Source organism: Nonomuraea sp. NPDC049504, from assembly GCF_040676845.1.
GTDB classification, from domain to species: domain Bacteria; phylum Actinomycetota; class Actinomycetes; order Streptosporangiales; family Streptosporangiaceae; genus Nonomuraea; species Nonomuraea salmonea.
Genome location: NZ_JBFAPT010000002.1, coordinates 279,961 through 335,496 on the forward strand (window position 1 = coordinate 279,961; position 55,536 = coordinate 335,496).

Here is a 55,536-nt window from a genome sequence, read left to right on the forward strand (position 1 = left end):
CGTGGTCGGTGCGCTGCCGCCGCCGCAGTTCTTCGAGGTCACGGTCTGGTTCGGGTACTTGAACCGGACGCCGTTGAAGGTGGCCGGGATGATCGAGCCGCCGGACGTGCGCACCTCGTAGTGCAGGTGCGAGATCAGGCTGTACTTGGCCGACGTCTTGCCCACGGTGCCGATCTTCTGGCCCTGCTTGACGCTCGCGCCCTTGGCGACCGAGCGGGCGTTGAGGTGGGCGTACAGCGTGACCGTGCCGTCGGAGTGCTGGATCTTGATGACGTTGCCGAAGCCGTCGGTGGTCCGGTACTCCGACATCACGACCTTGCCGGCGGCCGCGGCGACCACGGTACGACCGAGGTCGCCGTTGCCGTCTCCCGCGCTGCCGTTGAAGTCGATCTCGTTGCCGGCGGTGTGGGCGGAGCTCTTGCTGCTGCCCACCCACTTCTCCCCACAGGGGAAGGGAAGCTGGTAGGTGACGCCGGCGGCGGCCGCGCTCGCAGTGGAGACGGCCGAGGCGGGGGTCGTCCAGAGGAGGGGGAGCGCCGCGGTGACACACGCGCTCGCGATGAGGATCTTCTTACGCACGGCACCGAAGCCTGCCAGCTCGATGATCGCCCCGGCTAGCGGTTTCGCAGGATGTTCACCGGAATGAGTCGATTTTTGTTGATTTAGGGGTCGCGCCGGCGGGGTCACTCGTCCGGCAGGGCCGCCTGGATCGGGGTGATCGTCCCAGCCGTCACCAGGAAGCCGCGGCCCTGCGGCCCGCCCGTCGCGCCGCGCGGCAGCCGGATCGTGAACAGGTCCCCGTCGGTCTGCCCCTGCACCGCGAGCAGCACCCCCGTACGCGCCTTGCGCGTCTCCGCCACGAACCCCCGGTACGCCACCGCGAGGTCCCCTGTCGTTCCCGCGATCAGCAGCCCGTGGTCGCCGTCCCGCCCGGAACGCAGCACCTCCTCAAGCGCCGTGCCGAGCGGCCCGTCCGGGTTGATCAGCTCGGCGTCGTCCACCAGCACCACGTAGTCGTGCAGGTCGGCCACCAGCTCAGCCAGGTCGGTCGCCTCGCCGTCCAGCACCGCCACGGCCCCCTCCAGGTCCCGCAGCGGGCTGCGCCTGGGCGCGACCGCGACCACGGGCGTGCCCTGGGCGATCAGCGACCGGGCGGCCGTCACCAGCACCGACGAGCGCCCCGAGCGGGACGGCCCGGCGACCACCGCGCCGGGGCCCTGGGCCAGCAGGTCGAGACCAAGCGGCGCGAGCGCGTCGCCGCCCGCGCCGATCAGCGCCCACAGCGGCGACGGCGGGCTGAAGCCGGGCTCCAGCTCCATCGCCTGCGTGGCGGTGATCCGCAGCGGCAGCGCGTCCACCCGCAGCGGCGGGCCGCCCGCACCCCATGGCCGTCCAGCGGCCGGGCCCGCCTCGCGGGCCAGCGCCTGCAGCGCCGCCACCTGCGCGGGACCCGCCGGGTCGGCGGCGAGCAGCGCGATCTGGTGCTCGACGATGCCGTGCTCGCCCATCGACAGCGCCCGGCCCGGCGGCAGCACCGACGGCAGGCCCTTGAGCGGGAACCCCGCGAGGCCGTAGTCGGCGGCGTCGGACAGCCGCAGCAGCAGCCGGTCGTCGAAGACCGTGGACACCTGGCCGAGCAGCCCCGACCGGTCACTGGTGACCACCGCGCGCAGCCCCACGGCGGGGCCCTCGCGCAGCAGCTGCAGCAGTGACTCGATGAGCCTGCCGTAGTCGTAGCCCTCGAACGCGGCCACGAAGCCCTCCCAGCGGTCCAGCATGAACACCAGCCACGGCAGCCGGTGCCCCGCCTGCCGGTACTCCGCCAGCGAGGCGTGCCCGGCCTCGGCCAGCAGCTGCTGGCGCCGCCCCACCTCGGTCTTCAGCCGGTTCAGCAGCCGTTCCATGCGGTCGAGCTGATCGCGGGTGATGACCGCGCCGCAGTGCGGCATCGCCACCAGCGGCAGCAGCGCGCCTGAGCCGCAGTCCACCGCGTGCACGTGCACGTCGTCGGGGGAGGTGTGGGCGGCGATCGAGCCCGCGATCGTGCGCAGCACCGTCGAACGCCCGCTGCGCGCCGCGCCCGCGACGAGCAGGTGACCGCCGTGCGCCACGTCGAGCGCCAGCGGGCTCCTGTCCTGCGACCACGGCCGGTCGGTGCTCCCGAACGGCAGCGGCCGCACCTCGTCGTCCTGGGCCCGCGGGCCCGCGGGAAGGTCCAGGACGAGACGGTCGGGGAGCGGCTCAAGCCATGGGCTCGGCTGCGCGGGCACGCCCGCCAGCTCGGCGGCCTCGATGAGCGCGTCGGCGACCAGCGTGAGGTCCGTGGTGGCGGCGTCCTCCTCGTCACCCTGAGGGGGCGGCGGCAGCGGCTTGCCGAGGGCGCGCCAGCCCACGTCCAGCACCCGTACGCGGGCCGCGGCACGCTCGCCGCCCGCCGCCGGGCCGCGCCCGCCCACCCTGGCGGTCTGGACGGCCACCGCCGCCCCCGCGCCCGAGCGCACGTAGCACCGGCCCGGCGTGTTCTTGGAGATGTGCGCCGCGTCCGGCTGGTCGATGACGTCGGCCGACTCGGCCGGCTCGGTCACCCGCAGCGCGATCCGCAGCGAGGTGTTGGCCTGGATGTCGGCCGTCACCACGCCGGCCGGCCGCTGGGTGGCCAGGATCAGGTGGATGCCCAGCGAGCGGCCCCTGCGGGCGATGTCCACCAGGCCCGTCACGAAGTCGGGCAGCTCGGCCACCAGCGCGGCGAACTCGTCGATGATCAGCACCAGCCGGGGCAGCCCCGGCCCCTCGTAGTCGTCGATGTCCTTGGCCCCCGCCGACAGCAGCAGGCGTTCCCTGCGCCTGATTTCGGCGGCCAGCGAGTCGAGGGCTCGCTGGGTCAGGTGGCCGTCCAGGTCGCTGACCATGCCGACCGTGTGCGGGAGGCGTACGCACTCCTTGAAGGCCGCCCCGCCCTTGTAGTCGATGAGCACGAACGTGAGCTGGTCGGGCCTGTTGGCCACCGCCAGCGAGCAGATCAGCGTCTGCAGCAGCTCCGACTTGCCCGCGCCGGTGGTGCCGGCGATCAGCCCGTGCGGGCCGTCGAGCTTGAGGTCCACCGAGAAGGGACCGTCGGGGCCCACCCCGATCAGCGCCTGCGTGCTGCCTCGCTTCCCCCACCTCGCGGCCAGCTCCGCGGCCGAGGGCGCCGGCATGGCCATCAGATCGAGCAGGCGGGCCGCGTCGGGCAGGTTGCCGCCGGGGTCGTCCCTGCTCACGTCGCGGATAGGCGCGAGTGCCCTGGCCAGCCGGTCGCACCAGGCGGGCGAGACCCGGTCGGACAGGACGGGGCCGATCACGTCGAGGCCGCCGCCGCGCAGGTGGACGAGCCCGTCGTCACCGCACGCGGCCACCGTCTGGCACTCCTCGGGCAGCAGCCGCTGGTCCTCGTCGATGGCCAGCGTGAACACCCCGGCGCGCGGCCCCTGCCGCAGCACCTGCGGCATGTTCGGCAGGCCGCGCAGCACCTGGGCGCCGTCGAGGATCACCAGCACGTCGTACGGGCGCATGTCATAAGAGGAGAACGTGGGCTTCTCCGGCCCGCCTAGGTCGTCCCAGCCGGTCGGGACCTTGCCCAGCTCGGGGATCGTGGTGTTCTGGCGCTCGTCGATGAGCGCGGCCAGCTCCGAGACCCGGCGCGCGGCCGACTCGGGGTCGGTGCCCACCAGCGCCACGCACTCCTGTCCTGCCTGCGGCGTGCAGTGCGGCAGCCAGCGCAGCCAGCCCCAGCGCCGCTCGGCGTCCGCGTGCGCCGACACCACCACGATGGCGAGGTCGCGCGGGCTGTGCAGGGTCGCCGCCTGCGCGATCAGCCAGCCGGCCAGCCCGGTCGCCGCCGTACGCGGGCCCGTCACGCCCGCCACGCCCAGCCGGCGCATCGGCAGCGCCACCGGCACGGAACGGCAGACGGGCGGGTCGATGGGCCCGCCCTGCTCCTCCGACAGCTCCAGGTCGGCGGGCAGGTCGGCGAGCCCCACCCGCAGCCGCAGCGCGTCGGAGTCGTGGATCCTGCGCTCCCACAGCCGCCGGCGCGGCCCCGTCGCGGTCAGCAGCACCTGGGCCGGGTCGGGCGCGTCGGCCCGGCGAGCCGCCTCGTCGGCGGCGCGGGCCCGCTCGACGGCCTCGTCGTACGCCCGCACCTCCTCCTGGTGCTCCTTGACCGCCTTCTTGTACTGCTTCTTGCCGTGCCGCCGGTCGCTCCACCACTGGCCGATCATGATGATCGGCGTCATGAAGGCGACGAGCAGGTAGTACCACTGCTGAAGCGCGATCGCCAGCGTCAGCCCGAGCACGGCGGGCAGGCACGCGGCGAGCAGCTGCAGCCGCATCCCCTCGCTCCTGGTGGGCGCCTTCGGCTTGACGAACGTGCGCTGCGGCTCCGGCCTGCGCAGTCGGGGCGGCCGGTTGTAGGCCACGCCGCCCTCGGTGCGCGGCGCCAGGTGCGCGTCCTTCGGCTCGATCGAGGTGAGCACGAACACCGAGGAGCCGCAGGTCAGCACGGCCTGGTCGGGCCACTCGACGGGGTCGGTGACCGGCTCGCCGTCCAGCTCGGGCACCTCGCCGTAGCCGGCCGACAGCTCCGCCGCCTGCCGCTCCGCGGTCCGCGCGGTGAGCTCGGCGACCTCCTCGGCCCAGCGTCCCTTGAGCTTCAGCTTCGGCGCCTCGCCGGGCGGCCGCCAGGCCGGCTCGACGGTGATCGACTCCGGTCGCACGCGTACGGTGACGGCCTCGGGCGCGAGCGCCGGGTCGCGTACCGTGATCGCGCACATCGGGTCCGCCCCGATGACGTGCACGCCGAGCCCCAGGCGGTGCACGGCTCCCGCGGCGGGGCCGCCGACCACGCGGACCTCGGCGACGCCGCCCGGCTCCTCGACGACGGTGGCACGGGCGAGCGCGGCGTCCAGCGTGACCTTGTCGCCGTCGCGCAGCACGGCGGTGACCTTGGCCGCGGGGTCGAGCGGGCGGCCGTCGCGCCACAGCACGGGCGGCCCCATGTCGGAGCGCTCGGGGCGGCGCGGCCTGGGCACGTGCGCGCCCGCGGCGGCGGGGGCGTACGGCGCCCGTGATTGGGCCCGTGATTGGGCCCGTGATTGGGCCCGTGCCTGGGGCAGGCGGAGGACGTCGGCCAGCGGGCGCTCGTCGCAGAGCGCCGCGCTCAGCCTGGCCACCGTGAGCCCGTCGTCGGCGTCGATCACGACGTCACGGTCACCCTGTCCGCCGTCGCGCTCGCGGCCGGCCTCGCCGGCCTGCCCGTGACGGGGTCCGCTTCCCTGCCCATCACCGGGCCCGCCGATCACGGTGAGCATGATCCGCATGTGCCGTCTCCTGGGTCGACTTCGGGCGCCCAAAGTAGCGTCCGGAACGTGGCCGGGTGCGCCTGTTGACGGGAATGGCATGGCGAGCGCGATTAGGGGGCCCGCAATCGCTGTGAAAGCTGTGACGGGAGTTATCCCAGAGGCGACGTGCCGGAAATTTCGAGATTCGTCAACTTGATAGAAACGATAAGCATCGATGAATTCGGCTTGACACCATGTCACCTGCGAAAGAAGCATGGGTCACCGAATTCCGCCACCTCCGCCGGAGCGATCCCCACATAATGGCGTGAATTCCGCAATTCACTCCGGGAGCCCCCCACCCATGAGGACCAGTGAAAAGCCTGCCGCCAACGCGGCGGGGTTGTCCGGGCCGGCCTCGCGCAAGCTCCCCGTACCTCCCAGGGAACGCAAGCCCGCGCTCGCCGCGCTGGCCGTCCTGCTCATCCTGGGCGGGGCGCTGGCCACGACCATGCTCGTGCTCAACAGCGGCGACAGGGTGTCCGCCATTCGCGTCACGCAACAGGTCGGCGCGGGCCAGAAGTTCACCAAGGAGACGATCGAAGAAGTGAAGATCGCCGACACCGGCATCGACTTCGTCGCGTGGTCGCAGCGCCAGCAGGTGCTCGACAGCTTCGCCTCCGTCACCATCCTGCCTGGCACGCTGCTCACCAATGAGATGGGCGTACGGACGAGCAGCGAGCTGGGCGAAGGAAAAGCGACCGTCGGATTGTCCCTCAAGCCAGGACAAATGCCGGCCGGAGTGGACAAAGGCGATCGCGTACAGGTGATTCTCGTGCCCAGCCGGCAGAGCCAGGGAGAAAGCCGCGTGCTCGCCGCGAGCGCGCTCGTCTTCTCCGCGGGCGAGCGGTCGAGAAGCGCGGCCTCCGGCCAGATCACCGTGGTCGTCGACGCCCCGGCCGCGCCCGAGATCGTGGCCGCCGCCTCCGCCGGCGAGATCGCGGTGGCCGAACTTCCGGGAGCGCGCTGACGTGGGGCTCATCGTACTGGCGGCCGACAAGGGCGCGCCGGGGGTGACCACCGCCGCCACGGCGCTGGCGGCGGTCTGGCCGCGTCCGGTGCTGCTGGCCGAATGCGACCCCGCAGGCGGCGACCTCGCCTACCGGCTGCCCGCCGCCGACGGCGGCGTGCTCAACCCGGCCAAGGGGCTGCTCACGCTCGGCGCCACCGCCCGGCGCGGCCTGGAGGCGGCGCAGATCCAGCAGCACACCCAGAAGATCGTCGGCGGGCTCGACGTGCTCGTCGGGCTCGGCCACGGCGAGCAGGCGGCCGGCCTCACCTGGCTCTGGGGCCCGCTCGGCAGGGCGCTGGCCGCCATACCGGGCGCCGACGTCATCGCCGACTGCGGCAGGCTGGGCGCCCACCCGCAGCTCGGCGACCTCATCGCCGAGGCCGAGCAGGTCGTGCTGCTCACCAGGGCTACCCTCGACCACGTCGCCCACCTGCGCGAGCGGCTGCAGATCACCAAGGCGCACGGCGTCGTCGTGATCGCCGACCCGCACAACTACCGCGGCTCGATCGAGGACGTCCGCAGGATCGTCGGCAACACCGTGCAGTACGTGCACGGCCTGGCCCACGACCCCAAGGGCGCCGAGCTGCTGCGCGGCCAGTGGGGCGGCAGGCTCGACCGCTCCCTGCTCATCCGTACGGCCCGCGACCTCGCGCAGAGGCTGGTGAGCCACCGATGATCGACCACTCCCTCGTCAAGCGCTTCCGCCAGGAGGTCGGCGACCGCCTGGCCCACCAGCGCCGGCTCGACCAGGCCAACGGCCTGCCCCCGATGACCGGCGAGGACGAGCGCCAGTTCGCCAGGGCGCTGATCTCCCAGGTGCTGGAGGAGCACGCCCGCAACGAGATCGGCTCCGGCCGCACCCCGCCCACCGTGGAGGAGGAAGAGGCGCTCGCGGCCGGCATCCACGCGGCGCTGTTCGGGGTGGGCAGGCTGCAGCCGCTGCTCGACGACCCCCAGGTCGAGAACATCGACATCAACGGCTGCGACAAGGTCTTCGTCAGCTACGCCGACGGCCAGGAGCTGATGCACGACCCGGTCGCCGAGTCCGACGAGGAGCTCATCGAGCTCATCCAGATCCTGGCGGCCTACTCCGGGCTGTCGAGCCGGCCGTTCGACACCGCCAACCCCCAGCTCGACCTGCGGCTGCCCGACGGCTCCCGGCTCAGCGCGGTCATGGACGTCACGGTCAGGCCGGCCATCTCGATCCGCCGCGCCCGGCTCGGCAAGGTCTTCATGACCGACCTCGTAGGCAACGGCACGATAAGTCCGGACGTGGGGCGGTTTCTCGCGGCGGCCGTCGCCGCCCGCAAGAACATCATGATCGCCGGATCCACCAACGCGGGCAAGACCACCCTGCTGCGCGCCCTGGCCAACGAGATCCCGGCCACCGAGCGCCTCATCACCGTCGAACGCGCCCTTGAGCTCGGCCTCGACCAGTTCCCCGAACTCCACCCCAACGTCGTCGCCTTCGAGCAGCGCCTGCCCAACTCCGAGGGCCAGGGCGAGATCTCCATGGCCGAGCTGGTCCGCCGCTCCCTGCGGATGAACCCCAGCCGCGTCATCGTCGGCGAGGTGCTCGGCGACGAGATCGTCACCATGCTCAACGCGATGACCCAGGGCAACGACGGCTCCCTGTCGACCATCCACGCCAATTCCAGCATGGAGGTCTTCAACCGCATCGCCACGTACGCGCTGCAGGCCTCCGAGCGCCTGCCCATCGACGCCACCCACATGCTCATCGCCGGAGCCATCGACTTCGTCGTCTTCATCGAGAAGCGCAACGACTACCACCTCGGCGGCAAGCTGCGCCGCTACGTCTCCAGCATCCGCGAGGTCAACGGCTGCGACGGCCGCGTGCTGTCCAGCGAGGTCTTCGCGCCAGGCCCCGACGGCGCCGCCGTCCCGCACGCGCCGCTCTCCTGCCTGGAGGAGCTGGCCGCGCACGGCTACCACCCGGGGGGCTGGTGAGCATGCCGTTCACGTTCGACCCGCTCGCGCTGCTGGCCGGCGCCGTGGCAGGCGGCGGCCTGTTCCTCTTCGTCGTCGCCCTGTACGGCCTGCGCCCCCGCCCGGGCCGCCCCAAGCGCCACCTGGTCAAGATGCTGACCACCCGCGCCGCCGTGGCCGCCGTCGCCGCCGTGCTCGTCCTCGTCGTCACCCGCTGGCCGGTCGCCGCCGTCGGCACGGTGCTGCTCGTCTTCGCCTGGCGCGGCCTGGCCGGCGGCGCCGCGGAGGAGCGCGCCGCCATGCGCCGCCTCGAAGGGCTGGCCGCCTGGACCGAGTCGCTGCGCGACACCATCGCCGGCGCCGCCGGGCTCGAACAGGCCATCCCGTCCTCCATCAGGGCCGCCGCGCCCACGCTCAGGCCGCACCTGCGGGCCCTGATCGACCGGCTGCACACCAGGATGGCCCTGCCCGAGGCGCTCGCCCGCTTCGCCGACGACCTCGACGACCCCTCGGCCGACCTCGTCGTGGCCGCGCTCATCCTCAACTCCAAGCTGCGCGGCCCCGGCCTGCGCGACGTGCTGGGCGCGCTCGCGGTCTCCGCCCGCGAGGAGCTCGACATGCGCCGCCGCGTCGAGGCCGAGCGCCGCGCCACCCGGCGCAGCGTGCAGATCGTGGTGATCACCGCGCTCGCCTTCGCCGGGCTGCTCGTCGTGTTCAACCCGTCGTACGTGGCCGAGTACGAGGGCCTCCTCGGCCAGGCCGTGCTCGTGGTCGTGGCCGGCCTGTTCGGCGCGGGGTTCGCGTGGATGCGCCGGCTGGCCAGGTTCGACAAGCCCACCCGCCTGCTGATGGGCGGTGCGGCGGTCGTCTCCGCGCCTGCCGCGGAACGGCCGGTCGTCCCCAACGGAGGTGGTGGCCGTGGTTGAAGGCGCGATCGCCGGAGCGGTGCTCGGGCTCGGCATGTTCGTCCTGTTCCGTGCGCTCTTCCCGGCCCGTCCAGGACTGGTGGCGCGGCTGCTCGCGCTCGACGCCGTGCGCGAGGACGCCGGCGCCCCCCGCATCCAGCTCATACTGCCGGACGAGGAGGTCAGCGCGTTCCGGCGCGGACTCGGCGTCCGGCTGGCCGCCATCTACGGCGCCCGAGGCTGGGAGGTCAGGTCGGTCAAGGCGGACCTGGCCCTGCTCGGCCGCTCGTTCGAGGCGTTCCTCGCCACGAAGGCGCTGCTGGCGGCCGGCGGCCTGCTCGCGTTCCCGCTGCTGCTGGCCTGGCTCGTGCTCATGGAGTGGGGCACCTCCCTGGCCATCCCGTTCTGGGCCGCGCTGCTGGTGGCCGCGATCTTCTTCTTCCTGCCCGACCTGCAGGTCAAGAAGGACGCGGCGGCCAAGCGGCGCGACTTCCGCCACGTCGTCGGCGCCTTCCTCGACCTCGTCTCCATGAACCTGGCCGGCGGCCGCGGCGTCCCCGAGGCGTTGATGATGGCCGTCTCGGTCAGCGGCGACCAGCCCAACTGGGCCATGGGCCGCATCCGCGACGCCCTCAGCGGCGCCCGCATTGTCGGCATCACGCCGTGGCAGGCGCTCGGCCAGCTCGGCGAGGAGATCAACGTCGACGAGCTGCGCGACCTGTCCGCGGCACTCGGCCTGGTCGCCGACGACGGCGCCAAGGTGCGCGCCTCGCTCACCGCCAGGGCCGCCACGCTGCGCCGCCGCGAGCTGGCCGAGATCGAGGGCAGGGCGGGCGAACGCTCGCAGTCGATGCTCGTCGCCCAGCTCCTGCTCTGCGCCGGCTTCGTGATCTTTCTCAGTTTTCCCGCCGCTATGAAGATGTTGGGGGTCTGATGCACCATCCCTGGATCGTTTACCTCACGGCTTATCTCGGCGTACGCGTCCACCGCGCCCGCACCGCGCCCACCCGAGGCGCGTCGGCCGTCGAATGGGTGATCATCACGGCCATCATCGCCGGTGTCGCGCTCGGCCTGGCCACGCTGATCAAGACGCTGGTCGAGAACCAGCAGAACCAGATCGAGCAGAGCTTCGGCGGCGGTGGCGGCAGTGGTGACGGCGGAGGCGACGGCGGAGGTGGCGAGGCCCCGTGAGAGCCCGGCCACGGCGCGATGAGCGCGGCGTGACGGTGATCGAGCTGGCCATGCTCATGCCGGTCATCCTCGCCACCGCGCTGCTCATCGTGCAGGTCGCCCTCTGGTTCCACGCCCGCCAGGTGGCGGAGGCGGCGGCCAGGGAGGGCGCCCGCGTGGCCAGGTCCGCGCCGTTCGACTCCGGGGCCTGGGAGGGTGCCGCCACCGGCAAGGCCACCGAGATCGTCCGTACGATCGGGCCCAGTCTGCTGCGCGAGGCCACCGCCACGACGTCCGAGAAGGAGCCGGACGAGCGGTTCGTCACCGTGACCGGCAGCGCCGTCCAGGTGATCCCGCTGCTGCCCGAGCTGGCCTTCACGATCACCGCCACCTCCGGCGGACCCGTGGAGTGCTTCCGTCCCGACAACGGCGGCGAGGACTGCCAATGACCACCCACCCGGACGATGAGCGCGGGTCCATGGCGGTCGAGACCGTCATGCTGGCCCCGGTCTTCCTGCTGTTCCTCATGTTCCTGGCCGGTGCGGGGGTGCTGGTCGAGGCGCAGGGCCGGGTCAACGGGGCGGCGCGCGACGCCGCCAGGGCCGCGTCCGTGCAGCGCACGCGGGACGACGCAGAGGCCGCCGCCGAGGCCATCCTCACCAGCGTGCTCGACGACCGCTGCCGGTCGTCGGCCGTCTCGCTCGACGGCTCCGAGTACGAGCAGGGCGGGCACGTCCAGGCCGAGGTGACCTGCGAGCTCGACCTCGCCTTCCTCGGCTTCGGCGGCACCAAGCAGCTCACGGGGACGGCCGTGGTGCCGTTGGAGCAGTTCAGGAGGATCGAGTGAGACGGGGCGAGCGCGGCTCGATGTCGGTGTTCACCGTGCTGTTCTCCGTGGTCGTGTTCCTGCTGGCCGGGCTGCTGGTGGACGGCGGCTCGGCGATCAACGCCCGGCTGCGCGCCGCCGACGTGGCCGAGCAGGCCGCCAGGGCCGCCGCCGACCAGCTCGACGTCGACCACCTCCGCGAGACCGGCGAGACCCGGCTGCTCGGCGAGGACGAGGTGTGCGCCAGGGCCGACGAGATCGTCGCGGCCCAGGGCGGCGACGACGTCAGCCCGGGGGAGTGCACGGTCGGGCAGGGCGGGGCCCAGGTGACGGTCACCGTGTCGGTGCGGTGGGAGGCGTTCTTCCTCGGCGCGATCGGCTTCTCCGGCGCCGAGATGACCGGCGAGGCCACCGCCGCACCCGAAGCGAGATAGACCGAATCCCGCCGGTCGATGGCAGCGGGACTTCTCACGGCACGACCCTGGACCAGGAAAGGAGAGGCGATGCCGACGCGACAGCCCGCGCGTCCTCACGGACGGCATGTCCCCGCGCCTGCCTCGGGCAGGCGCAGCGCCGGTGACGTGCTGGCCGGCCTCGCCGCGCTGGTCGTGCTGGTCGGGCTCGTGGGCGGCGTGCCGTACGCGCTGCTCACCTTTGTCGGGCCGCCGATCAGGCCCGAGCTGCTCGACCTGGAGGTGCTGACCGGCAACGTCGGCCCGAGCACGATCATCGCGGTGCTCGTGCTGCTGGTGTGGCTGGCCTGGTTCCAGCTCTTCGTGTGCGTGCTCGTCGAGGTTTACGCCGGGGTCCGCAGGGTCGGCATGCCCGCCAGGGTCCCGCTGTCCGGCGGCACCCAGTTCCTCGCCAACAAGCTCGTCTCGGCCGCGTTGCTGCTGTTCACGGCGGGGGCGATGGTCGCGCCGCTGGTCAAGCTGGCGCCCACGCCCGCCGCGCCGCCGGTGACGGCGGTCGCGTACTCCGCACCGCTCGTCGAGCAGACACTGGAGACCCCCAAGACCAAGAAGGTGTACGTGGTGCAGCCCCCGCACGGCCGCCACCACGAGAGCCTGTGGGAGATCGCGGAGAAGTGCCTGGGCGACGGCCGCCGCTACCACGAGATCTACCGGCTCAACCAGGCCAAGGAGCAACCCGACGGCACCCGGCTGAAGATGGCCGACCTGATCAGGCCCGGCTGGGTGCTCGACATGCCGGACGACGCGCGTAACGCCCACATCGTCCCCGCCGACCAGCCGCGCGAGAAGACGCTGCGCGAGCATCCCGGCCGCGCCCAGGTGGAACGGGAGCTGCCGAAGAAGGCCACCGGCAAGCACAGCAAGCCGGAGGCCGCCCAGGAGCAGCGCCGCGATCAGCGCCCCGAGCAGCGCCAGGACCGGCAGGAGCAGCGGCAGGAGCGCCAGGAGCAGCAGCCGGTCATCCAGGAGAGCCGGGACGGCGACCTCGTCGACTACCTCGCCGCCGCCTCCCTGGCCGCGGCCGGCCTGCTGTTCGTGCTGGCCGGCAAGCGCCGCGAGCAGCTCTGGCGGCGGGTGTTCGGCCGCAGGATCGCCCGGCCGCACGACGACGCCGCGCAGGCCGAGGTCGCGCTCAGGCTCGGCAGCGACGCGCCGGGCGCCCGCGTGCTCGACGTCGGCCTGCGCATGCTGGGCGCCGAGCTGGCCGCGCGCCGCCGCACCCCGCCCACCGTGTACGGAGCCCACCTGTCGCCCCGCACCCTCGACCTGTGGATCCACCCGCCGGACCCCGACCCGCCCGCGCCCTGGATCGCCGTGGACGGCGGCCAGGTCTGGCGCCTGCCCGCACACGAGGGCCGCCTGCTGCCCGACCCGCCCGACAGGGGTCACGCGGGCGCCCCGTACCCGGGGCTCGTGTCCATCGGCACCGACGACGGCGGGCGCGTGCTCATCGACCTGGAGGCCGCGCAGGGCCTGATCAACGTGCGCGGCGCGCAGACCACCGCCGCACTCGCCGCGCTCGCCGTCGAGCTGGCCACCAACCGCTGGTCCGACCGCATGCGCATCACGCTCGTCGGCTTCGGCGCCGAGCTGACCGCGATCGCGCCCGGCCGCATCAGGGCGGTCGGCGGCCTGGCCGAGGTGCTGCCCGAGCTCGAAGCCGGCGCCGCGCCGCGTACGGAGGTGCTGACCGGCCGCATCACCGGCAGCCCGCGCCGCGCCCACTACCTGCTGTCCGCCGTCGCCCCCACCCACGAGGAGGCGCGCAGGCTGGCGCTGCTGGCCCGCCGCGACACCGCCGGCTACGTGGTGGCCGGCGAGGTGCCGCACGCCACCTGGACGCTGGAGATCGGCGACGACGGCCGGGCCAGGATCGCCGAGCTCGGCTTCGAGGTGGACGCCCAGCTCCTGCCCCGCCGCCACTACCGCGCCCTGGTCGACCTGTTCCGCACCGCCGACCGGCTCGACGGCGAGCCCATACGCGAACCCGAGCCGCTCGACGGCCTCCAGCAGCCCGCCGTCGAGGTCAGGATCCTCGGCCCCATCGAGCTCACCGGCCTGCCCCCGCTGGAGGAAGGCCGCATGGGGCTGGCCGCCGAGCTGCTGGTCTACCTCGCCACACACGTCGGCGGCGTGCATCCGGTCGTGCTCGGAGGCGTGCTGTGGCCGCGCGGCGTCCAGGACACCGTCAGGGACGCCACCATCGCCAGGGTCGCCGAGTGGCTCGGCCCCCAGCACCTGCACACCGACGCGGCGGGGCGGCTCAGCCTGGGGCCCGGCGTGCGTACCGACTGGGCGGTCTTCCGCGAGCTGGTACGCCGCGCGAAGGGCGACCCCACCGCCGGGGCCGTCCTGCTGGAGAAGGCGCTCGGCCTGGTCAGAGGCCCGCTGCTGGCCGGACGCCGGCCCGGCGGCTACGCCTGGCTGGCCGCCGACGACCTGGAGTACGACGTGACGGCCGCCGTCGCCGACGCCGCCCACCAGCTCTGCGAGATCCGGCTCGCCCAAGGGCAGCCGGACGCCGCGGTGGCCGCCGTACGCGCCGCGCTGCTGCTCGCGCCCGACGACGAAGGCCTCTGGCGCGACCTGCTCAGGGCCACGCACGCGACCGAGGACACCGTACGCCTGCGGGCCGTCGTCGAGGGGCTGACCAGGCGGGCCGCCTCGCACCCGTACGGGGGCGGCATGGCTCCCGAAACCGAGGCGCTGATCGAAGAACTGCTGCCCACGTGGCGCATACATGTGGTGAGGGAGTCATCGGCATGAGACGTACGGCGATGGTGATCGCCTTGATGCTTGCGGCCGGGTGCGGTACGGCGGATCCCCCGTACCGCCCCCAGGAGGCCGCGCAGCCCGCTCCGGCGAGGAGCGCCGCGAGCGCCGAACCGGAGACCGATCCGCCGGAGTCCGCACCCGCGTCGTCACCGGCGTCGTCACCGGCGGCCGTCCCGACCGGTACACGGACGGTCGAGGTCGGGGAGGACATGCGGGTGCGCGTCGAGTGGCCGGCGCGCCCCGACCCGCTGGTCAAGACCATGGTCGACTTCTACCTCGGCGTCCGCAGAGCCATCGCGGAAGGCGCGTCCGGCTACGGGCACAACCTGGAGTACGAGGCCGAGGCGGCCATCTCCGACTGGATCCGCGCCTTCACCGACCAGGGCGAGACGATCCGCGGCACGGCACGCCTCTACAACCTGCGAGTCGGCGCCGTGTACGGCAAAGGCGCCCAGATCGACGCGTGCATCGACGAGACGGACGTCAAGGTGGTCTCGGCCGCCACCGGGAAACCCATCCCGAACCAGCCCCGCTGGATGCGCAGCCCGTACCCCCAGAGCGTGCTCGCGCACCGAGGTGACGACGGGGTGTGGCGCATCAGGAGCCGCGTGAGAGGTGAGGAACGGTGCACCCGATGAGAACCCTGATCTCCGTGCTGATGGCCGGCAGCCTCATGGCCGGCTACCAGGCGCCCCCTGGCGAGAAGGAACCGCCTGATGTGAACGTCCGGGGCGGTGGCGAGGGGCGCACCCGCCATCTCGACATCTCCACGGACACCATCAAGATCAGCGGCTCCAAGGGCGGCGAGAGCGACGGCTACCGCATCAAGCGGCCCTGCTGGTACGAGCCGGCCGGGAACGCCGAGGAGATGTTCAAGAAGATCTCCGACCCCCGGGGCAACAGGACGCAGGCGGACACCGATCGCTTCCGCGAGTTCATCCAGCCGTTCAAGGACAAGCTGGGCCAGGAGGGGCTGTGGTGGGTGCCCGCCTACAACAAGGCCGACCCCAACGGCGCGGTCTGCTGGGCCGGCCTTGAGCTGTTCGTGTTCGCCCCGCCCAACACCACCCCGCCGTCGGGCATCACCCTTGAGCAGCTGGCCGAGGTCGCGCGGGCCGCGCTGACAGTCCCCAAGCCCACGATCAAGCTCAACCCCGACGCCAAGAGCTACGTCAACCTGCCCACCTGGGTGTGGCTCGACGGCGTCGGCGAGCCGACCCGCACGGTCACCGCGTCCATCCCCGGCGTCATGAGCGTCACCCTGGTCGCCACCCTCAAGGAGATCAAGATCGACCCCGGCACCTCGCAGGACCGTGCCGAGGTGACGGAATCGGGCTGCGGGGCCGCGGGCAAGCCGTTCACCAAGAGCGGCACGTTCTCCTGCGGCGTCCGCTACCTGCACTCGTCGATCGACCAGCCCGGCGAGAAGTACACGCTGACGGTCTCCACCGTGTGGCCGGTCGAGGTGGCCGACAACGCGGTGCCGGTGCAGTTCGCCCCGGTAGAGGTCAGCGCCACCCGAGACGTCCCGGTGGGCGAGATCCAAAGCAACGTCACCCCACCGGCGAACTGACCCTCCATATGCGCGACCCGGCCGCTCCCCGAAGGGGCTCAGCGGCCGGGCCCCGCACGACGCGTGGCACCGAGTAACGCCGGGATCTGACGACCGACGCCGCAGGGCTGAGACCTACGCCGCGCCCTCCTCAACCTCCTCGAAGAGCTCGTCGACACTGTCGGCCTTGAGTGCTCTGCCGATCCAGTTCTCGAGCATTTCGTGGTCGGTGCAGGAGCGGATGCGTTCCTCGGCCTCGGGTGAGACGGAGAGGCCTCGCTCGTTGAGCACCCTGATAACGACGTAGGCCATGCCCCTTGCTTCGGCCAGAGCCGCGCCCAATTCAATGTATCGGCGGACGTATGGGACTTCCATAAGTTGTTCGAAGGTCACCGGCACGCGAAATTCCTTCAGTAGGGGGGTGTCGCATGTTGGCAGCCTGAATTCTGGCATCGTCTGTCGGCTGTGCCCGGCTGATGCCGCAGATGTGGCTTACCAACATGCCGTGGCTGGACCTCCGGGCCGGAGCCGACCGTGATGGTGCGGCGCGGCCCGGAGGGTTGAGGTCAGTCGAAGAGCTCGTCCACGTTGTGGATCTTGAGTGCTTTGCTGATCCAGTTCTCGACCATTTCGTGGTCGGTGCAGGAGCAGATGCGTTCCTCATCTTCGGGAGAGATGGAAATGCCCCGCTCGTGGAGTATCTTGATGACGGCCTTGGCCCCGCCCCTTGCCTCGCCCCTTGCCTCGCCTCTTGCCTCGCCCCTTGCTTCGCCCCTTGCTTCGCCCTTAACTTCGCCCAATTCGATCCATCGGCGGACGTACGGGACTTCCTCCAGCTGTTCGACGGTTACCGGCATTCTGGCCTCCTCCAATGATCGGGTGAAGTCGAAGTCGCGCCGTAGGACGGCTACCAGGTCAGCATAATCGGGCCGGCCTTTCGGCCGCTCGACTGCGGCCTGTTTGAAGGTCTCTACGACCTGCTTACCCTCTGGAGTGTCGGACTTCCCATGCACGATGACCGAGAGAGCAGTGAGTTCCGGATTGTCGATCGCCTCGCGGAGATCGGTGATCTTAGGCACCTTCGAGGGGTCGACGACGATGGGCTTGAGGATCCAGCCCGGGTGGCCCATGTCTATGGGGGTGGCGCAGTATCTGGCGGTTGCGTCGTTCTCGCAGTAGACGATGAGCTTGACCGGACATTTCCGAGATGCCCGTAGTGTCGATAGATATACGGGCCAGGACCATGTTTTACCCTTGTCGGGCTTTCGCTGCACCTCCACGACGACCGCTTGTACCGGTTTGTTCCTCTTTTTGAAGACGACGACCGCGTCGGCCCGATATTCCGTGGGCCGGCGGTCGTTGAAGTCGCCTGAGCCTAGCTCTGCCGAATCGAATGCAGGTATGGGAAGTCCTGACCCAACCAGGAGATCCCTGACCATGGCGGGGTTGTTGGTCACTAATTCGAGGAGGTACTCATGTTCGATTGTCACCATGCGGAGCACATTACCGAAAGCTACTCGCCCTTTACGCAGGGTTGACGATACCTCCGCGTTCGTGAGCGAGCAGCCATTCTTTTACCGGTACGCCGTAGTAATAGCCGCCATATCCACCACCGCTGGGCAATACCCGATGGCAGGGGACGAAGGGGGCGATGAGGTTTTGGGCGCAGGCCGAGCCGGCGGCTCTCGCGGCCGTCTTCGGGAGGCCGGCCCGCTCGGCCAGCTCCGCGTACGAGACCGTCGTTCCCGCCTTGACCTCGCGGAGCGCCGCGTGCAGGCGGCGGCGGGTGGGGGAGCCGGGTTGCGAGACCGGCACGGCGTCCAGCGCGTCCAGATCACCCGCGAGGTATGCCAGGGCCGCCTCGGAGGCGGCGCCCAGGTCGTCCACGATCTCCAGGCCCTCCGCCTGCAGGGCGGGCGTGAGCCGGGCGAACATCTCCTTCGGCTCGGCGGTGAAACCGGCCGCGACCAGCACACCCTCGCGGGCGAGCAGCGCCAGCGGGCCCACCGGCGACGGTACGAGCTGAGCAGCGATCATGATGAACTCCAGAGGTGCAGGGCGGCGTACGCCCGCCACGGGCGCCACCGCTCGATGTGGTCGTTCGGAATGCCCAGGGCGGCCATGCGCTTGACCAGCACCAGGTCGCCCGTGGGCCAGGCGTCGGGGTCGCGCAGGGCACGCAGGGCGATGTAGCCGGCCGTCCACGGCCCGATGCCGCGCACCTCCAGCAGCGCCGCCACCGCCTCGGCGGGGTCCTGCCCGCCGTCCAGGTCGAGTTGCCCGTCGGCGAGGCGGGCGGCCAGGTCTTTGAGTGTGTCGATGCGGCGGTTGGTCATGCCGAGGCCGCTCAGGTCGGTGTCGAGGAGCTGGGCGGGCGTGGGGAAGAGGCCGCCGGGCGCGGCGGCCCTGGCCACGATCCGGCCGAGCAGCGTACGCGCGCCCGCCACCGAGATCTGCTGTCCCACGACCGCCCGTACGGCCAGCTCGAACCCATCGAACGTGCCCGGCACCCGCAACCCCGGCCGGGCCGCGACGAGCGGGCCGAGTGAGGTGCGGCCGAGGACGTCCGAGATGGCCTCGGGGTCGGCGTCGAGGTCGAGCAGGCGGCGGCAGCGGGCGACGATCCTCGCGAGCTGCCTGGTGTCCTCGACGGCCACGTCCAGAGCGATGTGGTCGGGGCGCGGGGTGAGGGTGACCGTCCCGCCCTGGACTGATCTGCGGTACGACGTCCGGTCCGCCACCTCCAGCCCCGGTATGGCGCGGGAGGCGAGGAACGCGAAGACGCCGTCCACGTCGTACGGCTCCCGCCGGTGCAACCGCAGCCGAAGCGTCACCGCCCCGCTGGCCGTGCTGTCCACGGGTCTCGCCGCGTCCTCGTCCACGGCCGGAACGGACGCGTGGGCGAGGAGGGCGGTGCGGGGGCCGGCGGTGGCGCGCAGCTCGCTCGGCGTGAAGCCGTACGTCTCGCGCATCGTCGCGTTGAACTGCCGCACGCTGCCGAACCCGGCCGCGAACGCCACCTCCGTCACCGGCAGCGCCGTCTCCGTCAGGAGCTGCTTGGCGAGCAGGAGCCGCTTGGTCCGTGCGACCGCCAGCGGCCCGACGCCCAGCTCGGCGACGAAGAGCCGGTGCAGGTGGCGTTCCGTGATGTGCAGCCGCCTGGCCAGCCCCGCCACGCCCTGCTCGTCGGCGGCGCCGTCGTCGATGAGCCGCAGGGCCCGGCCGACGAGGTCGCCGCGCAGGTCCCAGCCGGGGTCGCCGGGCGACAGCTCGGGCCGGCAGCGCTTGCACGGCCGGAACCCGGCCGCCTCGGCCGAGGCCGCGTGCCGGTAGAAGCGGACGTTCCGCGACGCCGGCGTACGGGCGGGGCAGATCGGGCGGCAGTAGATGCGCGTGGTCGTCACCGCCGTGTAGAAACGGCCGTCGAACCGGGGGTCCCTGGCGGAGACGGCCCGGTAGCAGGAGTCGAAGTCGAGCTCTTGTAGGGCCATGTCTCCGACGGTATGCGCTCCCCAGGGGTGACGACTGGCGGAAATCGGACCATGCCGTGACGCCCCAGGTGGCGGCCTCAGGGCTCCTCGCCGGAGAACCTCGTACAGCGGGATGAGGGCCTCCCAGGGAAGGCCCCGGAACCCCGGCTACTTGGACGAGACGCCTACCCCCAGATCGAACTCGCGGTACACCCGTGCCCAGAACCCGTCACGCAGCCACACCCGCGCCTCCGGGTAGGGCCGCAGGGAGTGGCCGAGCTCCTTCTCCGCCTCGATCAGCAGCTCGGTGTCGATCACGGTCGGCAGGATCGGCCCGGGGAGCAGGTCGCGGATGTTGTCGCGGCCCCGGGTCAGGATCCATTTCTGGGCGACGTGCTCGCCCACGTCCTCCACGCGCGGCCGGCTCGGCCCGAGCTTGGCGACCTGGCCGGGTTTGGCGTGCGGTTTGACGGGGGCGCGCCCGGCGAAGACCTGCGCGGGCGAGGGCGCGGCGGCGGGTGGGGTGACCGGGACAGGCTGGGGAGCACGGCTGAAAAAGGGCCTCAGGAAATCTGCGCTGATCACTTCGACGGTGTCGGACTCCCACACCAGGCGTTCCGCCTGGTTGGTGCCGTAAGGCGGTTCGACGCCCCACAGGTGGATGCGCACGCCGTACGCTTGCGCCGCCTCGACCGCCGGGACCATGTCCTCATCACCCGCCAGCAGGATCGTGTCGGTGACCGCGTGATGCCTGGCCAGTGCCTCCAGATCGCTCCGGATCTGCGCGTCGACGCCTTTCTGCTGGCCGCGGGCGTTCAGGTTGCCGAGGCGCACCTTGACCCACGGAAGCTGGGCGATCACACGCTGGTCGACGGTCGGCACGCGATCACGGGCGGCGTCATACCAATAGATCCGCAGAAGTTCGCCAGAAATACGTGCTTCTGCATGTTTCTGTAGACTCTGGATGAGCTCATCGGCGGCCACCCGATATTCCTTGCGCTCCTTCGCGGCGAGCAGCACTTCACCTGCCGCCGCGTACAGATAACCGACATCCACTAGGACGGCGTACTTGGCTGCCACAGGATGCGGCATGAGGTCTGGGATGGCCATGTCGTCCTCCAGGCCGCGGTGTTAGTTGATCGGCTGACTATATACGCCTACTTTCTCTAGATAGTCCCAACTCCCGGGGAACTTGACACCCGATTCGCAGGATCTATCTAGGGTAGTGCGCTCATCCGCCATGCCGACTTCCCTGGGACGACAGGCTTACGCATAGCTCTGGCGGGGTTTCGCCAGGTTTGGCGACGCGGAACTGGAGCACCCTCCGTTTCGGCCGCCGGACGGCGCCGCGCCGCCAGCGCGGTGACCAACGCGGCGATCTCCTCGGGCGTGGCGTCGCCCCGGACAATACGCAGATGTGGCGTCACAGCGGGATGTTCCCATGCTTCTTGGGCGGGAGCGTGGCCCGCTTGTTCCGCAGCGCGCGCAGCGCCCTGACGACTTGCGGCCGGGTGTCGGCCGGCCGGATCACCGCGTCCACATAGCCCCGTTCGGCCGCGATGTACGGGTTGGCCAGCGTGTCCTCGTACTCCGTGACGAGCTCGGCCCGGCGCGCGTCGGGGTCGTCGGAGGCGGCCAGCTCGCGCCGGTAGAGGATGTTGACCGCGCCCTGTGCCCCCATGACCGCGATCTGCGCGGTGGGCCAGGCCAGGTTGACGTCCGCGCCGAGGTGCTTGGACCCCATGACGTCGTACGCGCCGCCGTACGCCTTGCGGGTGATCACCGTGATGAGCGGGACCGTGGCCTCGGCGTACGCGTAGAGGAGCTTGGCGCCGTGGCGGATGATTCCGTTCCATTCCTGATCAGTGCCGGGCAGGAAACCCGGTACGTCAACAAAAGTCAAGATAGGAATATTGAAGGCATCACATGTTCGAATAAATCGGGCGGCCTTCTCCGATGCCTTGATATCCAGGCATCCGGCGAAATGCATGGGCTGGTTGGCCACCACGCCCACCGGCTGCCCGTCCACCCGGCCGTACCCGACCACGATGTTCGGCGCGAACTGCGCGTGGACCTCCAGGAACTCGCCGTCGTCCAGCACGTGCTCGATCACCCGGCGCATGTCGTACGGCTGGTTCGCCGAGTCGGGGATCAGCGCGTCCAGATTGGGATCGGGGTCGAGGTCGTCGGCCGCCTCGTACACGGGCGCCTCGTCGAGGTTGTTGGACGGCAGGAACGACAGCAGCGCCCTGACGTAGTCAAGGGCGTCCTGCTCGTCGGTGGCCTGGTAGTGGGCCACGCCCGACTTCGTGTTGTGCGCGTGCGCGCCGCCCAGCTCCTCGAACGTCACCTCCTCGCCGGTCACCGTCTTGATCACGTCGGGACCCGTGATGAACATGTGCGAGGTCTGGTCCACCATGACCACGAAGTCGGTGAGCGCGGGGGAGTAGACGTGGCCGCCGGCCGCGGCGCCCATGATGAGCGAGATCTGCGGGATCACGCCGGAGGCGTGCACGTTGCGCTTGAAGATCTCGGCGTACAGGCCGAGCGCGACCACGCCCTCCTGGATGCGGGCGCCGCCGCCCTCGTTGATGCCGATGATCGGGCAGCCGGTCTTGAGCGCCAGGTCGAGCACCTTGACGATCTTCTCGCCGTACACCTCGCCGAGCGAGCCGCCGAACACCGTCACGTCCTGCGAGAACACGCACACCTGCCGGCCGTCGATCGTGCCGTGGCCGGTGATCACGCCGTCGCCGTACGGCCGCCGCTTGTCCAGCCCGAACATGGTCGAGCGGTGCCTGGCGAACGTGTCGAACTCCACGAACGAGCCCTCGTCGAGCAGCGCCAGCACCCGCTCTCTGGCCGTCATCTTGCCCTTGGCGTGCTGTTTCTCCACCGCCGCCGCGGACCCCGCGTGCACGGCCTCATCAAGCCGAAGCTCCAGGTCGGCGATCTTCCCTGCGGTGGTGTGGATGTCCGGCTCTTCCGGCATCGGCTCGGCAGTGGTCATGCGCGCAAGGCTAACCCCTCCTCCTAGAGTGGTTCCATGACGGACGCCGTACGCACGCACGCCCTGTTCAAGCGCTACGGGCAGCAGATCGCCGTCGCCGGCGTCGATCTGGCCGTCCCCGCGGGCAGTTTCGCGGGGCTCGTCGGGCCCAACGGAGCCGGCAAGACGACCACGCTCAGCATGATCACCGGCCTGCTGCGCCCCGACGGCGGCGTCGCCGAGATCGCCGGCCACTCCGTCTGGCACGACCCGGTCGCGGTCAAGGCCCGCATCGGCGTGCTGCCGGAGGGGCTGCGGCTGTTCGAGCGGCTGTCGGGGCGCGAGCTGCTGATCTACAACGGCCGCCTGCGCGGCATCCCCAGAGCCGACGTCGAGGAGCGCGCGAACGAGCTGCTCGCCGTGATGGACCTCACCGCCAGCGCCGACAAGCTGGTCGTCGACTACTCCACCGGCATGCGCAAGAAGATCGGCCTGGCCGCCGCGCTGCTGCACAACCCGTCGGTGCTCTTCCTCGACGAGCCGTTCGAGGGCGTCGACCCGGTCAGCGCCAACACGCTCACCGAGGTGCTGCGCCGCTACACCGCCTCAGGCTCCACCGTCATCTTCTCCAGCCACGTGATGGACCTGGTCGAGCGGCTGTGCGACTGGGTGTCGGTGATGAGCGCGGGCCAGATCGTGGCGCAGGGCCCATTAACGGACGTACGCGGTGCGCGCAGCCTCAACGAGGCGTTCCTCGACCTGGTCGGTGGCGCTCCCGGCGGGGGCGAGGCGGGCCTCGCCTGGCTCGGCTCCCAGTCCGGCCGAACGCCCGGCCAAGCCCCAGGCCGAGCACCCGGCCAGGCCCCAGGCCGAGCACCCGGCCAAGGCCCCGATCAGGGGCCCGCGTCATGAGCACGGTCGCGCTCTTCGCGCAGCTCAAGCTGCGCCTGCTGGCCGGCAACCTGCGCGGCGACCTGCAACGCAAGATCGGCTTCCTGTTCACCCTCGTCGTAGCGGCCGGCCTGGCCGTGCTCGGCTTCTTCCTCATGAGCCTGCTGCGGCTGGCACCGCCCGACGTCGCCGCCTCGCTCGTCACCCTCGCCTTCGCCGCCCTGCTGCTGGGCTGGATGATCGTGCCGCTGCTGGCGTTCGGCCTGGACGACACGCTCGACCCGGCCAAGCTGGCGCTCCTGCCGCTCGGCACGCGCAAGCTGGCGGTCGGCATGTTCACCGCGTCCGTCACCGGCGTCTGGCCGGTCGCGCTGCTCGTCATCACGCTCGGCGCGCTCGTCGGCCTGGCTTCCGGGCCGGGCGGCTGGCTGATCGGGCTGCTCGCGGTGCTGGTGCAGTTCGCGCTCTGCGTGGTGGCGTCCCGGCTGATCACGACGGCACTGTCCAGCGCGCTGCGCACCCGGCGCGGGCGTGACGTGCTGGCCGTGGCGGCGCTGCTGGTCGTCCTGCTCGCGCAGCTGCCCAACCTGCTCGTCAACCGCGGCTTCGGCGACCCCGTCGCGCTGCTGCACGGCCTGGCCGGCGTGCTGCGCTGGACGCCGCCCGGCATGCTGGCCCACGCGATCACCGACGGCGGGCTGCTCGGGCTCGGCGAGGTGGCGCTGGTCGCGCTGGTCGCCGTGGCGGTGGCGGTGCTGTGGATCAAGGCGCTCAGCCGGGCCCTGGTCACGCCCGACGTCTCCACCCAGGCGGCCTCCGTCCGCAGGGAGAGCGGCCTGGCCGACCGGTTCCTGCCCGACGGCCCGCTGGCCGCCGTGGTGACCAAGGAGCTGAAGTACATCAGGCGCGAGCCCCGCTACCGCATCGGGTGGTTCAGCGCCATCGTGGTCACCGTCATCCTGGCGTTCTCGCTGACCAACCAGGGCGGTGGCGGCTTCGGCACGCCGATCGGGCTGACCGCGCTCGGCGCCGGGATGATCGCCCTGCAGTCCGTCAACGCGTTCGGCATCGACGGCCGCTCCATGTGGATGAACGCCGTCGCGTTCGGCACCGAGCGCGGCCTGGCCGCCGACCTCGCGGGCCGCCACCTCGCCAACGCGCTCATCGCCGTGCCGCTGCTGACCGTGACCGCCGTGGGCTCCTCCCTGTACGTCGGCCACCCCGAGGCCATCCTGCCCGCCGCGCTCGCCGGGTGGGGCGTGCTCGGCGTCGGGCTCGGGGTGGGCTCGGTGAGCAGCGTCGTGCTGCCGTACACGGTGCCCGACCGGATGAACGCCTTCACCGGCGCCGCCCCCGGCCAGGGCGGGCAGGCGTTCGCCTCGGCGGCGGGCGCCATGGTCGCCGTCGCGGTGCTCGTGCTGCCGTTCGTGGTGCCGCTCGCGTTCGGGCTCACCTGGATCACCGTGCTCGCGCCCTTCTACGGGCTGCTGCTGGAGACGCTCGGGCGGCGGCTGGCCGCCAGGGTCGGCTTCCGCCGTACGCCGGAGCTGCTCGCGGCGGTCTCGAAACCCACCTGACCAGTGGTCTAGTCCAATACCTGAGACCGGTCTACGTCCGCGAAATCCGACTCGCTACCCTTCGAAACATGATTGACCAGGGGCTCGAGCGTCGCAGTGCCGCCGTAACCGAGATGCCGGACGAGCTACGCCACGATGTGCGCATGCTCGGCAAACTGCTCGGCCAGGTGCTCGCCGAGCAGGGCGGCGAAGACCTGCTGGCCGATGTCGAACGCTTGCGCAAAGCCGTCATCTCGGCGCGCAAGGGTGAGATCTCGGCCGACGTGATCACCGAGATGGTCGCCGGATGGGAGATTGAGCGGGCCGTGGCCGTGGCCCGCGCGTTCACCTGCTACTTCCACCTGGCCAACCTGGCCGAGGAGCACTACCGCATCCGTACGCTGCGGGAGCGCGACGCCGAGGGCCGGGTGCAGCGCGAGTCGCTCGCGCAGGCCGTACAGGAGCTGGGGCACGAACGGGTCGGCGAGCTGCTGGAGGGCCTTGAGCTGCATCCCGTGCTCACCGCCCACCCCACGGAGGCCCGCAGGCGTGCCGTCGTCACCGCGATCCAGCGCATCAGCGGCCAGCTCACCGAGTACAACGCGCCAGGACGCGGCGCCTCCGAGCGCGCCGAGAACAAGCGGCGCATGCTGGAGGAGATCGACCTGCTGTGGCGTACGGCCCAGCTCCGCTCCTCCAAGCTCGACCCGCTCGACGAGGTGCGCACCGCCATGGCCGCCTTCGACGAGACGCTCTTCCGTACGGTGCCGCAGGTCTACCGCTCGCTCGACGCGGCGCTCGACGAGCGCACCGGCACCCGCCCGCCGCAGGCCAGGCCCTTCATCAGGTACGGCAGCTGGATCGGCGGCGACCGCGACGGCAACCCCAACGTCACCGCCAAGGTCACCCGCGAGACCGTGCAGATCCACTCCGAGCACGTGCTGACGGCGCTGGAGACCGCCTGCAGCCGCATCGCCCGCACGCTGACCGCCTCCGCCCAGTTCGCGCCGCCCTCGGCCGAGCTGCGCGCCCGGCTCGCCGCGTCCGTGGACGCCCACCCCGACGTGGTGTCGGAGCTGGCGACCCGCTCGCCGCGCGAGCCGCACCGGCAGTGGCTGCTGTTCGTGGCCGCCCGCATCGCCGCCACCCACCGCCGCGACCTCGACCTCGCCTACCGCTCACCCGACGAGCTGCTCGCCGACCTCCGGCTGGCCCAGGAGTCGCTGGCGGCCTCCGCGCCGCGCCAGGCGTACGGGGAGCTGCAGCACCTCATCTGGCAGGTGGAGACGTTCGGCTTCCACCTGGCCGAGCTGGAGGTGCGCCAGCACTCCCAGGTGCACGCGGCGGCCCTGGAGGAGCTGCGCGCGGGCGCGGAGCCGTCGGAGCGCACCGAGGAGGTGCTCGCCACGATCCGGGTGATCGGCTGGATCCAGGAGCGCTTCGGCGTCAAGGCGTGCTCCCGCTACGTGGTCTCCTTCACCCGCACGGCCGACGACATCGCCGCAGTCCACGAGCTGGCCCGCCACGCGCTCGGCGACCGCGCGCCGGTGCTCGACGTGGTGCCGCTGTTCGAGTCGGGCGAGGACCTCGCCAACTCGGCCCGCGTGCTGACCGGCATGCTGGACATCCCGCAGGTGCGGCAGCGGCTCGCCGACACCGGCCGGCGCATGGAGATCATGCTCGGCTACTCCGACTCGGCCAAGGAGCTCGGCCCCGCCGCCGCCACGCTGCGGCTGTACGAGGCGCAGGAGGCGCTGACCGCCTGGGCCGCCGAGCACGACGTCAAGCTGCGCATGTTCCACGGCAGGGGCGGCGCGCTCGGCCGCGGCGGCGGCCCGGCCAACCGCGCGGTGCTGGCCCAGGCGCCCGGCTCGGTCGCGGGCCGGTTCAAGGTCACCGAGCAGGGCGAGGTCATCTTCGCCCGCTACGGCCACATCGCCATCGCCCGCCGGCACCTGGAGCAGGTGGCCAACGCGGTGCTCATGGCCTCGTCGCCCACCGTGAGCGAGCGCACGGCCGCCGCCGCCGAGCGCTTCCGCGGGCTGGCCGAGCAGGTGGCGACCGCCTCCGAGCAGGCGTATCGGGCGCTGACCGAGGCACCCGGCTTCCCCGAGTGGTTCGGCCTGGTCAGCCCGCTGGAGGAGATCGGCACGTTGCGGCTCGGCTCCCGCCCGGCGCGGCGCGGGCTCGGCGCGCCCCGCTCGCTGGACGACCTGCGGGCCATCCCGTGGGTGTTCGCCTGGGCGCAGACCAGGGTCAACCTTCCCGGCTGGTACGGCCTCGGCACCGGCCTCGCCTCCGTCGGCTCCGTCGACGAGCTGCGGGCGGCGTACCAGGAGTGGCCGCTGTTCAACGCGCTGCTGGACAACGCCGAGATGTCGCTGGCCAAGACCGACCGCTCGATCGCCAAGCGCTACCTCGCGCTGGGCGGGCGGGAGGACTTCAGCAGGCAGGTTCTGGAGGAGTACGACCGCACCCGCGAGCTGGTGCTGCGCGTCACCGGGCACACCCGGCTGCTGGAGAACCGCAAGGTGCTCAGCAGGGCCGTGCAGCTGCGCGACCCGTACGTGGACGCGCTGTCGCACCTCCAGCTCCGCGCCCTGCGCGCGCTGCGCACCGGCAACCCGTCGGAGCAGGAGCGCGATCGGCTGTCCACGCTGCTGCTGCTGTCGGTCAACGGGGTCGCGGCCGGCCTGCAGAACACCGGCTGATCGTCAGGTGAGCCCGTGCCGGGAACGGCACGGGCTCACACCAGAACGGGGCTCACGCCTGGACGCGTTCGGCGCCCGCGTACACGTTGCAGCGCTCGCCACGCAGGAAGCCCACCAGTGTCAGGCCGAACTCCCTGGCCAGCTCCACCGCCAGCGACGACGGCGCCGACACCGCGCACACCACGGGCACGCCGGCCGCCAGCGCCTTCTGCATGATCTCGTAGCTGGCCCGGCCGCTCACCATGAGCACGTGCTCGGCCAGCGGCAGCCGCCCGGTCAGCGCCGCCCAGCCGGTCAGCTTGTCCACGGCGTTGTGCCGGCCGACGTCCTCGCGCACCGCCACCGGCGTCCCGTCGGCCGCGAACAGGCCCGCCGCGTGCAGGCCGCCCGTCTTGCCGAACACGCCCTGGGCCCGCCGCAGCGCGTCGGGCAGCGCGTACAGCAGGTCGGGGGAGAGCTCGAGCCGGCCGCGCGGCACCGGGCGGCAGCGGTCGCGCAGCGCGTCGAGGCTGGCGGAGCCGCACACGCCGCACGCGCTAGAGGTGAGGAAGTGCCGGTCGAGCGCGGGCAGCTCGGGGATGGGGCCGTTCAGGCGCACCGTCACGGTGTTGTAGCGCGCCTCGGGCGGTAGGTCCTCGTCCGTGCAGTACGCGATCGCCGCGATGTCACCCGGCCCCGCCAGCCCCTCGCTGTGCAGGAACCCGGCCGCCAGCTCGAAGTCGTGGCCCGGCGTGCGCATGGTGATGGCGACCGTCCTGCGGGCGCCGTCGGGCGCGGTGAGCCGGATCTCCAGCGGCTCCTCCGTCGCCAGGTCGTCGCGCCGGTCGCGGCCCGACGCGCCGGACAGCTCCCTGACGCGGACGCGGGTGATCGGCCCTGGCCGCGTGACCTCACCGGTAGGCATGCTCATCCCTCCGTCCTACCCCCTGCGAAGATAGGGGGATGCCCGACTCACGCTACTCCGACCTGGAGCGCCCGCCCCTGTCCGAGGCGGCGCTCAACCGCGCCCTGGTCCGCCCCGGCTCGCTGTGGACCGCGCTCACCGTCGTCGACAGCACCGGCTCCACCAACGCCGACCTGGCCGCGGCGGCCCGCGACGGCGCGCCGGAGGGCACGGTGCTGGTCGCCGAGTCGCAGCAGGCGGGCCGCGGCCGGCTGGGCCGCGCCTGGTCGGCGCCGCCGCGCTCGGGGCTGACGTTCTCGATCCTGCTCAGGCCGACGGTGCCGGTGGCGGCGCAGGGCTGGCTGTCCCTCCTGTACGGCGTCGCCGCCGCCTCCGCCGTACGCCGCCTGGCCGAGGTCGACGTCCGGCTGAAGTGGCCCAACGACCTGCTGATCGGCGAGCGCAAGCTGGCCGGGGTGCTGGCCGAGCGGGCCGACGACGCCGTGATCATCGGCATGGGCCTGAACGTCTCGCTCCGCGAGGACGAGCTGCCCGTCGAGACCGCCACGTCGCTGGCCGTCGAGAAGGCCGCCTGCGCCGACCGCGACCCGCTGCTGCGGGCCGTGCTGCGCGAGGTCGAGAGCCACTACCGCGAATGGACGCAGGCCGGCGGCGACGCCGAGGCGTCCGGGCTGCGCTCGGCCTACCTGGCCTCCAACGCCACCATCGGCCGCAGGGTCAGGATCGAGCTGCCCGGCGACCGCACGCTCACCGGCCTCGCGACCGGCGTCGACCTGGCCGGTCACCTGCTGGTGGAGGCGGGCGGCGAGCGCCACACGCTGAGCGCCGGCGACGTCGTGCACGTCAGACCGGCGGGGTGATCAGCCCGGTTCGTCCGGTGGCATGGCAGGCCGGTGGCGTTGGTGGCACGATACGGGCCATGACCATTCCCGACCACCATCTGACGCAGGGTGAGCGGCGCGTCCGGTCCTTCCACCCCCACTGGAAGCGGCTCGTCGTCCCCTTCATCGCGCTGGTCCTCATCGCCGCCGCGTCCGGCGCCGCGATCTACTTCATCCCGGGCGACTTCGAGTACGCCTCCTACGCCAGGATCGCGGTGGCCGTCATCGGGCTCATCCTGCTGACGATCTGGTCGTTCGTGCCTTACCTGCAGTGGAAGAACACCGGCTACGTGCTCACCACCCACCGCTTCACGATCAGCACGGGCGTGCTCAACAAGTCGACCGACGAGATCCCGATCGCCAAGGTCAACACGGTGAGCTCCGACCAGACCTTCCCCGAGCGGCTGCTCGGCTGCGGCACGCTGACGGTCGAGTCGGCGGGCGAGCGCGGCGAGATCGTGCTGCGCGACATCCCGAAGATCCAGGACGTCCGCACCGACCTGTTCCGCCTCGTGGAGGACGCCTCCGACGGCGAGATCGACGGCCGCTGACCGCGCGCCGCCGGTCCGTGTGAGAAGTGGTCCCGGCGTGGTCGAGCCCTATGTCTTGCGGAGATCATCCTCCTGACACAAGATGGCTGGCATGCCGTACGAAGTGCAGGGCGTCGTCGCCCGGGGCAAGGGCCAGGAAGTTTCGCTCGAGACGGTGCTCGTGCCGGACCCAGGTCCGGGCGAGGCGGTGGTGAATGTGCAGGCCTGCGGCGTGTGCCACACCGACCTGCACTATCGGGAGGGCGGGATCAGCGACGACTACCCGTTCCTGCTCGGCCATGAGGCGGCGGGCGTCGTCGAGGCGGTCGGCCCCGGCGTCACCGAGGTCGAGCCGGGCGACTTCGTCATCCTCAACTGGCGCGCGGTGTGCGGTCAGTGCCGGGCCTGCCTGCGCGGCCGTCCGTGGTACTGCTTCAACACCCACAACGCCACCCAGAAGATGACGCTCAAGGACGGCACGGAGCTGTCGCCGGCGCTCGGCATCGGGGCGTTCCTGGAGAAGACGCTCGTCGCGGCCGGCCAGTGCACGAAGGTCTCATCCGAGGCGCCCGCGCAGGTCGCGGGCCTGCTGGGGTGCGGCGTGATGGCCGGGCTCGGCGCGGCGATCAACACCGGCGGCGTCACCCGCGGCGACAGCGTGGCCGTCATCGGCTGCGGCGGCGTCGGCGACGCGGCCATCCTCGGCGCCTCGCTGGCCGGCGCGAGCCGGATCATCGCCGTCGACGTGGACGACCGCAAGCTGGAGTGGGCCCGCCAGTTCGGCGCCACCCAGACGGTCAACTCCCGCGCGAACGACCCGGTCGCGGCCATCCGCGAGCTGACCGGGGGCAACGGCGCCGACGTGGTGGTCGAGGCGGTGGGCAGGCCCGAGACGTACGAGCAGGCGTTCTACGCCCGCGACCTGGCCGGCACGGTCGTGCTGGTCGGCGTGCCGACCCCCGAGATGCGCATCGACCTGCCGCTGCTCGACGTGTTCGGCCGCGGCGGCGCGCTGAAGTCCTCCTGGTACGGCGACTGCCTGCCCTCGCGCGACTTCCCGATGCTCATCGACCTGTTCCTGCAGAACCGCCTGCCGCTCGACAAGTTCGTCTCCGAGACGATCGCGATCGACCAGGTCGAGGAGGCGTTCGCGAAGATGCACAGGGGCGAGGTGCTGCGTTCGGTGGTGGTCTTCTGATGATCGACCGGGTCATCACGTCGGGCACGTTCTCGCTGGACGGCGGCACATGGGACGTCGACAACAACGTCTGGCTGGTCGGCGACGCCCGCGAGGTCGTGGTCATCGACGCGGCCCACGACGCGGCGGCGATCGCCGAGCGGGTGGGCGGCCGCGCGGTGCGGGCCATCGTCTGCACCCACGCGCACAACGACCACATCAACGCCGCCCGCGACCTGGCCGAGCGCACGGGCGCGCCGATCCGGCTGCACCCGGCCGACCAGGTGTTGTGGGAGCAGGTCTACGGGCCTGAGGTGGCGTACGAGCCGCTGGGCGACGGCGACAAGCTGACCGTGGGCGGCATCGCGCTGCAGGTGCTGCACACGCCGGGGCACGCGCCAGGCGCGATCTGCCTGTACGCGCCCGACCTGGGCGCCTTGTTCAGCGGCGACACGCTGTTCAAGGGCGGCCCGGGGGCGACCGGCCGGTCCTACAGCTCGTTCGAGACCATCATCGACTCGATCAAGGAGCGGCTGCTGACGCTGCCGCCGGAGACGGTCGTGCACACCGGCCACGGCGACTCCACCTCGATCGGCGCGGAGGCCCCGCACCTGGAGGAGTGGATCGCGCGCGGCCACTGATCGGCGGCAGGCCCTTCACCTGCGGGGATAGACGACTGTGACCGAACCAACGTAGGCATGCCTAACCTCAGTGGGCTATCTTAGGTGTGCCTTACCTAAGGCTGTCCCCCGGTTGTCCCTACGTGAAAGGCCTGCCCCCGCATGTACGTGTGCATCTGTCGTGCCGTGACCGAGAACGAGGTGCACGACTGCATCGCTGAAGGGGCGACCAGCGCCAAGCAGATCCGCGACACCACTGGTGCCGGTGGTGACTGTGCCCGTTGTGTACGGAAGATCTGTGCGATCCTGAAAAGGTCTCAAGAACTGACGACCGCATGACCGGATAGCGATGAGGGGCCCGTTATGCAGGGCGACAAGCAGATCATCGAGCTGCTCAACGAACAGCTGACCGCGGAGCTGACCGCGATCAACCAATACTTCCTGCACGCCAAGATGCAGGAGAACTGGGGTTACACCAAGCTCGCCAAGCACACCCGCGACGAGTCCTTCGAGGAGATGCGCCACGCCGAGCGGCTCACCGACCGCATCCTCTTCCTCGAGGGCCTGCCCAACTACCAGCGCCTCGGCACGCTGCACATCGGCCAGACCGTCCCCGAGCAGCTCCAGGCCGACCTGGAGGTGGAGCTGGCGGTGGTGCAGCGCCTGCGGCCGGCGATCCAGCTGATGCGCGAGAAGGGCGACATCACCTCGGCCAACATCTTCGAGGACATCCTCAAGGACGAGGAAGAGCACATCGACTACCTGGAGACCGAGCTGGAGCTCATCCAGAGCCTGGGCGAGCAGCTCTACCTGGCCAGGTACACCGAGCCGCGCTCGTACGACGACTGACGCGCCCGGCCCCTCGGGGCGCGCCGCATCCCCTCGGCCGCGCGCCCCGGCGTCCGGCGCGCTCTCAGGGCGCGATATACGGAAATCAGCGGCATTTCCGCTTGATCGAAAATCCGATCGTTATGTGGAGAAACGCCGAACCCCGCGAGGTTGCGGCGTTCACGAGCGGGCATGACCACCCGATGACTCCCGCCCCACGGGCCCCGGTGTTTTAATCACCACCTACCGTATTTTAGCTGTGTTTGCCCAGGTCAATGGATAGGTCAACGACGAGTCAAACCGCGCGCTGTGCCCGGGAAACGATCGCCTAAGGTCCTACGATCGCTTTATGACCTGCGTTCTTCTCGCCGAGGATGACACCTCGATTTCCGAGCCGCTCGCGCGCGCCCTGCGCCGCGAGGGCTATCAGGTCGAGGTGAGTCCCGATGGTCCTCAAGCGCTTGAGAGGGCCCTTTCGGGCGGCATCGACCTCATTGTTCTCGACCTTGGCCTGCCGGAGATGGACGGCCTCGAGGTCGCCCGCCGGATCCGCGCCGAAGGCCACGGCACTCCGGTCCTGATACTCACGGCACGTGTCGACGAGGTCGACACCGTCGTCGGCCTCGACGCCGGCGCCGACGACTACGTGACGAAACCGTTCCGCCTCGCCGAGCTGCTCGCCAGAGTGCGGGCGCTGCTGCGGCGTGGCACATCCGAGACCCCGGTCGTCCAGGGGGTGCGCATCGACGCCGACTCGCGCCGCGCCTGGATGGGGGACAAGGAGCTGCATCTGACCACCAAGGAGTTCGACCTCCTCCGGGTGCTCGTCCGCGACGCCGGCAAGGTCGTCACCCGCGAGCAGATCATGCGCGAGGTGTGGGACACCAACTGGTGGGGCTCCACCAAGACGCTCGACATGCACATCTCCTGGCTGCGTCGCAAGCTGGGCGACGACGCCGCCAAGCCGCGTTACATCACCACGGTCCGGGGGGTCGGCTTCAGGTTCGAGCGCGAGTAGGAGATGCGCCGCCGACTGCTCTCCTCCACTCTGCTCGTCGCGGTCATCGCGGTCCTGCTGCTGGGGGTCCCCCTGGGCGTCGTCGTCAGCCGTCTGATCGTCGATGAGGCGGCTCAGGAGCTCGGGGCTGAGGCCAAGCGTCTCGTGGGAGAGGTGGAGTACGCCCGCGTCCAGGAGGCGCCGCTCGACCCCCAGCAACTGGAACAGAAATACCCGGGCAGATTCATTCAGATCTGGGAACGCGGAACCCCCCTGAGGGTGACCGTCGTCGGCGACCCCCCGCCGTCGGGTCACCTCATGACCGAGGACGCCCAGACCAACACCGGTGTCTACGTACGCATCAGCCGCGACCGCGACCAGGTCGAGCAGGACGTACGGGCTCGCCTGCTGCTCATCGTGGCCCTCGCCGGCGCCGCGCTGGCGGTCGCCGTGAGCCTGGCCGTCGTGCAGTCGCGGCGGCTCACGCTGCCCCTGCAGGACCTGGCGAAGATCGCCGACCGGCTGGGCTCAGGAGACGCGCGGCCGAGCAAGCACCGCTACGGCATCCCCGAGCTCGACCGCGTGGCGCAGGTGCTCGACCGCAGCGCCACCCGCATCTCCGACCTGCTCACCCGCGAGCGCGAGTTCGCCACCGACGCCTCCCACCAGCTCCGCACCCCCTTGACGGGGCTGACGATGCGTCTTGAGGAGATCGTGGCCTCATCCGACGAGCCCGAGGTCGTCCGCGAGGAGGGCGAGGCGGCGATCGTGCAGGCCGAGCGGCTCACCGCGGTCATCGACGAGCTGCTGGCCGCGGCCCGCCGACAGCGGCACGCCCAGGCCGAGCCGGTGGCCGTGGACGAGGTGCTGGTGCAGCAGATGACCGAGTGGGAGCCGGTGTTCAAGGACGCGGGCCGCGTGCTGCAGCTCGAAGGCACACGCGAGCTCAAGGCGATGGCCACCACCGGCGGCTTCGGCCAGGTCATCGCCTCGCTGCTGGAGAACTCCCTGCGGCACGGCGGCGGCGCCGTCACCGTCACCACCACCTGCGGCGACAACTACGTGGTGATCGAGGTGGCGGACGAGGGCCCCGGCATCGCCGACGACATCGCCCCCAAGATCTTCGACAGGAACGTCAGCGGCGGCGGAGGCACCGGCCTCGGCCTGACGCTGGCCCGAGCGCTGGCCGCCGCCGACGGCGGCCGGCTGGAGCTGGTGCGGCGCAGGCCCGCGACGTTCGCCATCTTCCTGCGGCCGGCCGACGACGACGGCCGCAACAGGGTGGTCAGCGGTCCTGCCTGACGCCACCCTCAGGCAGCTCCACCGGGATCGGCTCGGTGGCCTCCAGGAACACCCACTTCTTGTACGACCAGTAGCGGAACAACGTGCCGAGCCCGACGCCCACGATGTTGGCGATGTTGAAGCTGAGCGTGTCGTGCAGCCCGAGCGTGTAGGTGGTGAAGCCGATCGTCAGCATGCCGAACAGCAGGGCGATGCCGTTGAGCAGGAAGAACAGGAAGTATTCGCGGCCCAGCCCGCTCTGCTCGCGGTGGCGGAAGGTCCAGAAGCGGTTGCCCAGGTAAGCGAAGGTCGTGGAGATCGTCGTCGCCACGACCTTGGAGGTCAGCGGGCCCAGGCCGACCACGACGTTGAAGAGGTTGAGCAGACTCGTGTCGAGGACGAACGCGACCGCCCCGATGCTGCCGAACTTGGCCAGCTCGTGCACGAGGGACGCGAACCGCTCGTAGAGCCGCTTGGCGAATGTCACGTCTCTGCTCGGTCCTTCCTTGTCGAGCTGACCCACTCAGCGTACCGGCCACGATGAGGGCCGGACGTCAGGCGTACGAACATACCCCGCAAAGAAGGTCTGTAGAAATATCGCCCTATGTGCGGCATACCCGTTAAAGAGGCATTACGCTGCCATGCAGTTCGAGGGCACGCGAATCGCTGGGCGGTCGTGCCTGCGAGGCAACCCGGAACGGCCGTCCAGCCCCCTGACGAGTGCGGACGTTGACCCGGAAGGTCCAGGGCCGGGCGGGGTAAGTGGTTGCGTCCCGGTAAGCTCGCCTGACGTGAGTGCCATCAGCCCCATCGGACCGGTCGTCGGCATCGTCGGCGCGGGCCAGCTCGCCAGGATGTCGCAGCCGCCCGCCATCGCGCTCGGTGTCGAGCTGCGGGTGCTGGCCAACACTCCTGAGGAGAGCGCGGCCCGGGTCATCGTCGACACGCGCATCGGAGACTATCGCGATCTTGAGGTGCTCCGGGCGTTCGCGCAGGGCTGCGACGTCGTCACGTTCGACCACGAGCACGTCCCCACCGAGCACATCAAGGCCCTGGTCGCCGACGGCCACACCGTGCGGCCCGGCGCCGAAGCCCTCGTGCACGCCCAGGACAAGGCGGTCATGCGCGAGCGGCTCAGCGCGATCGGCGTGCCCTGCCCCGCCTGGCGGCGGGTCCCGTCCGCCGGCGACGCCACCGCCTTCGCCGACTCCCACGGCTGGCCGGTCGTGCTCAAGGCCGTACGCGGCGGCTACGACGGGCGCGGCGTGTGGGTGTGCCGCACGCCCGAAGAGGTCGCCGAGGCGTTCGCGACCGGCGTCGAGCTGATGGCCGAGGCGTTCGTCCCGTTCGAGCGTGAGGTGTCCGTGCTGGTCGCCCGCTCGCCCCACGGGCAGGGCGTCAGCTACCCCGTCGTCGAGACCGTGCAGCAGGACGGCATCTGCGTCGAGGTCATCGCGCCCGCCCCCGACCTCGACCCCGAGGCGGCCGCGCGGGCCCAGCACATCGGCCTGCAGATCGCCCACGAGCTGGGCGTGACCGGGCTGCTGGCCGTCGAGATGTTCCAGACCGCGCGCGGCTTCGTGGTCAACGAGCTGGCCATGCGCCCCCACAACAGCGGCCACTGGACGATCGAGGGCGCCACCACCTCGCAGTTCGAGCAGCACCTGCGGGCCGTGCTCGACCTGCCGCTCGGCTCGCCCCGCATGACCGCGCAGGTCGTCGTCATGGCCAACCTGCTCGGCGGCGACGACCCCGACCTGTTCAAGCGCTACGAGCACGTGCTCGCCCACGATCCCGGCATCAAGCTGCACTTCTACGGCAAGGAGGTGCGCCCGGGCCGCAAGATCGGCCACGTCACCGCGCTGGGCTCCAACCTCGACGAAGTACGCGCCCGCGCCCGCCACGCCGCCGTCTACCTCATGACCGGGGAGTACACATGAGCACGGGCTCCACCACGGGTCCCGCTACGGGCCCCGCCACGGGCCCCGCCACGGGCACTGTCGGCATCGTCATGGGCAGTGACTCGGACTGGCCGGTCATGAAGGCCGCTGCCGAGGCGGTCGCCGAGTTCGGCGTGCCGTTCGAGGCCGACGTCGTCTCGGCGCACCGCATGCCGGTCGAGATGATCGACTACGGTCGCCAGGCCGCGTCCCGGGGCGTCAAGGTGATCATCGCCGGCGCCGGCGGGGCCGCCCACCTGCCCGGCATGCTGGCCTCCGTCACGCCGCTGCCGGTCATCGGGGTGCCGGTGCCGCTCAAATACCTCGACGGCATGGACTCCCTGCTGTCCATCGTCCAGATGCCGGCGGGGGTGCCCGTCGCCACCGTCGCCGTCGGCGGCGCCCGCAACGCCGGCCTCCTCGCCGTCCGGATCCTGGCCGCCTCCGATGAGGGGTTGCGGGCGCGGATGGAGGAGTTCCAGGTGCGGTTGAAGGAGCAGGCGTACGCGAAGGGCGAACGCCTGCGCGCCGAGGCCGCCGACCTCTGACCCCTCCAGCACGCCCCCGGCCCGCACCGCGCCGTCCCACGCGAGACCCCGGCCACGCCGCCAGTCGCGTCCGCGCACGCCGCCAGTCGCGTCCGCACACCGCCCCTGTGCGTGCCGCTGATCGCGGTTGCTTGCGGCTTTTATCCTCGGGTTTTCCGTGGATAGGGTGCGTTGCCATGGACGACGACCCGATCAAGGGCCACGAGGCCCGCGTACGCGCTGTTGACCCGCTCGTGGCCGACCAGGGCACGCTGGTCGTCAGGGAGCGGGACGCGCCGCTGGAGGTGCCCGGGGGCGTCGGCCTGACCAACGTGGACCGGCTCGACCCTGGCAGCCTCCAGGCCGCGTGGTCGCCGCTGGTCGTGCACCGGCTGCGCGCCCGGGTGTCAGGACCCGACCCGGAGGCCGCGCTGGGGGCGCTCATCGACCGCTGGCTGGCCCTGCCCCGCGACGACGAGCCCGAGCAGGCGCTGAGCGTGGTGTGGCCGAGCCGCGACACCGTACCGGTCAGGGCGCTGGCCAGGCGCGGGTTCGCCCCCACCGTGGCGGTCTCCGTCCACCGCCTGCGCCCGCACGACGCGCCCGCCTCACCGGTGAAGATCCGCACGGCGGGTCCGGACGACGTGGACGTGGTCGCTGACATGTACGAGCGGCTCGCCGCCTACGACGCGCAGTTCGGCTGGGTGACGCCACGGGCCACCACCTCCGTCAGGATCAGGGAGTCGGTGGCGGGCGAGGTGCTGCCGCTGGAGTGGTGCTGGCTGGCCGAGGTGGACGGCCGCCCCGCGGGCTGCCTCATCGTCGAGCCGCCCGCCCGCGCCCGCTGGATCTCGGGCTGGGTGCACGACGCGCCGGTGGCGTACCTGGGAGTGATGTACGTCGAGCCGGAGCTACGGGGGCGTGGCATCGGTGCGGCGCTGACCGAGGTCGCGCACGCGCACGCGGCGGCGGAGGGCGTGTCGTCGCTGCTGCTGCACCACGCGCTGCCCAACCCGCTCTCGACCCCGTTCTGGGCCCGGCGCGGCTACCGCCCGCTGCTCACCCAGTGGATCCGCCACTTGACCTGACAGCAGCCGAGGGCGTGGGGGTCAGGGGCGGCCGAGGGCGCGGTAGTGCCAGCCGGCCGAGCGCCACGCCTCGGCGTTGAGCGCGTTGCGCCCGTCCACGATGCGCCGGGCGGCCACCACGGCGCCCAGCTTTTCCGGGTCGAGCCGGATGAACTCCTGCCACTCCGTGAGCAGCAGCACCACATGTGCCCCGCGTACCGCCTCGACGGCCGATTCGCCGTAGTTCAGCTCGGGATGCGCTTTGCGGGCGTTGTCGAGCGCGATCGGGTCGTACACGGTGACCGCGCCGCCTTGGTGGCCGATCGTGACGGCCACGTCGAGCGCGGGGGAGTCGCGGATGTCGTCGGAGTTGGGCTTGAACGCGGCCCCGAGCACGCCGACCGTGCAGCCGTGGAAGGAGCCGCCGGCCAGCTCTCTGGCCAGGTCGACCATGCGGGCCCTGCGGCGCATGTTGATCGCGTCCACCTCGCGCAGGAACGTCAGCGCCTGGTCGGCCCCCAGCTCGCCGGCCCGCGCCATGAAGGCCCTGATGTCCTTGGGCAGGCAGCCGCCGCCGAAGCCGAGCCCGGCGTTGAGGTAGCGGCCGCCGATGCGGTCGTCGTACGACAGCGCCTCGGACAGCAGCTCGACGTCGGCGTGCGCGGCCTCGCAGACCTCGGCCATGGCGTTGATGAAGGAGATCTTGGTGGCCAGGAACGCGTTCGCGGCCGTCTTGACCAGCTCGGCCGTCGCGAAGTCGGTCACCACGATCGGAACGTCGCCGATCGGCTCGTACACCTCACGCAGGATCTTCTCGGCGCGTTCGGAGCGTACGCCGAGCACGATGCGGTTGGGGTGCAGGGTGTCCTCGACGGCGAAGCCCTCGCGCAGGAACTCGGGGTTCCAGGCCAGCTCGGCCTCGCCGCCGGCGGGCGCGAGCCGGGCGAGCTTGTCGGCCACGCGCTCGGCGGTGCCGACGGGGACCGTCGACTTGCCCACGACCAGGCATTCGCGGTCGAGGAGCGGGGCGAGGGATTCGATGGCGTTGTCCATGTAGGTGACGTCTGCGGCATACTCGCCGCGTTTCTGTGGAGTGCCCACGCAGATGAAGTGCACGTCGCCGAAGGCGGCGACCTCGTCGTACGAGGTGGTGAAGCGCAGCCGCCCGGATTCGAGGCCGCGGCGAAGGACGGGTTCGAGGCCCGGCTCGTGGATGGGGAGCTCGCCGGCGTTCAGACGTCGGATCTTGTCGGCGTCGACGTCGAGGCCCAGGACGTCGAACCCGAGATCAGCCATGCACGCCGCATGGGTGATTCCGAGGTATCCGGTCCCGATCACCGTGAGGCGGTATGGCACGAGTGGCTCCTTTCGACTGAGCAGGCATGCTACCGGGCCCTCGCTACCTCGTACGTGCCACCTGCACTTCGCCGCAAACCGTACTAGCTGGTAACAAGATGGTCGGACGTCCTAGTATCTGATGCATGAGCTTCCCTCTCTACGCGCCCGCCGAAGAGCACGACATGCTCAGGGAGACCGTGCGGGCCCTGGCCGACGAGAAGATCGCGCCGCACGCCGCCGAGATCGACGAGACCGAGGAGTTCTCCTGGGACGTCTACAAGGCGCTCGTGGCCGCCGACCTGCACGCCGTGCACGTGCCCGAGCAGTACGGCGGCGCCGGGGCCGACGCGCTGGCGACCGTGATCGTCATCGAGGAGGTGGCCAGGGCCTGCGCGTCGTCGTCCCTGATCCCCGCCGTCAACAAGCTCGGCACCGTCCCGCTGCTGCTGTCGGCCTCGGAGGAGCTCAAGGCCCGCTACCTGGCGCCGGTGGCGCGCGGGGAGGCGATGTTCTCGTACGCGCTGTCGGAGCCTGAGGCGGGCTCCGACGCGGCGTCCATGAAGACGCGGGCCGTCGCCGACGGCGACGCGTACGTGCTCAACGGCACCAAGATGTGGATCACCAACGCCGGCGTGTCCGAGTACTACACCGTCATGGCCGTCACCGACCCGTCGGCCGGCGCGCGCGGCATCTCCGCCTTCGTCGTGGAGAAGTCGGACGAAGGTGTCTCGTTCGGGCCCAAGGAGAAGAAGCTCGGCATCAAGGGCTCGCCCACCCGCCAGGTCATCCTGGACAACGTCCGCATCCCGGCCGACCGCATGATCGGCGCGCCCGGCACCGGCTTCAAAACCGCCCTCGCCACCCTCGACCACACCCGCGTCACCATCGCCGCCCAGGCCCTCGGCATCGCCCAGGGCGCACTGGACTTCGCGATCGGCTACGTCAAGGAACGCAAGCAGTTCGGCCGGCCGATCGCCGACTTCCAGGGCCTCCAGTTCATGATCGCCGACATGGGCATGAAGCTCGAGGCGGCCCGGCAGCTCACGTACCACGCGGCCGCCAAGTCGGAGCGCGCGATGAACGGCGAGCCCCAGAAGGACCTCACCTACCTCTCGAGCGCGGCGAAGTGCGCCGCCTCGGACGCCGCCATGGAGATCACCACGGACGCTGTGCAACTGCTGGGCGGGTACGGCTACACGAAGGACTTTCCGGTGGAACGCATGATGCGCGACGCCAAGATCACCCAGATCTACGAGGGCACCAACCAGATCCAGCGCATGGTCATGGCCCGCCAGCTCCTGAAGTAGGGCGCTGAGCAGCGGAAACCCCGGCTATCGCTAGGCGTGGAGCTGGGGTTCGCCGCGTCATGAGCCGAAGTCCAACGGTCGTTGTTCCGTGCGTGTTCCGTGAGACACGGGCCGAGCGGAACCGGCCCGCTGCCGCTCCGCGATGGGGCGACGGCGCACGAGGTGATCAGGGGCGGGGCTTGTCGCCACGAATCAACAGCGCTCTCCAACCTTTCGGCTAGGACACCAGTGCCCGTATTGATGCGCGCTTGTCGGGGAGGCCGACTCTTCTGAACCAGAGGACCGGGTTTGAGATGCTGTCCCAGCACTCGTCGTTGTCCACGATCGCGGAGAGAAGCTGCTGCTGGGGCGCGGTCAGTGGTGCGCTCGGTGCGTACGGCTCGGGGAAGGCGCGCTTCAACAGCGGACCCCAGTCGTTGTCGACCGTGTAGGCGCTCGTTATTCGCGCCACGGCTAGCGCCTCTGGCAGGATCTCGTCGATATCGCTGGTACGGCGCAAGAGCGTTGCGATCAGCGCGAATCGGAACTTTCCCTCCGCCTCCGGAACGTGCTCAGAGAACCAGTCGTCGGCAGCGGCGGGATCGGTCAGCGCATGTCTGATCTCTGCCAGCGCAGCCGGGTCTCGGTCCAGCGCGGGAGCGAGTGCGGCCACCGCCCGTACGAACGGGTCCGGATCGTGCAGAAATGCTCGGGGCGCAAGGTCCCACTTCCCCAACGTCAGTGCAGCTGCTGCACGATCGGAAACTGACGAGTGATGGGTCAGGCGCTCCATTCGTTCGGCTTGTTCGGGTCGGAACTCGGCGAGTTCCGGCGCAACCATGAGATGCCCCATCGCGCCCACCGCTGCCTGGCGCACGTCGATGTCCGGTGAGTCGAGCAAGGGGAGAACGGCAAGGTACACGTCGCGCAGGATCGCCTTGCACGCGGCGACAGAGTCCGCGTCCTGGTCCTCATCCTCTTCGAGTTCTTCGTCCTCTTCCTCGTCGTCCTCGTAGAAGGAGACTGATTCGAAAACGGAACCCAGCCACTCCAGTAGAGCGGCTCGTAACGGCCGGTTGCGGTCGTCCCAAGGCAGGTCGCTCTCACAGAGAACCAGGGTGCGCTGATCACTGAGGATGCCGGCAACGAACCTCGCTGCCGGTGCGGTGGCAGGGTAGAGCGTCCCTTGGTGCAGCACAGCCGCATCGAGAAAGGCAAGAGCTGCTCCGCAGCTTGCCGGGTCCTCGCTCAAGAGAGCCAGCAGCTCGCCCGGTGCGTCCGCAGCGTCGCCATACGCATGGTGAAGTCCAGCCCAGTCTGTGTTCTCAATGACGGAGCGTGTGTCGATCATGCAGCGAGGATAGTGGTGACGCTGAAAGGGTGGAGTCGCGCTGCAAGATGCTCGGGCTCGGGCCGTGACGATCGCCGCCAAGACCCTCCTTCGCGCGTCGGCTAGCTCCACCGCGAACGTCATCGGCCCCAGCTGTTCCTGGACGGAGAGCATCGGAGAACATCCAAATCTACGAGGGCACCAATCAGATCCAGCGCATGGTCATGGCCCGCCAGCTCCTCAAGTAGCCCCTGGTGTGTGCGGCAACCTGTCGCTGTGGAACAACGGGCTGGCACCGGCGGCGATGACGTATATGGTGGCGGTGTGGGCGGCACATCACGAAGAGCTGCAGTGTGTTGGAGGGAAGGCTCCCGTTTCATGGCATTCGCTGTCCGGTCCATCGAGCAGATCTTTTAATCTGGTGCGGGCCGAGGAGAAGCGAGTCGACGACCGGTTCTATGAACGGCGTGCGGAGCAGATAGGGCGTAATCCTCGCCAGGTGTCCATCCGGGCAATCGGGTCATAGGGGACGCAGCTCAAGGTGGAGGTTCGATGGAACCCGTGCAGGTGTTCCTTGCCTGGTCGATGGAGACCAAGGGAACCGATGAGGTGATCAGGGCCGTCAAGGCCGCCCTGGAAGCGCGGAGCTACAAATGTTACGACTGGAAAGAGCAGCCGCACCCTCGAAATATCGGGATAGAGGTCCAGGAACAGATTCGAAGATCGGACATCCTCATTCTTGAGGGAAGCACTGTCCGCCCGAATCTGGCTTTCGAAGTGGGCTTCGCCCGTGCCCTTGATGTCCCTGTGGTCGTCATCAAGCAGGAGGGGACCAAGGAACTGCCGGAGGACTTCGGCGCACCCCGTTACATCAACTACCCCGGCGAAGGAGCGGACTTCGCCAGGTTCGAGGATGAGTTCGGGCGGCTGCTCGATCGGCTGGAGCAGGGTGGGCTGAGTCGCGGACATCGAGCGTTGCGCCGCCGGCTCGGCGTGTTGCACGAGCGCATGCAGTCGGTTCTGACGCAGCACGATGCCGATCATCCACTCCTTTATCTGCGTAGTGGCTGGCTGGACGCGCTGGCCTCCGAGGTGGGGAACTTCGGTCCTTTGAATATCGTGACCGACCCCGACTACTATTCGCGCTGCTTCGCGGAGCTACGCCAGTGGGACGAAGGCCCGATCAAGGCGATCGCGGACCTCACTGACAACACTGAGACGTTCTGGCTGAACGACCTTGAGCATCTCGAACGTATGAGCGCGAGAGTGACCGAGCGGATCTTCCTCATCGACTGGAAGCTGTTCTTCGGCGGCGAAGCAGAGCTGTCACGGCACATCGCGATGTGGCGACAGCAGAAAAGTAGTCATACGAGCAGCGACTATGACATCTATGTCGCCACGATCGACGATGCAGGCCCTACCGCCCGGCATCCGTTCGGTGAATTGGCCGTCGGCGCGCACCTGCTGCTGCTCGCCCCCGACTGCATCGGCGGCTACAAGCAGCATAGTGACGGTGGCCCGACAGGACGGCGCATGCTCCATATCGAGCGTGACCGCCATCGCTTCAACCTCGCCTTACGCTACTACAACGCGATAAAGCAGCGTGCTGTCAGGTTCGAGCTCGACCACGACTTCTTCATGCTGAAACGAGAGTGGCTGCAAAAACTGGAGATCGGTCGATGGGACCGACGCTGGACCCGGGCCACCGAGCAGCGTTCCCCTGCTTATTTCGAGCGATACGACCAGCACATCCGCGCCTGGATCCCAGCCTATGACCAGCTCATCCAATATTGCGCGGCCACGGTGGCGAGCGAGATCCTGCGCATCTACCAGGCATCCGACACGCCGGTGTCGATCCTGGAAATCGGATATGGCACCGGCAGTCTCACGGCTTCGATCATCCCGTGGATCCACACGCTGTGCGAGCCGTTCGATCAACTCGGACAGGACTATCCAGTCGACCGCTACCGGGCCATCGACCGTGCCAGTCAGATGCGCGAACTGGCCGTACGCAAGGTCGGCGACGAACTGGGCCGGGTCGTACGACTGCTGAACAAGACGGCGTGGGAAGACGTCGATGACGGCGTCAAGCACAATGTGATCTTCGGGTCGTTGGTCATGCACTTCCTGCTCGGCCCCGACCCTACCGACGAGGCACTCCGCGGTTTCTTCCACGAATGTGCCCGCCGACTGGCCGTGGGCGGCAGCCTCGTGTTCGCCGACTGTTTCGCTCCGGATACGGACGAGGGGCGAGAAGCGGCCGTGGCGGCTTGGCGGTCCTGGATGGTCGGTAACGGTCTGTCGGAGGAATACGCCGACGCCTACTTGGAAGGAAATCCTGACATGGTCACCGCGGCTTCCGTGCCCAGGCTTGAGGCGGCGGCCGAAGCGCACAACCTTTACAAGGCGAGAGAGAAGCAGGTGGGCTCTACACAGATGTTCCGGCTGCTGGTCTTCCAGCAGCGGGTGTGATCGCTGCGACGTAGCACAGTGCCTGGGCTCTGGCCACGGCTGCGACGGTCGCGTCGGGGGGAAGGAACCGCCTGTCATGCAATCCGGCATGGATGAATCCAGGTGCGCCGTTCAACCCCACGAATGCCATGAGCGATGGGGCATGGGCTCCATAATGCGCGAAGTCGTCCCCGCCGCAGGAGCGCCATGGCGGCGATACCGTGAATCCTGCTCCCGCGGCCAACTCCTGTGTTCGAAGAGCCAGCGCCGGATCATTGACCAGCACTGGCTCCGATTTGACGAACGTCAGCTCGGCCGTACAACCGAAGGCCTCGGCCACGTGGACCGCGGTCTTCCGCACCGCCGCACGCAGTTCCTCCTGATCACTTTCGTCCATGGCACGGATGGTGAGCCGCGCCTGTGCGGTGCTCGGGATGACATTCTCGGCGGAGCCCGCGTGCACCGCGCCGACCGTGATCGTCGCTCCATGCAGCGGGTCGATGTGCCTGCCCACCAGCCCATGGACAGCCACCACCAGGTGGGACAGCGCCAGCACTGGGTCGCGTGTCCGGTGGGGGTAGGCGGCGTGGCCGCCCCTGCCCTCGATCTCTATCAGAACGGCGTCGGCCGCGGCATTGACCGCACCGGCCTCGGCGCCGATCGAGCCCCACGGCAAATCAGGATGGACATGCACGGCCACCATGGCCGTGGCCTGCTCCGGCGTCAGTTCGCCGGTCTCCAGCAGGGCCACCGCACCGGACGGCTGCCGTTCCTCGGACGGCTGGAAGACCGCCACAAGGGGGACGGGAAGGTCGTCTCCCATCCGGTGTGCGGCCCTGACGAGCGCGAGCAGCGCTGAGGCATGGACGTCGTGACCGCACGCGTGCATGTGCCCGTTGGTGGCGGCGAAAGGGGCGTCGGTCTCCTCCGTTATTTCGAGCGCATCCAGTTCGGCCCTGACCACGACGGATGGAATGCCGGAGGGCCCTACTCTGGCGATCAGGCCGGTGCCCGCCGCTGACCGGTAAGGCACGGGGAGCAGCTCTCTGATCGCCCGGCAGGTCTCGTATTCGGCACCGCCGATCTCCGGCGTGCTGTGGAGACGATGACGAAGGAGAATGGCCGAAGGGATTTCATCGGACAGCAGTGTGAGCAACCTCGGCAGCGTCACGTCTGGAGTATGGGCCGGATCCCGGCCCATTTCCAGGGGTGATGCCACTCCGCTGAGCACCGGTCAGGTGGGCCTCCCAGGTCACGCGCCCATCCGTCTGCGCCATGGCCGATGAGCCACCAGCCGTAGTCATCGGTGGCGGTCATGGCACTCCTTGTACAACGTGGGGGCGTACGGCATCGATCATTGACTGCGGGACCGACATTTCTGGCCGGCCTCTCGCGCGGTCGTTCGCTCAACAAGCGCTCAACAGGTCCTCAACATCGGCCTGGCTACCTTCGCGGTGTCCAGTACGACGAGCACCAAGGAGAACGCGATGCGAACGCTCAACACGATGGTCCTCGGTGCGGCGGTGACCGCCGCGGCTCTGACCGCGGGTGCCCCCGCGCAGGCCTCCGTACAGACCGGCGCCCAGACCTCGTCCGCCACCGTCACCACGGCCGCGGCGACCGGCTCGGCGGCCCTGGCCTGCCGTCAGGTGCGGGTGTACCGTCCCGAGATGCGCAAGGGGCACGTGGCCGCGACCGGCTGGGCCGTCGGCTGCTCCCGCAACCAGCGGGTGAAGATCATGCTTCAGCGCAAGCGCTGGTACGGCTGGCAGACCATCTCCAGCGCCACCTGGTACGGGGCCGGCAAGAAGACGCTGTACAAGGGCTGCAAGCGGGGGACCACCTTCACGTACCGCCTCCAGGGCCAGGTCGCCTACTACTCGGGAAGCAAGTACGTCGTCCACAACGGCTACAGCCCCAAGAGGCGCGCGAAGTGCCCGTGACGCCCAAGGCGTCGGGGTGAAGGAAGACGGCCACTGCATGAGCAGTCGCGCGGTGGGCGTGTGTCACGGTCATGGCCCTGATTCTGGCTTTCCTGGGGGTGAGCCGGGTCCGGGGGAAGGGCGGCGACGTGGGCGTCCAGGTGGGCGTCGGCGGCGGCCTGGCGCTGGAGGCGGCCGGTTCGGGGCACATGCGGTGTGCTCCTGCCTGGACCTCCGCCAGTTACGTCCTGGGCGCCGGGCTTCGTCGCCGCCGGCTTCTCAGCAGGGTGTCTCGCGGGTTGGTGAACCAGGTGGGTGGGATCAGGGCCGCGGTTGCTGCGGTGAGTATGGGGAGGGCCAGGAGGAGGGCGGTTATGGCCGGCCAGGGGGTGTTGAAGGGGGCTCTTGGGGGTGGGTCCCAGGCGGAGGAGGTGGTTGCGGGCCAGAGCAGGAGCAGGCCGATCACTGCGCCCGTCACGGCGCCCAGTGCGGTGGCGCATAGGGATGTGGTCAGGGTGCGGGCGGCCGTGAGGAGACGCGGGGAGCCTGCGCTGCCTCTGCGCAGGATGCGGTACGCGGCGGGTGAGCGGGATGCCCATACCGTGGCGGCTGTGGCGATCAGGAAGAGGGCGGCGACGGCGTACGTCCAGGTGGTCGTCGGGTGGAAGCCGCGCTCGACGTGCACGGTCGCGAGGCCGGCCAGGCGGGTTTGAAGGCGTTCCTGTTCGGTGGGTGAGAGCCGGTGGTGGGCGGGGTCGATGATGAAGCGGTCGGGGGTCAGGGTGATGCCTCGTTCGCGGGCCGCTTCCTCCGGTACGAACATGACCTCCCAGCGCGGCTCGGGCGGTGGTACGGCGATGACGCGCAGGTCCATAGCGGTGCCGGGGCTGGGGAGGTCGTACTGGATCAGGGCTGAGATCTCGCCCTTGACCTCCGACGACACCAGGACGGCTGTGGCGGGGTCGTACGGGGTGGCCGGGTTTCCTGTGAGGTGGTGGAGCAGGGTTTCGTCGCCGACGTACGTGTCGGGCCCGAACTCGAGATCGATGACGGAGGAGAAGAGGTCGTCGGTGTCGGCGGGCAGGAGTGGTACGCCGGGTAACTCCTGTTCGATGGCCGCTCGTACGGATGACGCCTGCTGACCGGCTGAGACGTTGATGGTCGTGGCGCCCGGGCGGCCCTGCGGGCGGTGGTCGGCCCTGTCCTGGGACTCCACGGCGGGGGCGACGATCAGCACGGCTGTGGCAATGCCGGTGAGAGTCATGGCCGCCGCCATGCCCGCCGACGTACGGGCGAGGCCGCCGCCCAGCTGGCGGGTCGCCGGGCGGAGAGCGGGTGGGAAGCGGGGGGTGCAGCGGTCTAGGGTCGCGAGGATCCATATGAGGAAGGGAGCCGCGCCTCGCAGCAGCAGGCCGCCGGCGAACATACCGACCAGCTCGGTCATCGCTGAGCCGAAGTCGTCGTGGTGTCCGTCGTGGTGGGTCATCCAGGCGGCGCCCGACAGGATCACCAGCCCGGTCGCCGCGGATATCGCGCCCATGAGCAGGGGTTCCTTGTACAGGTGGTACGGGCGGTGCGCCGGGGCGGAGCGGGCGGCGAACCTGATCGCGGATAACGCGAGGAGCACCGGCAGGCCGAAGACCAGTAAGAGGGCCACCATGCGCACATGCTACGCAGGCGATCTTGACGAATGGGCGCGTCAGGCGGGCAGGCCCCACCGGAAGTTCGCCGTGGCCTGTCTCCCACGCATCCCGCAGGCAGTGGGTGGGTTGGCCGGGGATCGAGGATGCGACGAGTGGGCTGGGGCTAACGGAACGTTCCAACCGACAACCAAACGGCGTAGAGGAGCATCCCAATTACCGTTCGTGTTCACGGAGCGGAGGGGGATGCCATGACCGGTAAGTCCGAGACGGGTAAGCAAGGTACGTGGGGTTGTCTCATCGTCGCGGGCCTCGTCATGGCAGGGTGCAGCGCTCTCTTCGGGGGTGACGACGAGCCGAGGCACGCTGCTGTGCTCGGCCCCACGCCGGTCACCGCGTACACGAGCTCCCCGACGCCCTCAGAGCCTATGTGGGAGGCCGAGTCGACGCCGACCCCCAAACCGCTGCCGGACCTCGACCGCGATGGCATCGCCGACCGGTACGACGACGACAAGGACGGCGACGGCGTCACCCAAGGCCGTGATCTCGATGACCGCGATTCCGACAGGGGACGCCGTCCGCCCAAGCGCACCCCGAAACCGCAGCCCGTACGTGAGCCGGCGCCGCTCGCCCGAGCGCATCCCGGCGGGTTCTGCGGCAGTTCTGGAGCGGTGGGGGTGGCGTCGAACGGGCGCACCTATACGTGTCTGGGCGGGCACTGGCGGCGCTGAACGGGAAGGCGTGACTCCGGACCTCGGGCACCTCGCCGCCGCGCCGATCGGGCCGATCGCGCCCCAAGCAGGGGCGGCGATCTTGTCGGTGTGGCGGCGTAGGGTCTCCCGCATGGTTGCGGGGATGGTGCATCACATCGAGGTCTGGGTGCCCGACCTGAAGCGGGCCGTCGGGAGCTGGGGGTGGTTGCTGGAAGCGCTCGGGTACGCGGTCTTCCAGGACTGGCCTGATGGGCGGAGCTGGCGGTTGGGGGAGACGTACCTGGTTCTTGAGCAGTCACCGGCCATGACGGCCGATCGGCATGAGCGGCTCCGGCCCGGGCTCAATCACCTGGCGTTTCACGCGGGGAGCCGGGAGCGGGTGGATGAGCTGGTGGCTGGGGCCGTGGCGCATGGGTGGGTGGTGATGTTTCCCGAGCGGCATCCGTACGCGGGGGGTGAGCAGCACTATGCGGCCTACCTGGAGAACGAGGACGGGTTCGAGGTGGAGCTGGTGGGCTAGAGCGCGCGGCCGGTCGCCAGGGTTCGGGCCCCGGCGACCGGGTCGCTCACGGCGTCAGCGGGTCCAGACGGAGGCGTACACGCCGTCCTCGATGTTCACCTGCACCGGGCGCAGGCCGCGGGCCACCAGGCTGTCGAACCTGCGCTGGTAGGCGGAGGCGGAGGTGTCGATGTAGTGGTGCCAGGGGCGGACGCCGTCCTTGCGGTAGACCGCGGCGAACCGGGTCCCGCCCGGGCCCACCGCGACCGCCGTCGGGCGGTAGCCCTCGGCGGTGCGCTTGGTGAAGAAGCTCTTGTGGCCGGCGAACGACTTTCCGTACGAGTAGTACCAGCCGCCTCCTTCGCTCTTCCGCCAGACCGCGACGTAGCGGGGATCCGACGGCGTGCCGTACATATCAATCGAGACCGGTACGTACCCGTCCGCGTGGGCCTTGCGGTTCTGGGCGGCGAACTGGGCGCCGGTGAGCCCCATGCGGGAGAAGAACCGTTCTGAGCGCTTCTCCCACAGCGCGGCGAACGTCGCGCGGCCCGCAGGACCCGTCGCGGACACCGAGATCGGCTGATAGCCCTGCGCGAGGTACTCGTCGAACCGCGCCTTGAAGCTCGCTTCCGACAGCCCGCTCCGGGAGATCCAGGCTGGGCCGCCGCTCTTGACCCAGACGGCCGCGTACTTCGGCCCTGCCGAGACGCTCACCGTGATCGGCCGGTAGCCCCGGCTGCGCAGGCTCTCGAAGTGGGCCTGGTGCGCGCTCGGGCTCGCGCCGGAGTACGCGCGGAAGGTCACCCCTGCAACCTCTGCCATCCCCGTGGTGGCGTGCGCCGGCGCCGCGACGCCGCAACAACCGAGGGCGACCGCGACCGCCGCCGCGAACATCGTCTTCACTCATTCCTCCTCAGACGGCCGACTTGTTCGGCACGGCTCATCCTTGTCAGGCTTTGATTGATCACCACCGATCGGTCATCTGATCAACGAGGCGGGGCGAATGGGCAGGCCAGAACGGAAACTCGATCCCGAGGGCGGGTTGATCGAACGCTTCGCGCACGACTTACGCCAGTTACGCGTCGCGGCGGGACAACCGACGTACCGGATCATGGGCTCCCGGGCCGGCTGCTCACCGAGCAGGCTCTCGGAGGCCGCGAAGGGGCTCAGGCTGCCCAGCCTGCCGGCGACCCTCGATTACGTACGTGCGTGCGGCGTGACGGACACCGCCGAGTGGGAGCGGCGCTGGCACGAGATCAACGACGAGGTCGAGCAGCATGCCCTGCCCACCGGCGAGCCCGCGCGCACCGAGCCGGACGCGGCGGAGGCATCCCCTCGGCCACGCGTCGTGTACAAGGTCGCCGGTACCGCACTGGCGTTCGTCGTGGCCGGCGCGGCGTTCTTCTGGGGCTCGGGCGAGGTCGTGCCGGACGTACCGACGCGGTGCCGCTCGCCGCACACCTCCCCGCGCGTGCCGATCTCGATGCAGCCGTGTGTCGCGCTGACGGACGGCGACGTCGTCGCGTCCCTCGACCTGCGCGCGGTCGGCGCGGTGGACGGCGCGGTCGCCTACGTCTGGTTGCACAACGCCGCATCCCGCGCGCCGCTGGCGAAGACCCTCCGTACGTGCGAGCTCGGCGCGCTGAGGGGAGACCAGGCGCGTACGTGCGGACCGTTCGCGCACGAGGTGCCGCCCGGGCGCTACACCACGGCGGTCGCGGTGGAACCAGGCCCGCGCCGGAGCGAACCCCCGCAGTGGCGCCGCGGCGCGACGGGAACGCAGAGCCCGCAGCTCGACCTCACGCCCTAGGGGCCGGTGAGGTGGGCGTGGGTGGCCGACGCGAAACGCCCGGGGCGTCCCGCAGGCCGATCAGGGCGGTGACCGGGGCCAGAGCATGGCGGGCCGCCTCCCGCCTGGACGACGGAGCTCGGTCCGAGCCGTGCCAGGCCCAATTCGCGAGGGCTTCGCCGTCCGTTCAGGTGGCAGTCAGACAACTTCACAAACGCGGTATACCGTCGGAAATCGGATTGATCATCGAGTCTCGAAGCGAGTACCGCACCATGCGCAAGGTCCTGACCCTCACCATCGCCGCCGCCGTCACCGCAGTGTCCACCCCCGCCTACGCGGCCGCCCAACCCCCGCAGCGCTTCCCGCAGGAGGTCTACGGCGGGGCCTGGACGGAGGGGCACGTCCAGGGCATGGCGATCGACGAGCGGAAGGGGTACATGTACTTCTCCTTCACGAACGTCCTGGTCAAGACCGACCTCCAGGGCAACCTCGTCGGCTCCGTCAAGGGCTTCACCGGGCACCTGGGCGATCTCGACTTCAACGCGGAGGACGGCCGCGTGTACGGCTCGCTCGAGTACAAGGAGCAGGAGTCGTTCTACATCGCGATCTTCGACGTGGACCGCGTCACGCGCCCCGGCATGGACGCCCAGACCAGCGACGTGGTCAGCACGGTCTACCTCAAGGAGGTCGTGGCCGACTACACCGCCGACATGAACGGCGACGGCGTCTTCGACGGCAACGTGGCCGACACGCCCGACCACCGCTACGGCTGCAGCGGCATCGACGGCGTCGCGTTCGGCCCCGAGTTCGGCAAGAAGGGCGGGCCGCGCAGGCTGACCGTCGCGTACGGCGTGTACGCCAACACCGGCCGCCAGGACAACGACCACCAGGTCCTGCTTCAGTACGACATCCGCCAGTGGAAGAGGTACGAGCGCCCGCTCACCGAGAGCGCCCCGCACAAGAGCGGCCCCGACCGCGTGACCGGCAAGTACTTCGCCTACACCGGCAACACCAGGTACGGCGTGCAGAACCTGGAGTACGACGAGCACACCGGCGACTGGATGCTGGCCGTCTACCAGGGCTCCAAGCCGCAGTTCCCCAACTACCCCTTCTTCATCGTGGACGGCCGCGCCCGCCCGAGGACCGGCGACGTCGCCGGCCAGCCGCAGCCGGAGCGCGGCAAGCTGCTCACGCTGGCCAAGGGCGGCCTGCAGGACCCGGCCTCTGGGGTCAGGGGCTGGCAGTTCAACGGCGAGTACGGCCTGATCTCGCTCGGCCGCGGCCTGTTCTACGCGGCCGAGGCCGGCAAGGTCACCGAGGACGGCGTCTCCAAGAACACCGGCACCGCCCGCCTCTGGCGCTGGACCGGCCAGTCGCCGACCCCGTTCGAGCAGGTCCGCTGAACCCGCTGCGGTCTGTCTGGAATGACTGTTATGGTCATCCGTCTGACAGGAAACGGTCAAGAAATCTTCATGGGGGATCTATGCGGACCACCGGAAAGCTCGCGATCGTCGCGGCCGTGGTGGCGGGGGCTGCCGTACCGATGACGGCGCCGGCGAGCGCGCAGGCGAGCGCCGCCGGCGGCTGGGAGGCCTATCACGGCCTGACCACGAAGCAGAGCGTCGAGCGGGCGACCAGGCTGATGAAGCAGGGATACCGGCCGATCACGGTGAACGTCTCGGACGGGGAACGGTACGCCGCGGTCTGGGAGAAGGGCGGCTCGCCGGACCAGTACGGCATCTGGCAGGGCATGTCGGCCTCCGGGTACCAGAAGCGGTTCGACGCCGCGATGAAGCAGGGCGGGCAGCCGGTGTCCGTCTCGGCCACCGGGCCGGCCGGCTCGGCGGTGTTCGCGGCCGTCTTCGAGAAGAAGCGCGGCGCGTTCCTCGCCAAGTCGAACCTCAAGGGCAGCGTCTTCGCCGCCTACAACAAGCATGCGGAGGCCAACGGGCTGGCGCTGACCAGCGTGGACGCGTACGGCACCCCGGGTGACGTGCGCTATGCCGCCGTCTGGAGCGCCAACACAGGGGGCGAGTGGTACTACTCCTACGGCAAGAACAAGCAGCAGCACGCGGCCGAGTTCAAGGCCAGGAAGGCCAAGGGGTTCCGGCCGGTCAGGGTCGCGGTGGCGCCTGACGGGACGTACACGGCGGTGTGGCGCAAGGACGGCGTCAAGTCCTGGGCCCATTACGTGGACATGACCGCCGCCGACTACCAGGCCCGCACCACCGCACTCAAGGCGAAGGGCCTGCACCCGGTGCAGGTCAACGCCGAGAACGGCGTGTACGCCGCTATCTGGCAGTAAATCCGGATAAATCAGGTGCGGGGCGGCGGCGAGAACCCGCCCCCCGCACCCGCCATGTCGCGTCGCCCGCGCCCCCGCGCCGTGCGTCGCGGCACCGCTCCGCACCCCGGGCACCGCGCCGCACCTCGCGCGCCGTGCGGCGCCCCCGCGCCCCGCGCCGTGCGGCCCGTTCGGCGGCTACCGAGATGCGGGCCAGTGCTCCGGCCTTAAGGCCGGGGGTGAAGGCCCGCGCGGGAGGGCCGTCAAGGCCCGAGCGTGCTCTAACCCGCGGTGTCAGCCGGGCTCGCGCTGCGCTTCGGCGGCTTCCGCGACTGGCACCGGCACGATGGCGGCGACTCTGCGCCCCCGGTTGGTGATGTAGGTGATGCGGCCTCGGACAGCGGCGTCGTTGAGGACGTCCGCGAACAGCCGGCGCGCGTCGGCGACGCTCATCTCTTCCGACTCCATACGGGGCAGCGTACATGGACGCATCTTCATGTACCTAGCTGTACAATTGATCTGTGCAGCTCCGGTACAGGTTCCGCCTCTACCCGACGCCGAGTCAGCGTCAAGCGCTGGCCAGGGCGTTCGGGTGCGCCCGGGTGGTGTTCAACGACGGGCTGCGCCTGCGGCAGGAGGCTCGCGAGAACGGGCTGCCGTACATCTCGGACGGGAGCCTGTCCAAGCAGGTGATCACGCAGGCGAAGAAGACGCCGGAACGGGCATGGCTGGGCGAGGTATCCGCCGTGGTGCTCCAGCAGGCGCTGGCGGACCTGAACACCGCCTACCGCAACTTCTTCGCCTCGATCACAGGCAAGCGGAAGGGGCCGAAGGTCGCCCCGCCCCGGTTCCGGTGCAAGAGGGACAGGCGGCAGGCCATCCGCTTCACCAGGAACGCCCGCTTCACGATCACAACGGGCGGGAGGCTGCGCCTGCCGAAGATCGGCGACGTGCCGGTCCGCTGGTCGCGTTCGCTGCCCGCCGAGCCGTCCAGCGTGACGGTGATCAAGGACTCGGCGGGCCGGTACTTTGCCTCGTTCGTGGTCGAGACGGGCGACGAGCCGCTGCCGGAGACGGTCGCCGAGGTCGGCATCGACCTGGGCCTGACACACTTCGCGGTCTTGTCGGACGGCCGGAAGATCGGCAACCCGCGTTTCCTGCGTCGCGCCGAACGCCGGTTGAAGAAAGCCCAGCAGGCGCTCAGCAGGAAAGCGAAGGGGTCGGCGAACCGGAAGAAGGCCGTCGTCAAGGTCGCCAGGGCGCACGCCCGGGTGGCCGACGCGCGCCGGGACTTCGCGCACAAGCTCTCCACCCAGATCATCCGTGACAACCAAGCGGTGATGGTGGAGGACCTTGCTGTGAAGGGCCTGGCCCGCACGAAATTGGCGAAGAGCGTGCACGACGCCGGATGGGGCCAGTTCACGGCGATGCTCGCCTACAAGGCCGCCCGGTACGGCCGCACGCTCGTCAGGATCGACCGGTTCTTCCCGTCGTCGAAGCTGTGCTCGGCCTGCGGGACCGTCGCCGAGTCGATGCCGCTGAACATCCGCTCGTGGACCTGCCCGTGCGGCGCGGCCCACGACCGGGACGTCAACGCGGCGATCAACATCCTCACCGCTGGACGAGCGGAGAGGCTAAACGCCTGCGGAGGGACCGTGAGACCCGCCGCCTAGCGGAGGGGCAGGACCCAGCGAAACAGGAAGCCACAGAGGTGCCGTACGACGCGGCACGGGCTGAATCCCGGCCTTCAGGCCGGGGAGCGCGTCAATTCTTTAGGATGCGGACGTCGCCCGTGTCGCTACGCGCGACGATGGTGGCGTCGCTCTTGCGGTCCTGCTCGACCTCCGTTCGCCGGCTGCCGTCCTGGCTGACGGTGGTGA

At 70.3% G+C, this 55,536-nt stretch carries 53 protein-coding genes (2 of these 53 cut by a window edge); 35 read left to right on the top strand and 18 right to left on the bottom strand.

The genetic code is table 11. The features are described 5' to 3' along the window. Together AB0K28_RS04625 and AB0K28_RS04630 are read right to left on the bottom strand one after the other, a co-directional pair. Positions 1-579 carry the 5' portion of a M23 family metallopeptidase gene (locus tag AB0K28_RS04625; RefSeq protein WP_364365061.1) on the bottom strand. Its footprint begins 345 nt before the window's first position, so only the first 579 of its 924 coding nucleotides appear in the window; its start codon is at positions 577-579; its stop codon lies off the left edge, out of view. Between the two features lie 104 nt (positions 580-683). Beyond that, positions 684-5,357, bottom strand: a complete 4,674-nt coding sequence (locus tag AB0K28_RS04630; RefSeq protein ID WP_364365064.1) for an FtsK/SpoIIIE domain-containing protein — start codon at positions 5,355-5,357, stop codon at positions 684-686. A gap of 322 nt (positions 5,358-5,679) precedes the next feature. Between AB0K28_RS04630 and AB0K28_RS04635 the strand changes: the two genes are divergently transcribed. From AB0K28_RS04635 to AB0K28_RS04690, 12 genes are all read left to right on the top strand, one after another. Then, entirely contained in the window at positions 5,680-6,345 is a 666-nt protein-coding gene (locus AB0K28_RS04635) for a hypothetical protein (protein WP_364365067.1), read from the top strand. Position 6,346: 1 nt separating this feature from the next. Then, positions 6,347-7,063, top strand: coding sequence for a hypothetical protein (locus AB0K28_RS04640; protein ID WP_364365069.1), 717 nt, complete (start codon positions 6,347-6,349; stop codon positions 7,061-7,063). After that, positions 7,060-8,355 (top strand): ATPase, T2SS/T4P/T4SS family, encoded by a 1,296-nt coding sequence (locus tag AB0K28_RS04645; protein ID WP_364365072.1) that lies wholly within the window; start codon positions 7,060-7,062, stop codon positions 8,353-8,355. The genes AB0K28_RS04640 and AB0K28_RS04645 overlap by 4 nt, the downstream gene beginning before the upstream one ends. 2 nt (positions 8,356-8,357) lie before the next feature. After that, positions 8,358-9,260, top strand: a complete 903-nt coding sequence (locus tag AB0K28_RS04650) for a type II secretion system F family protein (RefSeq protein WP_364365856.1) — start codon at positions 8,358-8,360, stop codon at positions 9,258-9,260. Beyond that, on the top strand, positions 9,253-10,173 hold the full coding sequence (locus AB0K28_RS04655) for a type II secretion system protein (protein ID WP_364365075.1): 921 nt from the start codon (positions 9,253-9,255) through the stop codon (positions 10,171-10,173). Before AB0K28_RS04650 ends, AB0K28_RS04655 begins: the two co-directional genes overlap by 8 nt. Further along, positions 10,173-10,430, top strand: coding sequence for a hypothetical protein (locus AB0K28_RS04660; RefSeq protein WP_345396339.1), 258 nt, complete (start codon positions 10,173-10,175; stop codon positions 10,428-10,430). Before AB0K28_RS04655 ends, AB0K28_RS04660 begins: the two co-directional genes overlap by 1 nt. Positions 10,431-10,459: 29 nt before the next feature. Beyond that, entirely contained in the window at positions 10,460-10,858 is a 399-nt protein-coding gene (locus AB0K28_RS04665; protein ID WP_364365078.1) for a TadE/TadG family type IV pilus assembly protein, read from the top strand. Next, the gene (locus AB0K28_RS04670; protein WP_364365081.1) at positions 10,855-11,256 is read left to right on the top strand and encodes a TadE family protein; all 402 of its coding nucleotides are present in this window, start codon (positions 10,855-10,857) and stop codon (positions 11,254-11,256) included. Before AB0K28_RS04665 ends, AB0K28_RS04670 begins: the two co-directional genes overlap by 4 nt. Next, positions 11,253-11,669 (top strand): pilus assembly protein TadG-related protein, encoded by a 417-nt coding sequence (locus AB0K28_RS04675; protein WP_345396348.1) that lies wholly within the window; start codon positions 11,253-11,255, stop codon positions 11,667-11,669. Before AB0K28_RS04670 ends, AB0K28_RS04675 begins: the two co-directional genes overlap by 4 nt. 69 nt (positions 11,670-11,738) lie before the next feature. Further along, entirely contained in the window at positions 11,739-14,474 is a 2,736-nt protein-coding gene (locus tag AB0K28_RS04680; protein ID WP_364365084.1) for a BTAD domain-containing putative transcriptional regulator, read from the top strand. Continuing rightward, a complete protein-coding gene (locus AB0K28_RS04685) occupies positions 14,471-15,121 on the top strand; it encodes a hypothetical protein (RefSeq protein ID WP_364365087.1) in 651 nt (216 codons plus the stop codon). The genes AB0K28_RS04680 and AB0K28_RS04685 overlap by 4 nt, the downstream gene beginning before the upstream one ends. Beyond that, the gene (locus AB0K28_RS04690) at positions 15,118-16,056 is read left to right on the top strand and encodes a hypothetical protein (RefSeq protein WP_345396360.1); all 939 of its coding nucleotides are present in this window, start codon (positions 15,118-15,120) and stop codon (positions 16,054-16,056) included. The genes AB0K28_RS04685 and AB0K28_RS04690 overlap by 4 nt, the downstream gene beginning before the upstream one ends. A gap of 114 nt (positions 16,057-16,170) precedes the next feature. Here AB0K28_RS04690 and AB0K28_RS04695 read toward each other — a convergent pair whose 3' ends face one another. The 7 genes from AB0K28_RS04695 to AB0K28_RS04725 all read right to left on the bottom strand — a co-directional run bounded on the left by AB0K28_RS04695 (position 16,171) and on the right by AB0K28_RS04725 (position 22,515). Further along, the gene (locus AB0K28_RS04695; protein ID WP_364365090.1) at positions 16,171-16,434 is read right to left on the bottom strand and encodes a hypothetical protein; all 264 of its coding nucleotides are present in this window, start codon (positions 16,432-16,434) and stop codon (positions 16,171-16,173) included. Between the two features lie 167 nt (positions 16,435-16,601). After that, the gene (locus tag AB0K28_RS04700) at positions 16,602-17,528 is read right to left on the bottom strand and encodes a hypothetical protein (RefSeq protein ID WP_364365093.1); all 927 of its coding nucleotides are present in this window, start codon (positions 17,526-17,528) and stop codon (positions 16,602-16,604) included. A gap of 31 nt (positions 17,529-17,559) precedes the next feature. After that, the gene (locus AB0K28_RS04705; RefSeq protein ID WP_364365096.1) at positions 17,560-18,072 is read right to left on the bottom strand and encodes a methylated-DNA--[protein]-cysteine S-methyltransferase; all 513 of its coding nucleotides are present in this window, start codon (positions 18,070-18,072) and stop codon (positions 17,560-17,562) included. Next, positions 18,069-19,526, bottom strand: coding sequence for a DNA-3-methyladenine glycosylase 2 family protein (locus tag AB0K28_RS04710; RefSeq protein WP_364365099.1), 1,458 nt, complete (start codon positions 19,524-19,526; stop codon positions 18,069-18,071). Before AB0K28_RS04710 ends, AB0K28_RS04705 begins: the two co-directional genes overlap by 4 nt. 147 nt (positions 19,527-19,673) lie before the next feature. Beyond that, positions 19,674-20,615, bottom strand: a complete 942-nt coding sequence (locus AB0K28_RS04715) for an NYN domain-containing protein (protein ID WP_364365102.1) — start codon at positions 20,613-20,615, stop codon at positions 19,674-19,676. 107 nt (positions 20,616-20,722) lie between these two features. Then, positions 20,723-20,932, bottom strand: coding sequence for an acyl-CoA carboxylase subunit epsilon (locus AB0K28_RS04720; RefSeq protein WP_364365105.1), 210 nt, complete (start codon positions 20,930-20,932; stop codon positions 20,723-20,725). Continuing rightward, positions 20,929-22,515: an acyl-CoA carboxylase subunit beta gene (locus tag AB0K28_RS04725; protein ID WP_364365108.1), complete on the bottom strand. Its 1,587-nt coding sequence runs from the start codon at positions 22,513-22,515 to the stop codon at positions 20,929-20,931. Before AB0K28_RS04725 ends, AB0K28_RS04720 begins: the two co-directional genes overlap by 4 nt. 36 nt (positions 22,516-22,551) lie before the next feature. On the opposite strand from AB0K28_RS04725, the gene AB0K28_RS04730 reads away from it, so the two are divergent. The 3 genes from AB0K28_RS04730 to AB0K28_RS04740 all read left to right on the top strand — a co-directional run bounded on the left by AB0K28_RS04730 (position 22,552) and on the right by AB0K28_RS04740 (position 27,652). Continuing rightward, a complete protein-coding gene (locus AB0K28_RS04730) occupies positions 22,552-23,406 on the top strand; it encodes an ABC transporter ATP-binding protein (RefSeq protein ID WP_364365111.1) in 855 nt (284 codons plus the stop codon). Further along, a complete protein-coding gene (locus tag AB0K28_RS04735; protein WP_364365114.1) occupies positions 23,403-24,962 on the top strand; it encodes a hypothetical protein in 1,560 nt (519 codons plus the stop codon). The genes AB0K28_RS04730 and AB0K28_RS04735 overlap by 4 nt, the downstream gene beginning before the upstream one ends. Before the next feature lie 68 nt (positions 24,963-25,030). Further along, positions 25,031-27,652: a phosphoenolpyruvate carboxylase gene (locus tag AB0K28_RS04740; protein WP_345396384.1), complete on the top strand. Its 2,622-nt coding sequence runs from the start codon at positions 25,031-25,033 to the stop codon at positions 27,650-27,652. Positions 27,653-27,704: 52 nt separating this feature from the next. Here the strand turns inward: AB0K28_RS04740 and fdhD are convergent, their stop codons facing one another. Beyond that, complete coding sequence (fdhD, locus tag AB0K28_RS04745) at positions 27,705-28,556, bottom strand: formate dehydrogenase accessory sulfurtransferase FdhD (protein ID WP_364365117.1); 852 nt, start codon at positions 28,554-28,556, stop codon at positions 27,705-27,707. A gap of 38 nt (positions 28,557-28,594) precedes the next feature. Here fdhD and AB0K28_RS04750 point away from each other — a divergent pair, with 38 nt between their 5' ends. The 8 genes from AB0K28_RS04750 to AB0K28_RS04785 all read left to right on the top strand — a co-directional run bounded on the left by AB0K28_RS04750 (position 28,595) and on the right by AB0K28_RS04785 (position 34,891). Continuing rightward, positions 28,595-29,416: a biotin--[acetyl-CoA-carboxylase] ligase gene (locus AB0K28_RS04750; RefSeq protein WP_345396390.1), complete on the top strand. Its 822-nt coding sequence runs from the start codon at positions 28,595-28,597 to the stop codon at positions 29,414-29,416. Positions 29,417-29,475: 59 nt separating this feature from the next. Next, a complete protein-coding gene (locus AB0K28_RS04755) occupies positions 29,476-29,988 on the top strand; it encodes a PH domain-containing protein (protein WP_345396393.1) in 513 nt (170 codons plus the stop codon). A 91-nt stretch (positions 29,989-30,079) separates the two neighbouring features. Further along, a complete protein-coding gene (locus AB0K28_RS04760; protein ID WP_364365122.1) occupies positions 30,080-31,165 on the top strand; it encodes an S-(hydroxymethyl)mycothiol dehydrogenase in 1,086 nt (361 codons plus the stop codon). Continuing rightward, positions 31,165-31,785: an MBL fold metallo-hydrolase gene (locus AB0K28_RS04765; protein ID WP_364365125.1), complete on the top strand. Its 621-nt coding sequence runs from the start codon at positions 31,165-31,167 to the stop codon at positions 31,783-31,785. The genes AB0K28_RS04760 and AB0K28_RS04765 overlap by 1 nt, the downstream gene beginning before the upstream one ends. 141 nt (positions 31,786-31,926) lie before the next feature. After that, entirely contained in the window at positions 31,927-32,103 is a 177-nt protein-coding gene (locus tag AB0K28_RS04770) for a (2Fe-2S)-binding protein (protein ID WP_345396402.1), read from the top strand. A gap of 24 nt (positions 32,104-32,127) precedes the next feature. After that, positions 32,128-32,613 (top strand): bacterioferritin, encoded by a 486-nt coding sequence (gene bfr, locus AB0K28_RS04775; protein ID WP_345396405.1) that lies wholly within the window; start codon positions 32,128-32,130, stop codon positions 32,611-32,613. A gap of 328 nt (positions 32,614-32,941) precedes the next feature. Then, positions 32,942-33,610, top strand: a complete 669-nt coding sequence (locus AB0K28_RS04780) for a response regulator transcription factor (protein WP_012888073.1) — start codon at positions 32,942-32,944, stop codon at positions 33,608-33,610. Between the two features lie 3 nt (positions 33,611-33,613). Beyond that, positions 33,614-34,891: an ATP-binding protein gene (locus tag AB0K28_RS04785; protein ID WP_364365129.1), complete on the top strand. Its 1,278-nt coding sequence runs from the start codon at positions 33,614-33,616 to the stop codon at positions 34,889-34,891. Here AB0K28_RS04785 and AB0K28_RS04790 read toward each other — a convergent pair. Continuing rightward, on the bottom strand, positions 34,875-35,357 hold the full coding sequence (locus AB0K28_RS04790; protein WP_345396408.1) for a GtrA family protein: 483 nt from the start codon (positions 35,355-35,357) through the stop codon (positions 34,875-34,877). The two genes, AB0K28_RS04785 and AB0K28_RS04790, sit on opposite strands and share 17 nt — an antisense overlap. 304 nt (positions 35,358-35,661) lie before the next feature. Here AB0K28_RS04790 and AB0K28_RS04795 point away from each other — a divergent pair, with 304 nt between their 5' ends. The 3 genes from AB0K28_RS04795 (at position 35,662) to AB0K28_RS04805 (ending at position 38,425) form a co-directional block, all read left to right on the top strand. Continuing rightward, on the top strand, positions 35,662-36,810 hold the full coding sequence (locus tag AB0K28_RS04795) for a 5-(carboxyamino)imidazole ribonucleotide synthase (RefSeq protein WP_364365132.1): 1,149 nt from the start codon (positions 35,662-35,664) through the stop codon (positions 36,808-36,810). A gap of 71 nt (positions 36,811-36,881) precedes the next feature. Further along, positions 36,882-37,358, top strand: a complete 477-nt coding sequence (gene purE / locus AB0K28_RS04800) for a 5-(carboxyamino)imidazole ribonucleotide mutase (RefSeq protein WP_345409543.1) — start codon at positions 36,882-36,884, stop codon at positions 37,356-37,358. A gap of 176 nt (positions 37,359-37,534) precedes the next feature. Then, complete coding sequence (locus AB0K28_RS04805) at positions 37,535-38,425, top strand: GNAT family N-acetyltransferase (protein WP_364365135.1); 891 nt, start codon at positions 37,535-37,537, stop codon at positions 38,423-38,425. A 21-nt stretch (positions 38,426-38,446) separates the two neighbouring features. Here the strand turns inward: AB0K28_RS04805 and AB0K28_RS04810 are convergent, their stop codons facing one another. Beyond that, on the bottom strand, positions 38,447-39,760 hold the full coding sequence (locus AB0K28_RS04810; protein ID WP_364365138.1) for a UDP-glucose/GDP-mannose dehydrogenase family protein: 1,314 nt from the start codon (positions 39,758-39,760) through the stop codon (positions 38,447-38,449). A gap of 125 nt (positions 39,761-39,885) precedes the next feature. On the opposite strand from AB0K28_RS04810, the gene AB0K28_RS04815 reads away from it, so the two are divergent. Continuing rightward, on the top strand, positions 39,886-41,049 hold the full coding sequence (locus tag AB0K28_RS04815) for an acyl-CoA dehydrogenase family protein (RefSeq protein ID WP_345396417.1): 1,164 nt from the start codon (positions 39,886-39,888) through the stop codon (positions 41,047-41,049). A gap of 217 nt (positions 41,050-41,266) precedes the next feature. On the opposite strand, the gene AB0K28_RS04820 is transcribed toward AB0K28_RS04815, so the two are convergent. Further along, positions 41,267-42,379: a hypothetical protein gene (locus AB0K28_RS04820; protein WP_364365141.1), complete on the bottom strand. Its 1,113-nt coding sequence runs from the start codon at positions 42,377-42,379 to the stop codon at positions 41,267-41,269. 531 nt (positions 42,380-42,910) lie between these two features. On the opposite strand from AB0K28_RS04820, the gene AB0K28_RS04825 reads away from it, so the two are divergent. After that, complete coding sequence (locus AB0K28_RS04825) at positions 42,911-44,830, top strand: class I SAM-dependent methyltransferase (protein WP_364365144.1); 1,920 nt, start codon at positions 42,911-42,913, stop codon at positions 44,828-44,830. Here AB0K28_RS04825 and AB0K28_RS04830 read toward each other — a convergent pair. Further along, on the bottom strand, positions 44,787-45,980 hold the full coding sequence (locus AB0K28_RS04830; protein WP_364365147.1) for a M20 family metallopeptidase: 1,194 nt from the start codon (positions 45,978-45,980) through the stop codon (positions 44,787-44,789). The genes AB0K28_RS04825 and AB0K28_RS04830 overlap by 44 nt on opposite strands. A 316-nt stretch (positions 45,981-46,296) precedes the next feature. Between AB0K28_RS04830 and AB0K28_RS04835 the strand changes: the two genes are divergently transcribed. Next, positions 46,297-46,752 (top strand): hypothetical protein, encoded by a 456-nt coding sequence (locus tag AB0K28_RS04835; RefSeq protein ID WP_364365150.1) that lies wholly within the window; start codon positions 46,297-46,299, stop codon positions 46,750-46,752. A gap of 220 nt (positions 46,753-46,972) precedes the next feature. Here the strand turns inward: AB0K28_RS04835 and AB0K28_RS04840 are convergent, their stop codons facing one another. Continuing rightward, the gene (locus AB0K28_RS04840; RefSeq protein ID WP_364365153.1) at positions 46,973-48,391 is read right to left on the bottom strand and encodes a hypothetical protein; all 1,419 of its coding nucleotides are present in this window, start codon (positions 48,389-48,391) and stop codon (positions 46,973-46,975) included. A gap of 231 nt (positions 48,392-48,622) precedes the next feature. On the opposite strand from AB0K28_RS04840, the gene AB0K28_RS04845 reads away from it, so the two are divergent. Further along, positions 48,623-49,102, top strand: coding sequence for a hypothetical protein (locus tag AB0K28_RS04845; protein WP_364365156.1), 480 nt, complete (start codon positions 48,623-48,625; stop codon positions 49,100-49,102). A gap of 10 nt (positions 49,103-49,112) precedes the next feature. Beyond that, entirely contained in the window at positions 49,113-49,604 is a 492-nt protein-coding gene (locus tag AB0K28_RS04850) for a VOC family protein (protein WP_364365159.1), read from the top strand. Between the two features lie 54 nt (positions 49,605-49,658). On the opposite strand, the gene AB0K28_RS04855 is transcribed toward AB0K28_RS04850, so the two are convergent. Next, positions 49,659-50,477, bottom strand: a complete 819-nt coding sequence (locus AB0K28_RS04855; RefSeq protein ID WP_364365860.1) for a hypothetical protein — start codon at positions 50,475-50,477, stop codon at positions 49,659-49,661. Positions 50,478-50,586: 109 nt separating this feature from the next. On the opposite strand from AB0K28_RS04855, the gene AB0K28_RS04860 reads away from it, so the two are divergent. The 3 genes from AB0K28_RS04860 (at position 50,587) to AB0K28_RS04870 (ending at position 53,677) form a co-directional block, all read left to right on the top strand. Beyond that, on the top strand, positions 50,587-51,393 hold the full coding sequence (locus AB0K28_RS04860) for a helix-turn-helix transcriptional regulator (protein ID WP_364365162.1): 807 nt from the start codon (positions 50,587-50,589) through the stop codon (positions 51,391-51,393). A 251-nt stretch (positions 51,394-51,644) separates the two neighbouring features. Beyond that, complete coding sequence (locus AB0K28_RS04865) at positions 51,645-52,775, top strand: hypothetical protein (protein WP_364365165.1); 1,131 nt, start codon at positions 51,645-51,647, stop codon at positions 52,773-52,775. A gap of 80 nt (positions 52,776-52,855) precedes the next feature. Continuing rightward, entirely contained in the window at positions 52,856-53,677 is an 822-nt protein-coding gene (locus AB0K28_RS04870; protein WP_364365168.1) for a hypothetical protein, read from the top strand. Positions 53,678-53,950: 273 nt separating this feature from the next. Here AB0K28_RS04870 and AB0K28_RS04875 read toward each other — a convergent pair whose 3' ends face one another. Beyond that, a complete protein-coding gene (locus tag AB0K28_RS04875) occupies positions 53,951-54,124 on the bottom strand; it encodes a type II toxin-antitoxin system prevent-host-death family antitoxin (protein ID WP_364365171.1) in 174 nt (57 codons plus the stop codon). Between the two features lie 53 nt (positions 54,125-54,177). Between AB0K28_RS04875 and AB0K28_RS04880 the strand changes: the two genes are divergently transcribed. After that, positions 54,178-55,329 carry a transposase gene (locus tag AB0K28_RS04880; protein ID WP_364365174.1) on the top strand — a complete coding sequence of 384 codons (1,152 nt, stop codon included), beginning with the start codon at positions 54,178-54,180 and terminating at the stop codon, positions 55,327-55,329. A 91-nt stretch (positions 55,330-55,420) separates the two neighbouring features. Here AB0K28_RS04880 and AB0K28_RS04885 read toward each other — a convergent pair whose 3' ends face one another. Beyond that, a protein-coding gene (locus AB0K28_RS04885; RefSeq protein WP_364365177.1) for a DUF4097 family beta strand repeat-containing protein crosses the window boundary here: on the bottom strand, positions 55,421-55,536 show its 3' end. 613 nt of this gene lie beyond the right edge of the window; the window shows 116 of its 729 coding nt (coding positions 614-729); its start codon lies beyond the right edge, outside the window; its stop codon occupies positions 55,421-55,423.

What these genes read in the sequence shown, in the direction of transcription:
- AB0K28_RS04805 (WP_364365135.1), top strand. Translation starts at nt 37,535, where the DNA reads ATGGACGACGACCCGATCAAGGGCCACGAGGCCCGCGTACGCGCTGTT.
- AB0K28_RS04740 (WP_345396384.1), top strand. Translation starts at nt 25,031, where the DNA reads ATGATTGACCAGGGGCTCGAGCGTCGCAGTGCCGCCGTAACCGAGATG.
- AB0K28_RS04680 (WP_364365084.1), top strand. Translation starts at nt 11,739, where the DNA reads ATGCCGACGCGACAGCCCGCGCGTCCTCACGGACGGCATGTCCCCGCG.
- AB0K28_RS04750 (WP_345396390.1), top strand. Translation starts at nt 28,595, where the DNA reads ATGCCCGACTCACGCTACTCCGACCTGGAGCGCCCGCCCCTGTCCGAG.
- AB0K28_RS04865 (WP_364365165.1), top strand. Translation starts at nt 51,645, where the DNA reads ATGCGCAAGGTCCTGACCCTCACCATCGCCGCCGCCGTCACCGCAGTG.
- AB0K28_RS04855 (WP_364365860.1), bottom strand. Translation starts at nt 50,477, where the DNA reads ATGTTCGCGGCGGCGGTCGCGGTCGCCCTCGGTTGTTGCGGCGTCGCG.
- AB0K28_RS04690 (WP_345396360.1), top strand. Translation starts at nt 15,118, where the DNA reads ATGAGAACCCTGATCTCCGTGCTGATGGCCGGCAGCCTCATGGCCGGC.
- AB0K28_RS04660 (WP_345396339.1), top strand. Translation starts at nt 10,173, where the DNA reads ATGCACCATCCCTGGATCGTTTACCTCACGGCTTATCTCGGCGTACGC.
- AB0K28_RS04825 (WP_364365144.1), top strand. Translation starts at nt 42,911, where the DNA reads ATGGAACCCGTGCAGGTGTTCCTTGCCTGGTCGATGGAGACCAAGGGA.
- AB0K28_RS04645 (WP_364365072.1), top strand. Translation starts at nt 7,060, where the DNA reads ATGATCGACCACTCCCTCGTCAAGCGCTTCCGCCAGGAGGTCGGCGAC.
- AB0K28_RS04730 (WP_364365111.1), top strand. Translation starts at nt 22,552, where the DNA reads ATGACGGACGCCGTACGCACGCACGCCCTGTTCAAGCGCTACGGGCAG.
- AB0K28_RS04845 (WP_364365156.1), top strand. Translation starts at nt 48,623, where the DNA reads ATGACCGGTAAGTCCGAGACGGGTAAGCAAGGTACGTGGGGTTGTCTC.
- AB0K28_RS04840 (WP_364365153.1), bottom strand. Translation starts at nt 48,391, where the DNA reads ATGGTGGCCCTCTTACTGGTCTTCGGCCTGCCGGTGCTCCTCGCGTTA.
- fdhD (WP_364365117.1), bottom strand. Translation starts at nt 28,556, where the DNA reads ATGCCTACCGGTGAGGTCACGCGGCCAGGGCCGATCACCCGCGTCCGC.
- AB0K28_RS04735 (WP_364365114.1), top strand. Translation starts at nt 23,403, where the DNA reads ATGAGCACGGTCGCGCTCTTCGCGCAGCTCAAGCTGCGCCTGCTGGCC.
- AB0K28_RS04835 (WP_364365150.1), top strand. Translation starts at nt 46,297, where the DNA reads ATGCGAACGCTCAACACGATGGTCCTCGGTGCGGCGGTGACCGCCGCG.
- AB0K28_RS04760 (WP_364365122.1), top strand. Translation starts at nt 30,080, where the DNA reads ATGCCGTACGAAGTGCAGGGCGTCGTCGCCCGGGGCAAGGGCCAGGAA.
- AB0K28_RS04630 (WP_364365064.1), bottom strand. Translation starts at nt 5,357, where the DNA reads ATGCGGATCATGCTCACCGTGATCGGCGGGCCCGGTGATGGGCAGGGA.
- AB0K28_RS04670 (WP_364365081.1), top strand. Translation starts at nt 10,855, where the DNA reads ATGACCACCCACCCGGACGATGAGCGCGGGTCCATGGCGGTCGAGACC.
- AB0K28_RS04725 (WP_364365108.1), bottom strand. Translation starts at nt 22,515, where the DNA reads ATGACCACTGCCGAGCCGATGCCGGAAGAGCCGGACATCCACACCACC.
- AB0K28_RS04770 (WP_345396402.1), top strand. Translation starts at nt 31,927, where the DNA reads ATGTACGTGTGCATCTGTCGTGCCGTGACCGAGAACGAGGTGCACGAC.
- AB0K28_RS04870 (WP_364365168.1), top strand. Translation starts at nt 52,856, where the DNA reads ATGCGGACCACCGGAAAGCTCGCGATCGTCGCGGCCGTGGTGGCGGGG.
- AB0K28_RS04875 (WP_364365171.1), bottom strand. Translation starts at nt 54,124, where the DNA reads ATGGAGTCGGAAGAGATGAGCGTCGCCGACGCGCGCCGGCTGTTCGCG.
- bfr (WP_345396405.1), top strand. Translation starts at nt 32,128, where the DNA reads ATGCAGGGCGACAAGCAGATCATCGAGCTGCTCAACGAACAGCTGACC.
- AB0K28_RS04715 (WP_364365102.1), bottom strand. Translation starts at nt 20,615, where the DNA reads ATGGCCATCCCAGACCTCATGCCGCATCCTGTGGCAGCCAAGTACGCC.
- AB0K28_RS04700 (WP_364365093.1), bottom strand. Translation starts at nt 17,528, where the DNA reads ATGGTGACAATCGAACATGAGTACCTCCTCGAATTAGTGACCAACAAC.
- AB0K28_RS04755 (WP_345396393.1), top strand. Translation starts at nt 29,476, where the DNA reads ATGACCATTCCCGACCACCATCTGACGCAGGGTGAGCGGCGCGTCCGG.
- AB0K28_RS04710 (WP_364365099.1), bottom strand. Translation starts at nt 19,526, where the DNA reads ATGGCCCTACAAGAGCTCGACTTCGACTCCTGCTACCGGGCCGTCTCC.
- AB0K28_RS04815 (WP_345396417.1), top strand. Translation starts at nt 39,886, where the DNA reads ATGAGCTTCCCTCTCTACGCGCCCGCCGAAGAGCACGACATGCTCAGG.
- AB0K28_RS04820 (WP_364365141.1), bottom strand. Translation starts at nt 42,379, where the DNA reads ATGATCGACACACGCTCCGTCATTGAGAACACAGACTGGGCTGGACTT.
- AB0K28_RS04765 (WP_364365125.1), top strand. Translation starts at nt 31,165, where the DNA reads ATGATCGACCGGGTCATCACGTCGGGCACGTTCTCGCTGGACGGCGGC.
- AB0K28_RS04685 (WP_364365087.1), top strand. Translation starts at nt 14,471, where the DNA reads ATGAGACGTACGGCGATGGTGATCGCCTTGATGCTTGCGGCCGGGTGC.
- AB0K28_RS04705 (WP_364365096.1), bottom strand. Translation starts at nt 18,072, where the DNA reads ATGATCGCTGCTCAGCTCGTACCGTCGCCGGTGGGCCCGCTGGCGCTG.
- AB0K28_RS04785 (WP_364365129.1), top strand. Translation starts at nt 33,614, where the DNA reads ATGCGCCGCCGACTGCTCTCCTCCACTCTGCTCGTCGCGGTCATCGCG.
- AB0K28_RS04780 (WP_012888073.1), top strand. Translation starts at nt 32,942, where the DNA reads ATGACCTGCGTTCTTCTCGCCGAGGATGACACCTCGATTTCCGAGCCG.
- purE (WP_345409543.1), top strand. Translation starts at nt 36,882, where the DNA reads ATGGGCAGTGACTCGGACTGGCCGGTCATGAAGGCCGCTGCCGAGGCG.
- AB0K28_RS04860 (WP_364365162.1), top strand. Translation starts at nt 50,587, where the DNA reads ATGGGCAGGCCAGAACGGAAACTCGATCCCGAGGGCGGGTTGATCGAA.
- AB0K28_RS04635 (WP_364365067.1), top strand. Translation starts at nt 5,680, where the DNA reads ATGAGGACCAGTGAAAAGCCTGCCGCCAACGCGGCGGGGTTGTCCGGG.
- AB0K28_RS04650 (WP_364365856.1), top strand. Translation starts at nt 8,358, where the DNA reads ATGCCGTTCACGTTCGACCCGCTCGCGCTGCTGGCCGGCGCCGTGGCA.